The following is a 57,671-nucleotide window of genomic DNA, read 5'->3' as shown; positions in this document are numbered from 1 at the left end:
CAAGAGGATTTTGATAAACCGCACAATGCAATGATGGCATTATTCAAATCTCAAGGGATTGAATTTGACGACGTATTAATTTGCCCACACAAGCCAGAAGATAATTGCGATTGCCGTAAACCAAAAACGAAATTACTGCAGAAATATATCGATAAAAAGAAATTCGATCCACAGCATAGCTTTGTCATCGGCGATCGTGCTACCGATGTACAGCTTGCAGAAAATATGGGTATTCAAGCACTTCAATATGATCGTGAGAAATTAACTTGGGATTTGATTGCGGAAAAACTTTTACCGAAAAAACAAGATAACACTCAACGTGAACCTCGCTATGCGGAAGTGGAACGTAAGACCAAAGAAACGGATATCAAAGTACAAGTCTGGTTAGATGAAACTGGTGTGAACGAAATCAAAACTGGGGTTGGATTTTTCGATCATATGTTAGATCAAATTGCGACACACGGTGGTTTTAGAATGAATGTAAGTTGCAAAGGCGATCTTTGGATTGATGAACATCACACCGTCGAAGATACCGCTTTAGCATTGGGAACAGCCCTCAAACAAGCATTGGGTGATAAACGAGGTATTGCTCGATTTGGTTTTGTCTTACCAATGGATGAATGTAAAGCAGAATGTGCCTTAGATTTATCAGGCCGTCCTTATTTTAAATTCAAAGCAAAATTCAAACGGGATAAAGTGGGCGATTTTAGTACCGAAATGACAGAACATTTCTTTCAATCCCTCGCCTATACCTTAATGGCGACCTTGCACTTAAAAACCAAAGGCGATAACGATCACCACAAAATCGAAAGCCTATTCAAAGTATTTGGTAGAACATTACGTCAAGCAATCAAAATTGAAGGCAATGAGTTACCAAGTAGTAAGGGAATGCTTTAAAGAAATAAGGATAAAAAATGTCTCAGATTACGATTATCAATACCCGCTGTGCCAATCTTTCATCCGTAAAATTTGCGTTTGATCGATTAGGTTATAAAACCGAAATTACCGATGATATTTCACAGATTCAATCGGCGGATAAATTAATTTTACCCGGTGTTGGCACTGCAAAAGCTGCTATGCAAAACTTAACAGAGTTAGGCTTAATTGAAGTTATACCGACCTTAAAACAACCTGTTTTAGGCATTTGTTTGGGGATGCAGTTGATGACAGAATTTTCAGCCGAAGGGAATGTAAATACATTAGGAGTAATGAGTGGCACAACGGAATTAATTCCAGATACGCAACTTCCACTCCCACATATGGGCTGGAATCAAGTTCATTATCAAGCAGATCACCCTTTATTTTCAGGAATCGAACAAGATAGCCATTTCTATTTTGTGCATAGCTATGCGGTATTACCCAATAGCCATACGATAGCAACAGCAGATTATGGTGTGCTATTTTCAGCCGCTTTACAGCATAACAATTTCTATGGGGTGCAATTCCACCCTGAACGATCTGGCAAGAGTGGCTCACGCTTACTGAAAAATTTTGTCGAAAATATTTAACGACAAGCGGTTAGATTCAAACAATATTTTGCAAAATATCCGCAACCCTATTCGAAAAAACAGGAAATACAATGGAAAAATCAATCATTATCCCTGCATTAGATTTAATTGATGGTAAAGTCGTTCGACTTTACCAAGGCGATTATGCCCAAAAAACACAATATAGCGATAACCCTATCGCTCAATTTCAACATTATGTCGAACAAGGGGCTGAATCTTTGCACTTGGTCGATTTAACGGGTGCAAAAGATCCGACTAAACGCCAAACGGCATTAATCAGTGAAATTATCAAAAATGTCCCTTGCCCAATTCAAGTCGGCGGTGGAATTCGTACAAAACAAGATATCATTGATTTATTTGATATTGGTGTGAGCCGTGTTGTGATCGGCTCAACAGCGGTAAAACAACCCGAATTAGTGAAAACGTGGTTTACACGTTATGGGGCAGATAAATTTGTTTTAGCGTTGGATATTAATATCAACACTCAAGATGAAAAACATATTGCCATTAGTGGCTGGCAAGAAGATAGCCAAGTTTCCCTTGAGCAAGTCATTGAAGATTTTCAAACAGTCGGTTTAAAACACGTTTTATGCACGGATATATCTAAAGACGGTACATTGCAAGGCTCTAATGTGAAACTTTATAAAGAAATTTGCCAAGCCTTCCCTGATATTCAGTTTCAATCTTCTGGCGGAATTGGCTCCCTTGAAGATATTCAAGCTTTGAAAAATACGGGCGTTGCAGGTGTGATTGTAGGTAGAGCGTTATTAGAAGGAAAATTTAATGTGAAGGAGGCGATAGCATGTTGGCAAAACGGATAATTCCTTGCTTAGACGTTAAAGATGGTCAAGTGGTAAAGGGCGTTCAATTTCGTAATCACGAAATCATTGGGGATATTGTTCCGCTCGCTCAACGCTACGCTGAAGAAGGGGCTGATGAATTAGTCTTTTACGATATTACGGCATCAAGCGATGGACGTACCATTGATAAAAGCTGGGTGGAACGAGTCGCAAAGGTGATTGATATTCCTTTTTGCGTTGCGGGTGGCATAAAAACAGAAGCGGACGCTGAGCAAATTTTTGCTTTTGGTGCAGATAAAATTTCAATCAATTCCCCTGCTATTGCTGACCCTGACTTAATCAATCGTTTAGCCGATCGCTTTGGTGTGCAAGCTGTGGTGGTGGGGATTGATAGCTGGTTTGAAAAGGAAACTGGGAAATATTGGGTAAACCAATATACTGGCGATGAGAAAAGAACAAGACAAACACAATGGCAAACAATGGATTGGGTCAAAGAAGTACAACAACGTGGTGCAGGGGAAATCGTCTTAAATACGATGAACCAAGATGGTATGCGACAAGGCTATGATATCGAGCAACTTAAAAAAGTGCGTGAAGTGTGCAATATTCCGCTTATTGCATCAGGTGGTGCAGGTGAAATGATCCATTTCCGAGATGCTTTCATCGAAGCAAAGGTAGATGGAGCCTTAGCTGCCAGTGTTTTTCATAAACAAATTATTCAAATTGAACAGTTAAAACAATATTTGAGTAATGAAAATATTGCAATCCGTAACTAATTTAAACCGAGGGGAAAGAATATGTTAGATATAAGCAAAATAGATTGGCAAAAAGTAGATAACTTATTACCAGTTATTATTCAAAATAATGCAACCTGTGAAGTGCTGATGCTAGGTTATATGAACCAAGAAGCCTTAGAAAAAACGCTCGCAGAAAACAAAGTAACCTTCTTCTCTCGCACTAAGCAACGTCTGTGGACTAAAGGAGAAACCTCTGGACATTTCCTTAATGTAGTCGATATGAGCCTAGATTGTGATCAAGATACCCTTCTCATTTTAGTTAATCCAATAGGTGAAACTTGCCACACAGGCAAAGAAAGTTGTTTCCACCAATTTGAATTAGATAATCAACCTGATTGGGTCTTTTTCAGCAAATTAGAACGCTTGATCGGTGAACGTAAAGGAAAAGATCCTGAAACGTCTTATACCGCATCACTCTACGCAAGAGGGACAAAACGAATCGCACAAAAAGTCGGCGAAGAAGGCGTTGAAACAGCACTTGCTGCCACTATGAAAGATCGTATGGAAACGATTTCAGAAGCGGCTGATTTAGCTTATCATTTAACCGTTTTGTTGCAAGATGCTGAACTCTCTTGGTCAGATGTCATTGAAAAATTAAAAGAACGTCATCAAAAATAGCAATCGCATTAATATGCTTTTTAGTTATAAAAGCCTTGTTTTAGTTCTTTACCTGCGGTAATAAAATCGGTATCTTGTTGATGAGAGTTCAAATATCAACAGGAGAAAGTATGAAAATTAAGACGAAACTTTCATTACTTAGTGCGACATTATTATTTGCTACTGCAACTCAAGCGGCAGAATTTAATACCTTTATTAACTGCACCAGCCGTGCCCCAACAGGATTTAGCCCTGCTTTAGAGATGGATGGTATCGCTTATACTGCAAGTTCACAGCAAGTTTATAACCGTCTAATTGAATTCAAACGAGGCTCAACAGATTTAGAACCTGCATTAGCAGAAAGTTGGGATGTCAGTGATGATGGTCTCACTTATACATTCCATTTACGCAAAGGGGTAAAATTCCACTCTAATAAAGAATTTACCCCAAGCCGTAATTTTAATGCCGACGATGTTGTATTTTCATTCGAACGCCAACTTGATCCAAACCACCCTTATCACAATGTTTCAAATGCAACCTACCCGTATTTTAATGCAATGAAATTCCCCGCTTTATTAAAATCTGTAGAAAAAGTGGATGATAATACAGTAAGAATTACATTAAATAAAAAGGATGCAACTTTCCTTGCTAGCTTGGGTATGGACTTTATTTCTATTTATTCTGCTGAATATGCAGATAAGATGATGAAAGAAGGAAAACCAGAAACGATTGATAGCAATCCAATTGGTACTGGTCCATTCGTATTCTCAGGCTATCAGCTAGAACAAAAAATTCGTTTCTTAGCCAATAAAGATTATTGGAATGGTAAAGCTGATATTGATCAATTAATTTTTGATATTGTTCCTGATGCAAGTACTCGTTATGCAAAATTACAAGCTGGCACTTGTGACACGATCGACTTCCCAAATATTACCGATCTTGAGAAAATGAAAAATGATCCTAATTTAACAGTGATATCACAAGAAGGATTAAATATCGCTTATATTGCGTTCAATACGCAAAAAGCACCTTTTGATAACGTAAAAGTACGTCAGGCTCTTAACTATGCTGTCGATAAAAAAGCAATTATTGATGCCGTATATCGAGGAGCTGGTGTTGCAGCTAAAAATCCTCTTCCGCCAACCATTTGGGGATATAATGACTCAATCACTGATTATGAATATGATCCAGAAAAAGCAAGAGAATTATTGAAAGAAGCTGGATATGAAAATGGATTTGACACAGAATTTTGGGTTCAACCTGTTGTGAGAGCCTCAAATCCAAATCCACGTCGTTTAGCTGAGCTTATTCAAAGCGATTGGGCAAAAGTAGGTGTAAATGCAAAATTAGTCAGTTATGAATGGGGTGACTATCTCAAACGTACCAAAGCAGGTGAATTAACTGCAGGTATTTACGGATGGTCTGGTGATAATGGTGATCCTGATAACTTCTTGTCCCCACTATTTGCTAGCGAAAACATTGGTAACAGTAACTATGCTCGTTTTAATAGTCCTGAACTAGATGCATTACTTGAACACGCAAGAGGCTTGTCTGATAAATCAGAAAGAGCAAAACTCTATGAGCAAGCTCAAGTGTTATTAAAAGAGCAAACACCTTGGATCAACGTCGCGCATTCGCTTAACTATAAAGTGCTAAGAAAACGTGTACAAGACTATAAACAAAGCCCATTTGGTTATACTTATTTCTACGGTACTAAAATTGTAGATTAATCAAAAACCAAATATCCTATCTTAAATCTGTACTTTAATTTACGAGTAAATAGTAATTAAAGTGCAGATTTTTTTATTGTCGAATTCCCCATGTTATAGGGCGCTTACCAAGGAATATTTTTCCAATTTTTAAGAATAAAAAAACCTACTCTCATTCAGTCATTTAACTGATAAGAGTAGGTCTATTAAATCTAGATAATCTTATCTAAACTTGACTAGTGATTAGCCTTTGTAGTTATGAACTAAAGCAACTAAGTCTAATACTTTGTGTGAATAACCAGTTTCGTTATCATACCAAGAAACTAATTTCACGAAAGTATCTGTTAAAGCGATACCTGCTGCTGCATCAAATACTGATGTTAATGTGCAACCGTTGAAGTCTGTAGAAACTACAGCATCTTCAGTATAACCTAAGATACCTTTTAATTCATTTTCAGATGCACGTTTTAATTCTGCACAGATTTCTTCATATTTAGCTGGTTTTTCTAAGTTAACAGTTAAATCAACAACAGATACGTTAGTTGTTGGTACACGGAATGCCATACCTGTTAATTTACCATTTAATGCTGGTAATACTTTACCAACCGCTTTAGCTGCACCTGTTGAAGATGGGATGATGTTTTGTGAAGCACCACGACCACCTCTCCAGTCTTTCATAGAAGGACCATCAACAACTTTTTGTGTTGCAGTTGTTGCGTGAACAGTTGTCATTAAACCTTCTTTGATACCAAATTTATCGTGAACAACTTTAGCTAATGGCGCTAAACAGTTTGTTGTACAAGATGCGTTAGAAACGATGTCTTGACCTTCATATTTATCAAAGTTAACACCATTTACAAACATTGGAGTTGCATCTTTTGATGGACCAGTTAATACAACTTTTTTAGCACCTGCTGTAATATGTTTACGAGCTGTTTCATCTGTTAAGAAGATACCAGTTGCTTCAACTGCTACATCAACACCAATTTCGTTCCATTTTAAATTTGCAGGATCTTTTTCTGCAGTTACACGGATAGTTTTACCATTAACAACTAAATGACCATCTTTAACTTCTACTGTTCCGTCAAAACGACCGTGAGTTGAATCATATTTCAACATGTAAGCCATGTAATCAACATCGATTAAATCGTTAATACCTACAACTTCAATATCATCACGTAATTGTGCTGCGCGGAATACGATACGTCCGATACGACCGAAGCCGTTAATACCAATTTTAATAGCCATGGATTTTCCACCTATAATTTAAAGTTAAACAAAATTCTTTCTTCTATTCCTATAGAACAGATCCTATAGAATGAATGACATATGGATTATAACACAGTCTCATTCTTCTTTGACAACAGGAAATGGCACGACATTCAAACACATATAATTATTATATGATCTTTATCAAATTTAACAGAATAACAATACCTATTATTGTTTTTTCGCCCAATCCAAGAAACGTTTTTGAGTTTCTTTATCAGCTTGTTGGAACCAATATTGTAATTGCTGTTCTGCGATATTTTCACCCTGCACCATTACTTGTCCTTTAGTCGCTCTGCCATTTTGCATTGGCATCATGGTAGCCATTGGTGTCATCGCAAACTGTTTTAATGAAGCAACATTATTTCCCGCATTATAATTTGCTAAATTTTCTACAACATTAATATTTGGTAAGAATCCTTCTCCCTCTAAATAGTCTAATTTATGACTTACTTCTTTTCCTGATGTTGTCTTTATATCCAATGTTGGGGCTTTTTTAAATTTTTCAACCTCAAAATCAGAACGTAAGCGAGGAGTAATAATTTTTATATTTTCTTGGCTACCTGTAAACGTCACAACAATAGGTGTTGATTCAAAATAGTTGCTGTCTGAACCAGAGTCATAGATACTAGAAACTTCTACTACAACTTGGTGTTGAGCATTATCATTGACATTTAATGCTGTATCTTTTTTAACTTTTTGTCCATCAAAAGCTAAAAAATTTACATTTGAAGAACCAGTAATTGAACCAGCGAATGCTGCTGTACTTGTAATAAGCGTTGTTGCAACAAGTGCAATTTTACTTAATTTCATAAAAATAACTCCTTTGGAGAGGTTTCTGTAAAAAAATTAGGCATATCCTATTCTAAATTTCAATAAATAGAAAGCAAGTAATAGAGGTTAATGTCGATTTTTTATCTAAACTGTGGTAATTTTCGATTTTATTTATTTACGAGAATATACAATGAGCGATGACCAACAAGACGCACATTCGTCAGACAAGAAATCATTTTTTAAAGCTATTTTAGGTGGATTTTTTCAGCAAGAACCTAAAAATCGAGAAGATTTAGTAGAAGTCATTAGAGACTCCGCTGAAAATGAATTAATTGATACAGATACAAAGCAAATGATCGAAGGAGTCATGGAAATTTCAGAATTACGTGTTCGAGATATCATGATTCCACGTTCACATATTATTTTTATTGATACCGAACAGCCGTTAGACTCATGTGTTGATACCATTATTGAATCAACTCACTCAAGGTTCCCTGTGATCAAGGATGGAAAGGATAGTATCGAGGGTATTCTACATGCCAAAGAACTATTAAAATATCTTAGTTCAGATTCTGAGCCTTTTGAAATGTCGAAAATTTTACGCCCAGCGGTTATTGTACCTGAAAGTAAACGAGTTGATCGCATGCTCAAGGAATTCCGTTCAGAACGTTTTCATATGGCAATTGTGGTTGATGAATTTGGAGCAGTTTCTGGTTTAGTTACCATTGAAGATATTCTTGAACAGATTGTAGGTAATATTGAAGATGAGTTTGATGAAGAAGAAGTCGAACCAATTCGTCAGCTTTCCCAGCATAGTTACGCTGTATTAGCATTAACGGATATTGAACGTTTTAACCAACAATTTGCAACACATTTTACTGATGAAGAAGTTGATACCGTTGGGGGATTAGTAACCAAATCTTTTGGTTATCTACCAAAACGTGGGGAAGAAATTGCCTTAGAGGGAATTACATTCAAAGTCACCTCCGCGGATAGCAGAAAATTAATTCAATTCCGGGTTACTGTAACAGATGAACAGTTAGAGTTAATGGAACCGAAAGAGAAAGACCCTGAATAATGGCTATATCAAAAAATTTTTCTACAGTAACCATTTACCTTTTTGCCTTAATTTCTGGAGGAATAGGAATTCTAGCTTATTCCCCCTTTGATTATTGGCCTGTTGCTTTTATTTCAGCATTTGGCTTATTGTGGTTGATTATCACTCAATCTAAAAAAGTCGCATTAATTGGTGCATTTTTATGGGCTGTGAGCTATTTTTCCATCGGTGTAAATTGGGTAAGTGTGAGTATGACTCAATTTGGTGGAGTACCAGAAATTGTCAGCTATCTTGCCGTATTGTTACTTGCAAGCTATTTAGCTCTTTATCCATTACTCTTTACCTATTTATCACAACGATTTAATTTAAAAAATCCTTGGGTATTAGCGAGTTTATTTTCATTCACTGAATATTTACGTGAAATTGTCTTCACAGGCTTTCCATGGTTGCAATTTGGCTACACACAGATCGATTCTCCATTTTATGGGCTTGCTCCCATTACCGGCGTACAAGGACTGACTTTTTTTGTTATTTTAACAAGCGGTTACTTGGTACAAATTTTTTGCAAATGGTCTGAACATAAAATAATACCTCATCAGCCCATTTTAGTTTGTATCGGTATTTTAATTTTCACTGCATTCACACAACTATTTACTTTTGTTGAAGATGATACTGAAAAAAAATCTATCAATATCAGCCTTATTCAAGGCAATATTGAACAACAAATGAAATGGGATCCCAGTTACTTCAACGCAACGTTGGCTACCTATAATCGTTTAATTACTCCATTGCTTGGTAAGAGTGATGTCATTATTTTTCCTGAATCAGCCATTCCAGCAAAGGAGAATGATATCGTCCCTATTTTGAATCAGTTAGATTCCCTGGGAAGAGAAAATCATAGCGAAATCATACTAGGCACCCTTTATCAAGAAAATAATCAGCTGTTTAATAGTGCAGTCTTGCTTGGCGATTCTAATCAACCGTATAATATGTCCCAAGCTCAACGATACAATAAGCATCATTTGGTACCCTTTGGTGAATATGTTCCGTTCGGTAACCTACTTGATTGGATGCGAGAAGTATTTATTCTCCCAATTAATTTAGCTCGAGGAAATTTTATTCAGCCAGCACTCAACATTGCTAATAATTCATTTAATTTAGCAATTTGTTATGAAATAATCTTCGGTGATCAAGTTCAACAAAATCAAAAACAGCAACAATCTGATTATTTAGTCACGATTTCAAATGATGCTTGGTTTGGAACCAGTAGTGGTCCTTGGCAACATTTACAGATGGCGAGAATGCGCGCTTTAGAATTAGGAAAACCTTTAATTAGAGCAACCAATACTGGCATTACCGCATTTGTCGATGTCAATGGTCAGATTATTAAACAAGCTCCTCAATTTGAGGCAACAACGCTTACTCAGTCAATGCAACCAACCAAAGGAACCACACCTTTTACATTACTTGGTCATTGGTTAATTTATGGAATAAGCTTAATGATTTTAGTTTTTTCTACTTTTATGAATCGTGGTAAAAACACAAAATGACCAAATAACAAACAAATAATTTACTTGGATGAACTTTTTCCCAAATAAACATACTAACGAGGTGTGCGAAGGGGAAGATCCAGCGTAAAAGTTAGGAGAACTCAATAGATGAGCGAGCAAATTACCGATCAAGAATTGGTTGAGCGTGCACAACAAGGTGATAAAAAAGCATTTAATTTACTCGTCATACGTTATCAAAATAGAGTAGCAGGATTGCTAACACGCTACGTTGCACGCGATGACATCCCAGATCTTGTACAAGAATCTTTTATAAAAGCGTATCGTTCTTTAGAGTCATTTAGAGGAGAAAGTGCGTTCTATACTTGGCTGTATAGAATTGCCGTAAATACAGCAAAGAATCACTTAACCGCTTTAGGACGACGTCCTCCAAAAGAAGATATTCTTGCTGAAGATGCAGAAAGTTACGACAGTGGTGTCCAGTTACGTGAAGCAGACACACCAGAGAATTTAATATTATCTGAAGAGTTAAAACGAATTGTATTTGATACGATTGAAAACTTACCCGATGAATTAAAGAATGCAATAACCTTGCGTGAAATTGATGGGCTAAGTTATGAAGAGATCGCAGAAGTTATGCAATGTCCTGTTGGTACTGTAAGATCTCGTATCTTCAGAGCAAGAGAAGCGATTGACGCAAAAATTAATCCATTAATGCAAAAAAATTAAAACATAGATTAAAAATATTGGAGCTATCTATGCAACAAAGAGAAACACTTTCCGCCTATATGGATGGACATAATGTGGAGCATGCTTTTACCGATACATTATGCAAAAGTGAAGAGTTACAACAAAAATGGGCTAACTACCACGCAATCCGTAGTGTTATGCGAGGAGAAGAAATTATTCTTGGTAGCGATTTCTCTGCGAAATTAGAAGCAGCTATTGAAAAAGAAGAAATTTCGACTCAAGCAGAAAAGCCAAAAGGTTTATTGTTAAAACTTAAGGGTTGGAAAACACCGATTATGCAAATGGGAATTGCAGCTTCTGTATGTTTAGTTGCAGTATTTGGTGCAAATATCATGACTGCAGAGCAAGAAGTTGCACAAGTTGAACAACCTGTATTACAAACACTTCCGTTTAGTAATTCAGTTCAGCAAGTAAGTTACAATGCCCCATCGCAAACACAACCTACTCCTGAGCAATTAGAATACCAACAACGTCGTATTAATGCATTATTACAAAATCATGAATTACAACGTCGTACTAACGTCGGTGCTATTGTATTAAGTGCAGCTGAAAAAGCGAGAGCTCAAACTTCAGCAACGACACCAAATACAAGTGAAAATGATGAAACTGAAAGACAACAATAAAGAATAGAAGTAATAAGATAAAAGAAAACCCCGCTAAACTAAATTGCGGGGTTTTTTATGGCTAATTTATATCAACCAAGTAATTCAGCAATCAATGCTTGATGACGAATAGATTGAGCTTCTTGTTTAAGACGTTCTGCAATCAGAATACTCTTTAATTCCGTTAATGCTGTATCAAAATCATCATTAAAAATGACATAATCAAATTCATTATAGTGGCTCATTTCAGATACAGCTTTATTCATTCTGCCTTGAATTACTTCTGCCGAATCCTGCCCTCTTCCAATTAAACGATTTTCTAATTCCGCTTTAGATGGAGGAAGAATAAAGATACTCTTCACATTCGGCAGTTTTTCTCTGATCTGTCTTGCCCCCTGCCAATCAATATCTAAGAAAACGTCAATGCCTTCTTCCAGACTTCGCTCAATTAGCGGTAATGAAGTACCGTAATAATTACCAAAGACTTCTGCCCATTCTAAAAAATGACCTTGTGAAATTAAATGCTCAAAATCACCATGAGATGTGAAATAGTAGTGAACACCATGTTCTTCACCTGGGCGAGGGGAACGAGTAGTATGGGATATTGACAATTCAACGGTTGAACGAGGTAAATCAGCTAATAATGCGTTGATTAATGAAGATTTACCCGCACCACTTGGTGCTGAAATAATATAAAGATTACCTAAGCTCATAATAACCTATTCGATTTAATTACATAAAGAACACTAAAGTAAAGGACGCATTTGCGTCCTCTCACTTTTATTCGACAATCATCTTAAGTCAAACTTATTGTTTTGAAAGTGGTTTAACAAAAGTAATACCAAGATCCCAAGGTTGTTCAATCCAAGTTTCTTGAGGAATATCGATTACATAATCATCAACAAGCTCTGCACCTAAAGGTTTAGCAAATACGGTCACAAATTTTGCTTTTGGATACATTTTACGAATTTCACGCGCGGTATTACCTGTATCAACTAAATCATCAACAACAATAAAACCTTCTCCGCCATTTGCTACGTCAGCAGCATGTAAGACTTTTAATTCGCCTTGATTATCATGATCATAACTCGCAATACAAACTGTCTCTACGTGGCGAATATTTAATTCTCTTGCTAATACTGCCGCAGGAAATAACCCTCCGCGACTCACTGCAATAATACCCTTCCATTGTGATGAAGGTAAAAGACGTTCTGCTAATTTACGTGCATGCATGTGGAACATATCCCACGTTACCACGTATTTTTCGTTTGTATATTTTTCACTCATAAAATTACCCAGATAGTGATGACAAAATCATCTTAAAAAATTGTGGAGAGATAACTTGAAAATCGAATTCATGCTATCATTTCCGATATATTCTACAATAAAATCCTTTCGACGTGTGATTTTTGTAAAAATTAGTCCAAATCTCACCGCTATTGGTTAAAACAAGAGGTAATTATGTCTGAAATCCAAACACTCAATCCAACTATCTTATGGAAATGGTTCGATCAAATTTGTGCAATTCCCCATCCGTCTTATCATGAAGAAAAACTCGCTGAATTTATTGTGAATTGGGCAAAAGAAAAGGCGTTTTTTGTTGAACGTGACGAAGTCGGCAATATACTTATCCGCAAACCAGCGACCAAAGGCATGGAAGACCGCCAATCTGTTTCCCTACAAGCTCACTTAGATATGGTGCCACAAGCGAATGAAGGTTCATCACACAATTTTGAAACAGATCCGATTAAACCTTATATTGATGGCGAATGGGTAAAAGCAACAGGCACAACATTAGGGGCAGATAATGGGATTGGATTGGCATCTTGTTTGGCCGTTTTAGATTCTGATGATATAGCTCATCCTGAGCTTGAAGTGCTTCTAACAATGACCGAAGAAGCGGGCATGGAAGGAGCGATTGGTTTACGTCCTAATTGGCTAAAATCAAATATCATGATCAACACGGATACGGAAGAAAATGGCGAGATTTATATCGGTTGTGCAGGCGGAGAAGATGCGACGATTGATTTACCCGTAGAACAAACCACTCATTCATTTGATCGTGCAATCAAACTGAATATCAAAGGATTAACTGGCGGTCACTCTGGTGTCGATATCCACACGTCAAGAGTGAATGCAATCAAATTATTAGCGAGAGCCTTAACGGATCTTAAATCACAAATTACATTCCAAATTTCAGAAATTAGCGGGGGTTCTGTGCGTAATGCCATCCCTCGTGAATCCTCTGTTATTATTGCATTTAATGCAAAAGATGAAGCGAATCTTACCGCTTGTCTCAAACAAATCGAATACGATTTCAAAGTAGAACTTGCTGTGGCAGAACCAAACTTAGTTTTCATCACAGACTCTATTTCTGCTCCGCAAAAAGTTTTCACCTCAGAATCTACTCACAAGGTCATTAATTTCCTTAATGCACTACCTAATGGTGTAATCCGTAATAGTGACGTGGTAGAAAATGTAGTAGAAAGCTCACTCAGTATGGGCATTTTAACTACTGAAGAAAATACAGTGAAAGCCAATATTTTAATTCGCTCACTAATCGAAAGTGGCAAAGCCGATGTAAGAGGAAAACTCAGTGCCATCAGTGAATTATCGGGTGCAAATGCCGTATTCTCTGGTAGTTATCCGGGCTGGCAACCTGATCCACATTCACAAATCACTGCACTCACTCAAAAAATCTACGATGAAATTCTTGGCTATTCCGCCAAAATTCAAGTGATCCATGCAGGCTTAGAATGTGGCTTAATTAAGAAAACTTACCCAAATATGGATTTAGTTTCTATTGGTCCAACAATCCGCAATGCTCACTCGCCAGATGAAAAAGTGCATATTCCTGCAGTGGAGACTTATTGGAAGTTGCTGACAAGTTTGTTGAAGGGAATTCCTAGCTGATAAATAATTATTAGGTATATTTATCATGCTGATAGCCATATGTCATAGATTATTACAAGTGCAGGTTCTAATCAGATAAACAAATCCTTTGTTATCTAAAATGAAAGTATAAGAAGTTATCTGTGGTAAAATTCCCATAAGAGAGTGAATGAAAAAATTTGTTTATATCAAAATAAAGTTTTTAGGTCTGTTTTAGATAACTAGATCAGGTCTGAATTTTTTGACAATCTATTTGATGTTAGAATAAAATCGATAAAGGTTGTTTGTACACTAAAAACACAAATAGTTAACAGAAAATATTGATAAGATGATAATACAATTCAGAAAGATATTTACAAATTAAGCTTAATATTCATTGAAATATACTACTCTTAATTACTGAATTATTACAAATCAACCTTAAAAAACCAATGGCTCTAACATAGAAAGACTAGATGAATGAAATTAGAACTTAAAATAGAAAACAAAAAAATATTTTCACCTCTTAAAGATAAATGGCTTGTTTTGACGCCAGAGGAAAAAGTAAGACAAGAGTATATCTGTAGACTTGTAAATCATTATGGGTACTCTCTTGACCAAATGCAACAAGAAGTGACTGTTGCCGAAGGCAATAAAAGAGGTACTGGTAGAGCTAGTGCCGATATTGTCATTTGGAAAAATAAAGATGAAGTTGAGAAAAAGGCTCCTTCAATCGTTGTAGAATGTAAAGCGGACAACATTGATATTGTTGAGGGAGATTATTTTCAAGGGTCGCATTATGCTCGCTATGTAAAAGCACCTTTTTTTGTCACTACTAATCTAAAGCATACAAAAGTTTTCAAAGTAAATCTTGAAGGTTATCCAAAAGATTTAGAAGATGAAATTTTAGACATTCCAACTTCAGAGGATTTACAAAGCGACAAAAAAGTAAAAAACTTATTGACTCAAACAAAAGCTTTTACAAGAGATGAATTTAGTAACCTACTTTTGAGATGCCATAATATTATCAGAAATAATGATAAACTTTCACCAGAAGCTGCTTTTGATGAAACAAGTAAGATTTTATTTATGAAAATTCGTTATGAACGAAATCCTGACGAAGATAATATTTTCTCTTTAAAACAATTCAAGAAACAAGAAGCTCATTACGAAAAAAATATAAGACCAATCAACGTAAAAAGAAATGGTCCAAAAGATGACATTCCTTATATGGATTATTGGTTTGAGCTAACAAAAGATGAGTTTAAAGATGATGACCTTTTTGACCCAAATGAAAAGATTAGAATCAAGCAGGCTAGTTTTGAGGCAATTGTAAAAGCTTTAGAAATTTACAATCTTTCAACAACATCTGATGATGTTAAAGGAATTGCCTTTGAGAAGTTCCTTGGTAAAACATTTAGAGGTGAGTTAGGTCAATTCTTTACACCAAGAACAGTTGTTGATTATATGGTTGAAGTTCTTGATCCACAAGAAGGGGAAACCATTTGCGATCCTTGTTGTGGAAGTGGTGGTTTTTTAATTAAAGCTTTTGAATATGTAAGAAGTAAAATCGAAAATGAAATAAAAAAAGCCAAAGAGGAAATTAAATTAAAACATTACACTGACGACTATTATAAAGCTTCTAAAAAAGAGCAAGAAAAAATAGACCAAAAAGTTAATGACCTATTTTCTTTACTCAACACTGAATTAGATATTCGAAATCCTGAAAGTAGATTAAGACAACTTTCCTACGATTGCATTTTTGGAACAGATGCAAACCCAAGAATGGCTCGCACTGCAAAAATGAATATGATAATGCACGGAGATGGGCACGGAGGAGTTCATCATCACGATGGATTATTAAATGTTAATGGGATTTTTGAAGAGCGTTTTGACCTTATACTTACAAACCCGCCATTTGGAGCAAGAGTTGAAAAATCTCTAAAAGTAACTGAACAAGATAAATATACCGATAAAATAAGAATTGAAAAGTACAAAAAACGCTATGGGGATAGATATACTAGAGCACTAAAACAAATCAATGATAATATTGGAAAGTCTGTTTTAAGCTTGTTTGATACCGGTAAAATGAGCAGTCTTACAGAGGTTCTCTTCATTGAACGCTGCCTTGATTTATTGAAACCTGGTGGAAGAATGGGAATAGTTTTACCCGAAGGTGTTTTAAATAATACTAAACTTCAAAAAGTTCGTGATTATGTAGAAGGAAATGCCAAAATTGTAAATATTACATCAATTCCACAAGATGTATTTATTGCTTCTGGAGCTACAGTAAAACCAAGTTTACTGTTTTTCAAAAAATTTACTAAAGAAGAAGCAAACGAATATACTACAATTTTAAAAACAGCAAAGAAAAATGCTGAAAATAAACGTGAAAAAGAAATTACTGTACTTCAAGACAAAATAAAAACTCGCGGAATTGACAAAGAAGAGAAAAAGGAACTGAAAGAAAAACTAAAGCAAGTTCAACAACAAATGGAAGATGAAATAAAAATGGAAGTAAAAACCAAATTTGATTATGAAATTCCAATTGTAGAAGTAGAAAAAGCAGGAATCAGTACAACAGGCACAAAAATTGAAAATGAATTAGAACCAATTGCCAAAGAGTTTACTAAATACAGAATTGAAAAACGACTTTGGAATGATCACTATACAACTGTACAATATGATGAATATGATGGTAAGTTTCAGCGTATTGTTGCATTTGGAGAACCAGAAATATTTTATACAATATATGAAAACATTGAAGAATAATACAAATAAATACTTTAAAACGGTCTCATTTAGTAATTTAATACTATGGGATGTCAAGCGCTATTCTTTTAACACAATAAAATCACAATATCCAATTGTAAAATTAGGATTACATATTCAGGAAGAAAGTCATAAGATAAAATTATTTGATTTTCCTGATGACGAATTTGGGATTTTAGGTGTAAATAACAAAACGGGAATTTTTGATGCTTATAAGGAGAAGGGTTCAAATATCAATCAAGCATATAAGAAGATGGAAAAAGGATGGTTAGCTTACAATCCATATCGAGTAAATGTAGGTAGCATTGGTTTAAGAACTGAAGAACATGAAAACGAATTCATTAGTCCTGCTTATGTAGTTTTTAGCTGTAGAGAAACACTACTGCCTGATTTTCTTTTTAAACTTTTTAAAATGGAAATATTTAATAGAATCATTAATGCGAGTACAACAGGTTCTGTAAGACAAAATTTGACTATTGATATTTTAAAATCTTTAGATATCCCATTGCCTCCAATAGAGATTCAAAAGAATTTATTAGAAATCTATTACCAAAAACAAAAGGAAATAGCTTATTTCAATAGTAAAATCAAAGAAAATCAACTAAAAATTGAGCAGATAATAGAAAATGAGTTATGCTTAAAGTTTCCTGAAATAAAAGCTAAAAAACTTGGAATGTATTTTAGTCATTTTTCTGAGGTTAGTAGATGGGATGTATGGATAAATGGAAAAAATGGTAGAAGTGAAAAATATAAAAATGGAACCCTCCAGGAAGTAGTAATTGGTAATCCCATGTACGGAGCTAACGTTAAATCTCAAGATAAAAAAACAGGAATAAGATATATTAGAATTACTGATATAAATGAAGATGGTACTTTAAATGATAATATAGTGTCTGCTGAGAAAGTAGAAAGAAAATACCTTTTAAAAGAAAATGATTTTTTAATTGCTCGCTCAGGTAATACTGTCGGAAAAACATTTCTCTATAAGAATAAAATTGGTAAAGCAATTTTTGCAGGCTATTTAGTAAAGTATATTTTGAATACTAAAAAAATAATACCAGAATATCTGTTATACTTTACTAAAAGTAGACTTTACAAAAACTGGATTACCTCCAATCAAAGAATATCTGGACAACCAAATATTAATGGTCAAGAATATTTATCCTCACCTATTGTTATTCCTCCAATCGAAATTCAATCGACTATTGTGGACCGCATATTAAAAATAAACAATGAAATAGTTAGATTAAAATCAAATATAGAAAAAAATATTAATACTAGTATCAATGAAATTGAAAATAGATTATTTAAATCATGAAATTGAATAAACTAAAAATAAAAACGCATTTTAAAAATTTAAAAGATTTTGAAATAGACTTTTCTGATAAAGAAGGAATTACAGTTTTAATTGGTAACAACGGAAGTGGAAAAAGTAATATTTTAGAAGCAATAAGTAGTGTTTTTGCAGGTTTATATAATAAAATTTATAATCCAAGTTTTGAATACGAACTTTCATATATAAAAGACTCCTACAATGTTGAAGTGAAATATGAATCGGGTGTTTATGAAATTAAAGTTAATGGACATTTTACATCGTTACGCCCCGAATATTTACCCAATAAAATAATTGCTTCTTATAGTGGTGAAGAAAGCAGATTATGGGATAAATACTACCTCCCCTTTTATCAAGATTATATTAAAGCTATTAAAGGAAAAACAGTTCCTGATTCTAAATTAATATTTATTAATAAATATTATTGGAATATAGCTCTTTTAGTGTTGCATTTTTATGATTTTGATGAGTTTAAAGATATTAGAGATTTTTGTAAGAAAACTTTAGGAGTTGATAAGGTAAATAATATAACTTTTAATTTTGATATTCCTACGCTAAATACTTGGTCAAGAAACCCAGTTAAAAACATGGTTGATAATTTAAATCCAAAAAATGAAACCTCAATAACTATAACATTAGAAGAGTTTAAAAATAGATTGGGTTTTATTAATGAAATAGATCTATTTAAGTATCTCACTGCTGCTTTTATGCCAAAAGATTATAAGGTTATAACCAAAATTGATATTGATTATAATACGGGTTTGAAAGCAGAAAGTTTAAGTGAAGGAGAAAAAAAACTTTTACTCATAATGCTTATCTTAGAAGTGATTGGAGATGAAAATTCCTTGATACTTCTGGATGAGCCTGACAGTCATATTCATCCTTCAAATAAAGAGAAAATTAAGGAACTATTAGAAAAATATTCTAATCGTGAAAATATATTAACAACTCACTCTCCTACTCTGACACATCATTTTGACTTAAAACACGTCACAATGCTTTCAAAAAAAGAGAATAATAGTGTTCAAATTGAAGACATGGAAAAGCAAAGAATTGTTTACGAATTAACAAAAGGAATTTGGAGCTATCAAGAACAGAACATATTTCTAAATTCTAAAAAGGATATTTTATTAGTAGAAGGAAAGACTGACGAAGTGTTTTTAAAAAAAGCCTTAAAAGTATTAAAAGACCCAAACGACCCAAATAATCGTTATAATAATCTTGAATTTGAATACTTACCCTGTGGGGGAGCAGAAGGTGTAAAATTACTAACACAAAAGTTTAAGCCAAAAGTTGGGCAACATATAATTGCATTCTTTGATAGTGATCAGTCTGGATGGGGGGCGATAAATAAGATTTTTGAGGATGAAAAGAAGAAGTATAATGCAGAAAATTACGGTAGCCATAGAAAACACGGAGAAATATGGATAGCTGTTTATCCAATTCGACCAAGGTATCAAGGTGGAAAAATTTTTAATATTGAGGATTATTTTAGTAAAAAACGCCTAACGAAATATGTTTTGCAGTTCAAAGGATTAGATTCAATTGTTACAAAAAGTCAAGTAAAAAGCCAGTTGGCAGAAAACTGTGAAGGCTTTCCAGATTCTGAGTTTCAACCCTTTAAAGAAGTATTTGAACTGATATTAAAAATTAAAGAAGAATAATGCTAGTACATAAAACCATTTTTAACTAGCAAAAGCATGGCATAGAAAACGAAAAATTTCCCACACTTTTGTCTACTATGCCTTTATTTTTATACTATTTAGTTATATAGAACTAAAACGGTATATCATCATCAAAATTATCCATTGGTGGTTCTGCTTGTGGAGCTGGTTTAGCTTGTTGTGCAGGGGCTTTTGAACCGCCACCGAAGTTATTTGATTGTGAATAATTGTCGTTATAACCACCTTGATTATAATTGTTATTATTTGCTCTTGGTGCTGGGGCTGAATTATTCCATCCGCCTTGGTTTTGACCATCATTGTATCCGCCTGCTTGTGCATTTCTGCCACCAAGCATTTGTAATACGTCGCCTTGGATTTCTGTTGTGTAACGATCTTGACCATTTTGATCTTGCCATTTACGTGTTCTTAAACGACCTTCAACATAAACTTGTGAACCTTTACGTAAATATTGTCCCACCACTTCTGCTTGACGACGGAAGAATACGATACGGTGCCATTCTGTGTTTTCACGGCGTTCGCCTGTATTTTTATCAGTCCAACTTTCTGTTGTTGCAACGCTGATATTTGCAACGGCATCTCCATTTGGCATGGTACGCATATCAGGATCATTTCCTAAATTTCCCACAATAATCACTTTATTTACACTTGCCATAACTTTCCTCATATTCAAAAATTAATCATGTTCTAAACTTAGAACTTTGCTCTATTTTGCCTGAAATTCTGAAAAAGATCATCTAATAAAACTGATATTTTGTACAGTTATCTAAATTATGCGATAATGCTCGAAAATCAGAAATATTTCTCTTTATATTTCCTAGCCTAGAAGGGATTTATGCAGTATATCGACATTCGTGGTGCAAGAACGCACAATCTTAAAAATATCAATTTAACCTTACCAAGAGATAAATTTATCGTGATTACAGGACTTTCTGGATCGGGTAAATCGTCCTTGGCATTTGATACCCTTTATGCAGAAGGGCAACGTCGCTATGTTGAATCTCTTTCTGCTTATGCTCGTCAATTTTTATCCTTAATGGAAAAGCCTGATGTGGATCATATCGAGGGGCTATCTCCAGCAATTTCTATTGAGCAAAAATCGACCTCTCATAATCCTCGTTCAACAGTGGGTACAGTGACAGAAATTCACGATTATTTGCGATTGTTGTTTGCTCGTGTAGGTCAGCCTCGTTGCCCTGATCACGATGTCCCCTTGGAAGCTCAAACCATTTCACAAATGGTGGATCGTGTATTGGAAGAACCTGAGGGTAAGCGATTAATGTTACTCGCACCAATAGTGAAAGATCGTAAAGGGGAACACGTAAAACTTTTGGAGAATCTGACCGCTAATGGCTATATTCGCGCAAGAATTGATGGGGAAATATGTGATTTATCCGATCCGCCAAAATTAGAACTACAAAAAAAGCATACGATTGAGGTCGTGGTCGATCGTTTTAAAGTCCGTCCTGATGTTGGAACACGTTTGGCTGAATCCTTTGAAACGGCATTAGATCTTTCTGGATCAACAGCAGTTATTGCCGATATGGATGATCCAACAGCAGAAGAATTAACCTTTTCATCTAGCTTTGCTTGCCCTCATTGTGGTTATTCCATTACTGAATTAGAACCTCGTTTATTCTCATTTAATAATCCAGCTGGGGCTTGTCCTACTTGTGATGGTTTGGGTGTTCAGCAATATTTTGATGAACGTAAAGTCATCCAAAATGCAGAAATCTCCCTTGCCAATGGGGCAATTAAAGGCTGGGATAAACGCAGTTTTTACTATTTTGGTTTATTAAAATCTGTCGCTAAACATTATAAATTTGATATTGAAACGCCTTTCTGTGAACTGCCGAAAAAGATTCAGCACATTATTTTAAATGGCTCAGATGAAGATATTGAGTTTTTATATACGAACGATAGGGGCGATACGGTTAAGAGAGTGCATCCTTTCGAAGGTATTTTAAATAATATGGCTCGCCGTTATAAAGAAACGGAATCGAATGCGGTAAGGGATGAATTAGCCAAATATATTAATAACCGCCCTTGTACTGATTGCCAAGGCTCTCGCTTACGTCGTGAGGCACGTTACGTCTTTATTGATAATACTAATTTACCGATTATTGCGGAGAAGAGTATTGGCGAAGCACTTACATTCTTCGAGGAATTAAATTTAACAGGACAACGAGCAAAAATTGCGGAAAAAATCCTCAAAGAAATTAAAGAACGTCTGCAATTCTTAGTGAATGTAGGGCTAAATTATCTCTCGCTTTCTCGTTCAGCGGAAACCTTATCAGGCGGAGAAGCACAACGTATTCGCCTAGCAAGCCAAATTGGTGCAGGATTAGTAGGTGTGATGTATGTGTTGGATGAGCCATCAATTGGACTTCACCAACGTGATAATGAGCGACTGCTCAATACATTGTTACACCTCAGAAATTTAGGTAATACCGTAATTGTGGTTGAACACGATGAAGATGCGATTCGAGCCGCAGATCATATTGTCGATATTGGACCGGGTGCAGGTGTTCATGGTGGACAAGTGATTGCACAGGGTACGGCAGAAGAAATTATGCAATGTGAGGAATCACTTACAGGGAAATTCCTTTCTCAACAAGAAAGAATTGAGATTCCAAAACAACGTGTTCCTTACGATGCAACGAAATTACTTACCCTAACAGGTGCAAGTGGTAACAATTTAAAAAATGTGAATTTAGAAATTCCAGTTGGATTATTTACGTGTATCACAGGGGTATCAGGTTCAGGTAAATCTACCCTTATCAATGACACGTTATTCCCGCTTGCACAAAATGCATTAAACCGTGCAGAAAATAGTGATGTCGCACCTTATAAGAGCATTGATGGATTAGCGCATTTTGATAAGGTTATTGATATAAACCAAAGCCCGATTGGTCGCACACCGCGTTCAAATCCTGCAACTTATACGGGCTTATTTACTCCGATTCGTGAGTTATTTGCGGGAACACAAGAAGCAAGAGCAAGGGGCTATAATGTGGGACGATTCAGCTTTAATGTGAAAGGTGGACGCTGTGAAGCGTGTCAAGGCGATGGAGTAATTAAGGTTGAAATGCACTTTTTGCCAGATGTTTACGTCCCTTGTGATCACTGTAAAGGCAAACGCTATAATCGTGAAACCTTAGAAATTCGCTATAAAGGCAAAACGATTCATCAAGTGTTGGAAATGACCGTAGAAGAAGCTCGAGAATTTTTTGACGCGATTCCTGCTCTAGCGAGAAAATTGCAAACATTGATTGACGTTGGATTGTCTTATATTCGACTTGGACAATCATCTACAACCCTTTCGGGCGGTGAAGCGCAACGTGTTAAACTGGCTACGGAGTTGTCTAAACGAGATACAGGAAAAACCTTGTATATTTTAGATGAACCTACAACAGGGCTACATTTTGCGGACATTAAACAATTACTCAAAGTTTTGCATCGTTTACGTGATCAAGGTAATACGATCGTTGTGATTGAGCATAATTTAGATGTGATTAAAACTGCCGACTGGATTGTCGATTTAGGACCTGAAGGCGGTTCTGGTGGTGGGCAAATAATTGCAACAGGTACACCAGAACAAATTGCTCAAGACAAAAAATCACATACAGCAAGATTTTTAAAACAAATATTAGCAAAAGGCTAACAATGTAAGCGGTCAATTACTTACTATTTTTTGCAAAAAATGAGAGCAATCTGACCTCTTATTGAATTTCTTACGAAAAAGGAATATAACGATGGAATATCAATTTACACACAGCATGCACGGTGTTGTTGCAAAATGCTCAATGGATCATGAGGCCTTTTCTCGTTGGTTAAATATTGAGGTTGTTGATGACCCAAATTTACTTGAAGCTGTTTTTGAAGAAATTAAGCTCTGCAAAGCCTCTTCTCTACATGAAGCAATTTTTGAAGGTTCGGAATATTCGTTATACATGACATCAGAAGAAGTCGTTGCAAAAGCGAATAATCTTGAAATCACCTCTGACGAATTAGATAAAATCGAGGATGGGTTTAATTTTTACAATGAAGAAAGCATTGCATTTTGTGGTTTAGAAGACTTCGAACAGTTTTTACTTGCCTATAAAAAGTTTATTCAAACTTACCATTAATCAAATTTGTATAAAAATTACACCATACAACCATTTGAATTTATTCATTTATTGAGTTAGATCGCATTTTTATAAGAATAAATTTGATAGAATCACTCCAATTCATTTTTAACTTTAAAATTTAAACTTTAGTGAGGTTGTATGAGTGATATTGCTCTGACGGTTAGCCTACTATCCTTAGTTGCTGTTCTAGGACTGTGGATCGGGCAAATAAAAGTAAGGGGTGTGAGTTTAGGTATTGGAGGCGTGTTATTTGGGGGGATTATTATTGCCCACTTTATGACACAGTACGGTATCGAGCTTGATCCCCACACATTACACTTTATCCAAGAATTTGGATTAATCTTGTTCGTTTACACTATTGGTATTCAAGTTGGACCAGGGTTCTTCTCTTCCCTCAAACAATCTGGTCTAAAATTGAATGCCTTTGCTCTACTCACGGTTGCCATTAGTGGTGTTCTTGTGATTTTATTACACAAGCTCTTTGATGTTCCCCTCCCTGTCATTCTTGGGATTTTCTCTGGTGCGGTGACAAATACTCCATCTTTGGGGGCGGGACAACAAATTCTTGAAGAACTTGGTAGTCCCACAACTGTAATGGGGATGGGATATGCAATTGCTTATCCATTCGGGATCATTGGTATTTTACTTTCCATGTGGCTCATTCGTGTGATCTTCAAAATCAATGTTGATAAAGAATCAGAAGATTTTGATAACAACAGCACTCATAAAAAAGAAGGGCTTACCACATTAAGTGTACGAGTAAGTAATCCTAATTTAAATGGGTTATTACTCAGTGAATTACCTGATTTTGATCGACATGATGTGGTGTATTCTCGCTTAAAGAGAGGCGAAGATCTGTTTGTTCCAAAAGTTGATACGCAGATTCAATTAGGAGATATTCTCCATCTTGTAGGAGAAAGACCAGCCCTAAGAAAAATGCTGTTAATTATTGGGGAAGAAACAAACATTTCACTTTCAACTAAAGGCACTTTATATAGAACAGAACGTGCCGTAGTCACGAATGAAAATGTCTTCGGTAAAAAAATTCGCCAGCTAATGTTAAAGGGTAAATATGATGTTGTAATTACCCGCTTAAATCGTGCTGGGATTGATTTAATTCCTACTGGCGAAATGGCATTACAGTTTGGGGATGTGTTGCATCTTGTGGGTCACCAAGAAGATATTGATACAGTAATGTCAATTATCGGTAACGCTCAACATAAATTACAACAAGTTCAAATGTTGCCTATTTTTATCGGTATTGGATTAGGGGTATTACTAGGTTCTATTCCAATCTTTGTACCGGGTTTCCCTGTGGCATTAAAACTCGGTTTAGCAGGTGGACCACTTGTTGTTGCCTTAATTCTTGCTCGTATCGGTAGCTTAGGTAAACTTTATTGGTTTATGCCACCAAGTGCAAACTTGGCATTACGAGAAATTGGTATCGTGTTATTCCTTGCGGTTGTGGGTTGGAAAGCAGGCGGTAATTTCTTTGATACTTTACTCAGTAATGATGGTTTATCATGGATTGGCTATGGTGCATTAATTACCTTCATTCCACTCATGATCACAGGAGTCATTGCTCGTATCTACGGTAAATTAAACTACTTAACCATTTGTGGATTATTAGCAGGTTCGATGACTGATCCTCCAGCTTTAGCATTTGCTAATGCAATTAAAGAAGGAAGTGGTGCATCTTCTTTATCTTATGCAACCGTTTATCCTTTGGTGATGTTCTGTCGTATTATCTTGCCACAATTACTGGCTATTCTACTATGGACGGTCGGTTCATAAATTGGACTGTGCTTAGAGAGAAAAAGGCTTATCCAATTATAGATAAGCCTTTTTTATTCTATGATTTTAAGTCATTCGCTTGCTGTAACAGATTACGACTTTCTTTAAGAAACTGTTCAGAATACTTTCCAAACCATTGATGTACTTGCTCAAAGGCATCGATAAATCCTTGTTTATCATTGTGTTTAAAGAAAGCTAAACACTGATCAAAACTTTCTCGTAACGATTCTGCCACCACTAAATTTTCTGGTTTGTCGGCAATAATATCGGCATATAAAGTCGCATCTTGTGCAAATAATCGTCCAATCATAGCCAATTCTAGGCGATAAATAGGCGAAGATAATGCGAGTAATTGTTCAAGTTTTACTGGCTGTTGAGATAAATGCACACCTGATACAAAAGTGGAAAAATGGCGTAACGCTTGAATATAGGTCATTGCGTTATCATGCTCTTTAGCATCAATTACTTCTATTCTCGCCCCCCAAATTTGAATCTGCTCTAGCAACCATTGATAACGCTCAGCAAATCTTCCATGACAACAAGCGGTCACTTGCTTCGCAAAACTTGCAATATCCGGTCCAAACATTGGATGTAAACCTACCACTGCCCCACTATGAACTTCTAACATTTTAGCTAAAGGTTCGGCTTTAACCGAAGTAAGATCAGCTAAGATCATATCCTCTGTTAAATAAGGCTGAAGTGATTCAATCACGGCGATTGTTTTTGCGATCGGTACAGAAATTACTACTAAATCTGCATTTTTAAGAATACAATCTGCCTGTTGCCAATCCTCTTGATCAAGTGACTCAACCTTGTAACCAGAACGTGTAAAATAACCTGCAAAAAGTTGTCCTAATTTTCCTTTTCCGCCAACAATAACAATTTTTTTAATCGCTGGATTGATCGTTTTGAACCCGTGTTTATTTTCGCTGATATAGGATTCTCGCATAATGCGACGTAAAATATCTTCAACCAAATCTGCTGGTATGCCCTGTTTTTCAGCTTCTGCTCGACGAGCCTTAATCATTGTAGCTTCACGATCAGGTGCATAGATAGGCAACCCGTATTGTTGCTTTATCTGCCCAACTTCTGCAACAAGGGATAGACGTTTTTCAAGTAAATCTATCAGCTGTTGATCAACTAGATCGATTTGTTCTCTAATTTGCTCTAGTGGATTCGTCATTTTATTCCTTTATTCATTTGCTAGATTCAACATTTCACTCATTTTTTGCTGAACTTGTTCAACCGTAATTTTATCCATTAAATTAGCTGTCTTCGCTTTGGTTGCCCAAGGTAACGCTTGCCACGGTTTTCCATATTCTTGCAATATTGCCTCTTCATACACGGAAATCACATCATTGATATGATGATAAGGCCCTGTGCGTTTTGGATTTTGAACAGCATATAGTCCCAAAACCTTAGCACCTTGTGTGGTGGCAATGTGAGCTGGACCAGAGTCAGAAGAAATGACTAAATCAGCATGAGACATCAATACCGCCAATTGCTTTAACGTCGTTTTACCCGCTAAATTAAGAGTACTTGGCACAGCTTGGTGGATCGTATCTGCAACTTGCATTTCATATTTTGAAGGTGAACCACACAGAATTACCTGTAAATTATGTTGTTCAGCAAATTGTGCGATCTTAATATAATTTTGTGGCGACCAATCTCGTTTTACACTACTTGAACAAGCGGCAATAACTAATTGTTTTTTATCTTTTTCAATAAACTGATCGATATATTGTTTATCCTCTTCGGATAAAGCTAATTGCCATTGAGGGTTTAAATCCGTTACACCAATCGCTTTAGCAAACAACATTAATCCATCTAATACATGGTACGTTGCTGTCTTTTCAACCTGTGCATTGGTAAATAACCATTGACCCTCTTTAGCTCTTTCTCGATTAAACCCAATTTTTTGCTTTGCTTTAATACCGAGCGACAGTAGAGAGGCACGAATAGCCAATTGCATATTTAATAAGACATCGAACCGCTTGTGACTGAGCTGTTTCCATAATGCCAAAATACCTTTAAAACCTGATTTTTTATCGTAGGGAATTAAAGTCACATTTGGAATCCCTTCAACCAACATTGCCTCTACTTTACCAATAATCCAAGTGATTTCTGCATTAGGATATTGTTTTTGAATTGCCTGTACCACCGCTAAGGTATGACAAACATCACCAATAGCAGATAAACGTAAAATGCAAATAGAATGTGGCTGATTTTTCATTATGAAACCCTATGAGATGGTTATAAACACTTAGCAGGTTTTGGAAGTCCTGCAATTTTTGTAGCTTGTTTTGCTGGTCCTTCTGGGAATAAACGCTGTAAATAACGGCTGTTACCTTTTTCTGCCCCAAATTTTTGTGCCAATGCTTTTACTAACATTCTGATTGCGGGCGAGGTTTTATATTCCTGATAAAAATCCCGCACAAAATAGACAATTTCCCATTGAGCTTCCGTTAATTCAAGCCCATCTTTTTGAGCAATAGCAACCGCTACCTCTTCCGACCAATCATCAAGATTCTTTAAATATCCAAATTCATCTGTGGGAATTTGTTGATTATTTACTTCGATAAAATTATTCATAATACAAACAAAAATGCCACATTAACTGTGGCATTTTTAGACTCCTAAACAAAATTAATCATCGTTACCTAATACACCAAAGATTTGTAAGAAGCTGAGGAATAAATTATAAAGCGATACATATAAATCAACTGTTGCACGAATGTAATTTGTTTCACCACCATGAATAATATTACTTGTTGCAAGTAAAATTGCGCCAGTAGAGAAAATAATAAATAATGCGCTAATTGCTAGGCTTAATGCTGGAATCGTTAAGAAAATATTTGCAATTACACCAACAAGTAATACAACAAATAGTGCGATCATCATTCCTGATAAGAAAGACATATCTTTCTTCGTTGTTAGTACGTAAGCGGAGCAAGCAAAAAATACTGCTGCCGTTGCTCCCAATGCAAGACCAACAACATCACCCAATCCATAGCTAATATAAGCATTTAAAATAGGACCCAATGTGTAACCTAAAAAGCCAGTCAGTGCAAATACACTCACTAAACCCATACCACTATTTGCAGTTGCGTTAGTTAAAAAAAGTAAACCATAAAAGCCTACCAACAAGCCCCACCAAGGTAAAGGTGGTAAGTTTAATGACATTGATACCATCGCCACAACAGCAGAGAATGTCAACGTCAATGCTAATAAAAAGTAAGTATTACGTAATACTTTGTGGGTACTCAGTAGCGACTCACTACGTGCACTCGTTACTAAACGATCTTGCATAAAAACTCCTTTTAAAGTTTATGTTTTTAGTAAAAAAATTTTTCATAAGTTAGCTATAAAATGAAATAAAGTCAATGAGATAGTATATAAGTCAAATAACAAAATTTATGATCATCTATACATTAGTTTATTATTTTGTGACAGAGTTCACAAAACAAACAATTTATACATGACAAATTTTCATAATCCGTTTATTTTCTGAGCTACTTAGCCGATCGGTTATTCTTATTTTCATCAACTAATAAGGACTATTTTATGAGGCATACGTTATCATTTAGTCAAATTTGGTTCACCATCGACCCTAAACTTTCATTTTTCTTTCCCATAAAAATCTAACTCATCCTTAGGCAATCTTTGCCCTCTCAAATAAAACATACTACCTAAATAGTATAGTATTTCATCGACAATTTAATTAAAGGATTTTTCTATGGAAAATTTTAAACATTTACCAGAGCCGTTTCGTATTCGTGTTATTGAACCCGTAAAAAGAACGACTAGAGAATATAGAGAAGAAGCTATTTTAAAAGCAGGAATGAACCCATTCTTACTTGATAGTGAAGATATCTTTATTGATTTATTAACCGATAGTGGAACAGGTGCAATCACACAAGATATGCAAGCAGCGATGTTTAGAGGGGATGAATCATATAGTGGAAGTCGTAGTTATTACGCACTGGCTAATGCTGTCAAAGAAATTTTTGGCTATGAATACACTATTCCAACCCACCAAGGAAGAGGGGCTGAACAAATTTATATCCCAGTTCTTATTAAAAAAAGAGAACAAGAAAAAGGGCTAGATAGAAATAAAATGGTTGTATTCTCAAATTATTTCTTTGATACCACACAAGGACACAGCCAACTTAATGGGGCAACGGTTCGTAATGTCTATACCAAAGAAGCATTTGATACTGGCATCAATGCCGATTTCAAAGGAAACTTTGATCTAGAAAAACTAGAACAAGGTATCAAAGAAGTTGGCGCAAATAATGTGCCTTATATTGTTTGTACCATTACCTGTAATTCATCTGGTGGACAACCTGTTTCATTGGCAAATATGAAAGGCATGTACGAAATAGCACAAAAATACGATATTCCAGTCGTTATGGATTCCGCTCGTTTCGCTGAAAATGCTTATTTTATTCAACAAAGAGAAGACGCTTATAAAGATTGGACTATCGAGCAAATTACTTATGAAAGCTACAAATATGCTGATGCGTTAGCAATGTCAGCTAAAAAAGATGCCATGGTTCCAATGGGTGGTTTACTCTGTTTTAAAAATCAATCCATGGAAGACGTATATAATGAATGTCGTACACTCTGTGTAGTTCAAGAAGGTTTCCCAACATATGGCGGTCTTGAAGGCGGCGCAATGGAAAGATTAGCCGTGGGTTTAAAAGATGGTATGCGTCAGGATTGGTTAGCTTATAGAATTAATCAAATCGAATACCTAGTTAATGGTTTAGAGGCAGAAGGTATCGTTTGCCAACAACCTGGTGGACACGCTGCTTTCGTCGATGCTGGAAAATTACTTCCGCATATTCCTGCTGATCAGTTCCCTGCTCAAGCATTAGCTTGTGAACTCTACAAAGTGGCTGGTGTTCGTGCAGTAGAAATTGGTTCTTTCTTACTTGGACGCGATCCTAAAACAGGTAAACAATTACCTTGCCCTGCGGAATTGTTACGTTTAACTATTCCACGAGCAACTTATACTCAAACTCATATGGATTTCATTATCGAAGCCTTTAAGAAAGTGAAAGAAAATGCACCGAATATTAAAGGATTAACATTTACTTATGAACCAAAAGTATTACGTCACTTTACTGCACGTTTAAAAGAAGTTTAATAACAATAAATCCATAAAACAGAATGCACCTTAAGAGTTAGAATAAAAATTAACTAATTAAGGTGCATATTTTTATTAAAATTTAGCAAAACTCTTAATGATCGGTTAAAAGGCATACCATAAGCTCTATTATTTTAAATTTAAACTGGTACAATAGTACAAAAGCACAAATTAACCTTTCAAGGAGATTATATGAGTAAACAACCATCTATTTTTGGTGGAGCGGCTATCATTGCCAGTGTATGTATTGGTGCAGGGATGTTAGGACTACCAACTTCAGGAGCTGGGGCTTGGACTGTCTGGTCTACCATTGCTATAACTTTAACGATGGTTGTAATGACTCTATCTGGTTGGTTGTTATTAGAGGCTTATAAACATTACGACACTCGAGCTTCATTTAATACAGCAACTAAAAATCTGCTAGGCAGTGGTGCGAACATCATTAATAATATTTCTGTTTACTTTGTAGGCGGAATCTTACTTTACGCCTACACCACCGCATCTGGTAATATTTTATCAGGTTTAACAGAATCATTTTTTACTTTAGATTCTCGTTATTGGTCTATTTTATTTGTGCTAGTTTTTTCTTTCCTTGTATGGCATTCAACAAGGGTGGTCGATAGAATTTCTGTATTACTTGTTATTTTTATGGCACTCACCTTTATTTTTAGTACTTTTGGACTGACTGCCAATATAGATATCAATACCTTATTAGATAAAACTAACCTTGGTAGCAATGATACAAACTATGGTATTTATGCAATGGGATTACTCCCTGTCGCACTGACTTCTTTTGGCTATCATCACTCAGTTGCAACAATGAGGGCCTACTATGGCGAAGAGCGTAAAGCAAAACTCGCTATTCTAGTAGGAACAGGGATCGCTTTAGCAATCTATTTATTATGGGTACTATCTATTTTTGGTAACTTACCTCGCGATCAATTTGCGCCAATTATTGCTGAAGATGGAAATCTTGATGTCCTATTGGCTGCATTAAATAGCGTGATTGAATCTGAATCAGTAAAACACACTTTAAATGCATTTTCTATTGCCGCGATTTTATCTTCATTTATCGGTGTAGGATTAGGAGTATTCGATTTCTTAGCTGATTTCTTCAAATTCGATAATACAAAATCAGGGAGAGCAAAATCATGGGCAGTAACCTTTTTACCGCCATTAGTACTTTCAGTGCTATTTCCGTTAGGCTTTTTAAAAGCGATCGGTTATGCAGGTGCTGCAGCAACAATTTGGACTTGTATTATCCCTGGTTTATTAGCTTATAAATCACGCAAATTACCAGATGGAGAGAAAGGATTTAAAGTAGCTGGAGGAATGTTCACTATCGTATTAGTGATTGTATTTGGTATCGTCACTGCACTATTCCACTTCCTTTCAATGTTTAACGTGCTTCCCGTTTTCAAAGGGTAAAACACGAATCTATTAGATAGAAAAATAAAAAAACAAAGGCATAGTAAAATATTAACTATGCCTTTTATTTTTGCAAAATAATGTCAAAAAGTGACCGCTTGCAACTCTTCCCTTATTTAGAAAAAGTTGCCCATACTGGCGCGTGATCTGATGGTTTTTCCATTGCTCGAATTTCTAAATCAATCCCTGTTTCTACGCAATATTGTGCCAATGGATTTGAGGCTAGCACTAAGTCAATACGTAATCCTCGATTATCATTAAAGCCTTTTGAGCGGTAATCAAACCACGAGAATTTATCACTTGCTTCTGGATTCATTGCTCGGAATGTATCAACTAAGCCATAGCCGTGTAAACGCCCTAACCATTCACGTTCTTCGGGTAGGAATGAACATTTTCCTTCTCTTAACCAACGTTTGCGATTAGGTTCGCCAATCCCGATATCTAAATCAGTCGGACTGATATTCATATCGCCCATAATGACAATTGGATTTTCAGGTTGTAATTCAGTTTCTAGATAGTGTTGTAGATCGGCATAAAATTTTTCTTTAGCAGGGAATTTTGTTTCGTGACTACGATTTTCACCTTGTGGAAAATAGCCATTTAATACAGTCAATACACCAAAAGGTGTTTCAATATCTGCCATAATCATACGTTTTTGGGCATCAGCGTCATCGGTAGGAAAACCTTTACGCACAGCAAGAGGTTTTTCTTTTGTGAGTAAAGCCACACCATAGTGTCCTTTTTGTCCGTGATGAAAAACGTGGTAGCCCAAATGTTCAACGAGGTTGTAGGGAAAATCTTCATCAGACACTTTAATTTCTTGTAAGCCAATGACATCGGGTTGATGCTTTTCAATAATTGCCTCAAGTTGATGAGGTCTTGCTCTCAGTCCATTGATATTAAAAGAAATAAATTTCATAGTTTGTCCTTTATAAATAACAAACCGCCCAATACAAGCGGTCTGATTAGTGAAATAATTTACTCAATTGCTTTAAATGCGATCACGCCATTTTCAAAGTATTCTTGCTGATCTTCGTCTTGAACAACGGGTGTTGTCGGAATTTCTTCTTTATCGAAAGCGATATCGCCCTCAATACCCTCAATCACTGCACCATGTTTTATGCCTTTAAAATCAAAAAGTTTTGGATCACACAAGTGCGAAGGCGTGACATTTTGTAATGCACTAAACATGGTTTCGATTCTACCCGGATATTGTCTATCCCAAACCTGTAGCATCTCTTTCACCACTTGGCGTTGTAGATTTGGTTGTGATCCACAAAGGTTACAAGGAATAATTGGGAATCGCTTAGCCACCGCATATTTTTCAATATCTTTTTCTTTGCAATAAGCAAGCGGTCGGATCACGATTTGTTTTCCATCATCACTCATTAGTTTCGGTGGCATACTTTTTAATTTTCCACCATAGAACATATTTAAAAAGAGTGTTTCGAGCATATCATCTCGGTGATGCCCTAAAGCAATTTTAGTTGCGCCCAACTCTGTAGCTGTACGATATAAAATACCACGACGTAAACGAGAACAAAGTGAGCAAGTTGTTTTCCCTTCTGGGATCTTCTCTTTCACAATACCATAGGTATTTTCTTCAACGATTTTATATTCTACGCCAATGCTGTCTAAATATTCGGGCAAAATATGCTCTGGAAAACCCGGTTGTTTTTGGTCAAGATTGACGGCAACAATATCAAAATGAATAGGTGCATTGATTCTTAAATTTAATAAAATATCGAGTAAAGTATAGCTATCTTTTCCACCAGAAAGGCAAACCATAACTTTATCGCCTTCTTCAATCATATTAAAATCAGCAATTGCATTACCGACATTGCGACGTAATCTTTTTTGTAATTTATTAAAATTATAAGTCTGTTTTTTGTCTTTTTGCGTGTGTTGTGACGAGTCTTGATTCATAATGTAAAATCAGTAATGTATAAAATATCGGAAAGTTCGACATAGTAAACTTTTCCCTGTTTTTTTCAAGTTTAAAAGAAGATTAGGATGGAATAATGGAAAAACAACGAATTATCGTTGGAATCAGTGGAGCAAGTGGATTTCAATATGGTTTTAAGGCTCTTCAGCTATTAAAAGATATTCCTCATATTGAAACCCATCTTGTTATGTCTAAAGGTGCGGAACTTACTCGTGAATATGAAACGGATATTCAAGCAGAGCAATTAACTGCATTAGCCGATGTTATTCATCCTATTCAAAACCTTGGTGCAAGCATTGCCAGTGGCTCATTTAAAACCCTTGGTATGATCGTTGCTCCTTGTTCAATGCGAACATTAGCCTCTATTGCTCACGGAATGAGTGATAATTTATTGACGAGAGCCGCTGATGTTGTATTGAAAGAAAGACGTAAACTGTTATTGATGGTGCGTGAAACACCATTACACCTTGTCCATTTAGAAAATATGCAGAAGGTCACACAAATGGGCGGAATTATCTTTCCGCCAGTCCCAGCGCTTTATCATCAACCTAAAACTGTAGATGAAATTGTCACTCATAGCGTGAGTAGAGCTTTAGATATGTTTGTTGGTATTGAGATTGAAATTTTACGTTGGAATGGGCAAAAAGAAGGGAAATAATGCAACCTATACCTGAAGTTATTCGAGAATTTATTCATTCACAACACGTTGTAAGTCTAGCGTGCCATTATGAAGAATCTATTTGGTGTGCGAATTGTTTTTATGCCTTTGATGAGAACAAAAACCGATTAATTATCCTCACGAAAGAAAGTACCCAACACGGACAGTTGATGACATTAAATCCACATATTGCAGGAGCGATTGCCAAGCAAACAGAGAAAATTACTGAAATTGAAGGAATTCAATTTCTAGCTGAGACATATTGCTTAACGGATCCCACAGAAAAAGAAAATGCCCTTGAAATTTATCTTCAAAGGCATCCGATTGCTAAACTTATTCCAAGTAATGTGTGGGAAATTCAATTTACCCAAATTAAGCACACCAGTAATAAGCTCGCTTTTGCAAAGAAAACGTTATGGCACCGATAATGTTCCCTTATTCATATTATAAATATGATCAAACTTTTCTAATCCACTTAATCTATGCGTAATAACAACTAATGTTTTATTCTGACAATGTTCAAAAATTACTTTTAAGATCTGTTGTTCGGTATCACGATCTAACCCTTCTGTAGGTTCATCTAATAAGACTATTTCCGCAGAATTCAGGAGTATTCGAGCTACGCCTAGCCTACGTTGTTCTCCACCAGAAAGAGGACGTCCACCATCACCAAGCCAAAGATCCAATCCTTCTTTTTCATTTAATAAATAGCCAAGCCCCACTTTATTAAGAGATGATCGCAATTCATCTTCTGTCGCCTCAGCATTGCCTATCAATAAATTTTCTTTTAAGGTATTGCTAAAAATATGCACACGTTGCGTTAAAGTAACAATGTGCTGACGAAGAACTTCTTCTGGATAGTCTTGAATATTGCAAGAATTTAATCGGATCTGACCGCTTGTAGGATCATAATTACGCACGAGTAACTGAAAAATGGTCGATTTACCACTGCCCGTTTTACCCAAAATCGCAATTTTTTGCCCAGCTAAGATTTCAAAAGTAATATCATTCAACACGACTTCGTCCCGATTAGGATAAGAAAATTGCACATTATTAAATGACACAAGCGGTTGGTTATTGACAATATTTTGCCATTGTTGCTTGCCCTCAAATTTAACAAGAGGGGCTTGTTCTGTAATTTCGGTTAAACGTTCTGCGGCTGCAATAACTTGCCCTAAATGTAAGAATGCTGCACCAATCGGCATTAGAACCTCTAAAGAGGCTAATACGCAAAAGATGACTAAAGCAATTAATGCGCCTTGATGCTCAACATTAGGTAAAGAAACAGCTGTTGCTAAAAGATAAAGAACAATAATGATAAGAAAGCCATTAGCAGCGATCAAAATGGCATTAGATAGCCCAGCTAACTGACGCTCTTGTCGTTGGGTTGCTATCCATTCCCGTTCTGTTTCTTGTAATTTGTTGCTGGCCTTATCTAATACGCCAAACAATAAAAACTCGGCATTAAGCTCAATCCATTCAATAAATTGACTCCGATAATTCGCTCTATATTGGATCACTTTTTTACCCAATTTACGACCTAAATGATAAAAAATAGTCGGTAACAACAAGAGCAATACAACTAATATGCTACAAATAGTCCACGCTAATAAAGGCGAAATAAACGACAATCCAATTCCCATAAAGGCAATGACCATGATTGCACTCACGAAAGGTGAAATTAAGTTTAGATAAAGTGTATCTAATGTATCAACATCTGCCACAAGGCGATTTAACAACTCACTATGGCGGTATTGAGCTAATTTTGAAGGGGTTAATGGGACTAATTTTTGAAAAACCGCAACACGAAGGCTAGCAAGTACACGAAAGGTGGCATCATGAGTCACTAAGCGTTCAATATAGCGAGAAACAGTACGCCCGATGGCAAGTCCTCTCACACCAGCTGAAGGGTAAAAGAAATTAAAGAGAATACTTGAACCTGCTAAAAAAGCCGCAGATAAAAACCATCCCGATAAACTTAATAAACCAATACTTGCCGTTAAGCTTGTGATTGCAAGTACAATACCTAAAACTAATTGCCCGAGATGATGGCGATATAACGAAAGAAAAGGAAAAAGAGAACGCATTTTAATTACCTAATAATTCTGCAAAAAAACCTTGAGATTCAAGATCACTAAACTTACCTTGTTGAACAATCTGTCCGTGTTTCATCACCCAGATTTCATCACTCTGTCTTAAATCTTCAATACGATGGGTAATCATTAATGTGGCTCTTTCTTCACTTAATTTTTGAAGGGCTTGGATCACTTGTTGCTCAGATTCACCATCTAAACTTGCTGTTGGTTCATCAAGTAATAATAATTCGTAAGGTCTTAATAATGCACGAGCAATGGCAATACGCTGTGCTTGTCCGCCAGAAATGCCCACGTTGGCATCTTGTATTTCCGTATCTAACCCTAATCGATACACAAATTCGTCTGCTTTCGATTGGTGTAATGCCTCAATAATTTCCGATTCTGAAATATCATCAGTACCTAATAAAATATTTTCACGTAAAGATCCCTTAATTAGCTGTGGATTTTGCCCAACCCATGCTAATTTTTCTCGCCATTGTGCAATATTTAAATCACGTAACTCAATATCATTCATTTTGATACTGCCTTGGTAATCAAGGAATCCTAATAGCATATTCATTAATGAGGTTTTACCAGCACCGCTTTGTCCAACAAGTGCAATATGTTGATTTGGTTGAATTTGAAATGTTAACGGTTGAGTTAATGGTTTACCTTCTGGCGAGAGGATAGTGCAATTCTCAGCGACTATGTGTATAGGACCATTAGACATATTGATTTTCCCTGAACATTGTAAAGCCGTTTCTTTACTTAAAAACTGTTCTACACTATCTGCAGCACCGATAGCTGCGGCTTTATCGTGATAATACACGCCTAACTCTCGTAGTGGTTGATAGAACTCTGGCGCTAGCATTAAACAGAAAAAGCCAATGAATAACGTCACACTTGTACCATAATCTCCAAAATCCAACTGCCCGAGATAAGTAAAGCCGAAATATACAGCGGTAACGGCAATAGAGATCGCAGCAAAAAACTCCAACACAGCGGAAGATAAGAATGCCATTTTGAGTACTTCCATCGTACTCAAACGAAACTCTTCTGTACGTTGGTAAATATGATCCGTTTGTCTTTTGGCTTGTCCGAATAAACGGATTGTTTCTAAACCTTTTAAATGATCAAGAAACTGCCCACTTAAACGAGAAAGTACGCCTATGTTTTTTTGATTTGCTTCAGCGGCTTTAAAACCGACTAAAGCCATAAAAATAGGTAGCATAGGAAGTGTTAAAAAGAGAATAAGCCCCGCAGCCCAGTTCAATGGAAAGACAAAACAGAGAATAATAAGCGGTATGATTAACGATAAAAATTGCTGAGGTAAGTAACGAGCATAAAAATTATGTAAATTCTCCACTTGCTCTAACATCAATGCAGACCAACTTCCTGCGGGTTTATTTTGGATAACCATAGGACCGACAAGCGATAATTTAGTAATGATCTGCTCACGTAAATGTATACGTAATTGTTGCCCTGCTTTAAATCCTATTCGCTCTCTAAGCCAAAATAAGACGGCACGCCCTAAAAAACAAACCAACAATAAAGACAACAATCCCCAGAATGATTGAGGACTGTCGTGCTGAACAATCATTTTTTCTAAAATAACCGCCAACACGCCCATTTGAGCAATTAACAATAAAGCACTCAAGGCACCAAGCATTACATTCAAATAAAGCAATTTCTTAATAATTTTTTGCTGTTGTCGCAACCATTTTTGTAAATACTTTTGCCTGTCTTTATCCATAATTTTCTCTCTAGTTAGTCTAATTTGATTAGCTTTCATTAATCAAATTCAAATTGATACAATAGATCAACAGCTTGATTAATACTGGAAATAAACTGGAGATATAAACTTGGAGCTAAACGATAACGTAATGTTAATTCTGTCAGCGGTGCAAATATTCCTACACCGTATTTCACCTTAAATTTAGGGGTTAAACTGCCACTCACCACAACTTTGGTATTATCGCCAATTCCTGCAGTGCTAACACTTAAATCACTGATACCAAATGCACTACCTACATCTCCAACAGTCTGACTACCTTGTGATAATCCCACTCCAATTAAAGCTCCTGCTATTGAATTGCCCGAACCAGATTCATCACTATCTAATCCTCTTCCAGTTAACAGATAAGATAATGCTTGATCTTGCCCCATTGATGGATTAGAAAAGACTTTTACTTCAGGCAAGTCTGCAATACCTGTTACTTTCACACCTGCTGTCACATTCGGATCTTCCATTGCCTCTGGATTACGAATAGCCTCAATATCCAAAGTCGGTTGAGATGGTAAACCAGTGAAAGAAATTAAACCTTTTCGAATAAGTAGATCTTGCCCAAATGAAGAAAATTGACCATCTTTTAAATTAACTTGCCCATATAATCCTAAACCTCGATTTCCTTGCTGTACTTTTAATACACCATATAAATCGGTTTGTAATCCATAAGCATCCAATTTCACATCATTTCCAATATTAATAGAAATATTAGCATTTATACTCATGCCACCTGCATTACTCGGTAATTGTTTAGATAAAATGGCATTTCTATCTTTGTCTATAGATCGTCCTTCCATAATTACTTCATCATCACTGACACTTACCGCACTTTCAGGTAATTCTTTAATGGCAATTCTTGCCCAAGGGATGTCAATATTTCCTGTTAATAAAAGCTCTTGAGGTGTTACTTTTACTTCAATGTCAGGACTCACTTGAACCTTAGCAATATTTGGAATATCTAATTTAAAACGCTCTGCATTAGCGTGAATACGGGTATACCATGCATCAAGTTGTTGCCAATTAGCATCGCCATCCAAAGTAAGTTTGCTATCTGGGGTTTGTAAATTCCCCGTTAAGCTTGATTGGCTACCATCAAAACGTAAGGCCAAATTCCCACCAACAACATCAAAAGGCATAATTTCTGCTCTTGCTTTTAACTCCGTTAAATCAAGAGTTCCATATAAAAGCGGTGATAATGCATTTCCACCCAAAGTAAGACGAGCATTGATATCTCCCTGAATAACTTCACCATTACTCAAAAATGGTTTAATTAGATCTAATGTCAACCCATCTATATTTATGTTACCAGATAAAGTTCGGGTATTAACGATATCATCCATTATGACATCACTCACTAATCGTCCACCTTTTTCTAAACTAATATCTGTTGATAATTGCAAATTATTATTCGCTAAATTTGCCACAACTTTTACAGGTTTCAAGTTAATTGGGAAATTCTTACCATCTAAATTTTGAGAAAAATTAATCGCATCAGAAAGCAATTCAACATTAACTGCTACAGGTTGTTCTTCAGACCATGCGGCATCACCTTTTGCACTAACAATACCTGAAATCTTGCTATTTTTATCTAAATATTGCTGAGCAAGAGCTAGATTCAACTGTTTAATTTCAAAAGGCACTTTTCCACTCTTTCCAACTTTAAAGGATTCAGGGAAACATAAATTCAGTTCGGTACTTTGCCAACAATGAGCAGAAATATTCGCATCAATTTGATTGTTATCATAAGTAATTTGTACTGACTGATCATTTCTTAATTCGCCAATAGGCGTATTTAATTGAACATTACTAAGCTGACCATCCCAGACTTGACTTGAACGCTCAAAATTGCCCGATAACTGTAAATTCCCACCCACAGGATTACCTTTAGAAGTCAAAGAAAGAGTATGTGCTTTCTCGGTACCTGATACTTTTAAATGCGCATCACTGAACTTGATCTCACCTTGCTCAAATTGACCAAGAGTAATATCAATATCTCCTCGAATCATTTCGTCCGTTGAAACTTGACCTTTAGCCACTAAATTATTCAGATTAATTTGATTATAATTTAAATTTTTCGCATTCAAATCTATATCAAGAGTAGGAGCAGATATCTTACCTTTTAATATAACATTACCATCAATATTTGCTCCTAGATTAGGAATAAGGCCTTGTAAATTAGGCGCATGAATTTCTGCCGAAAAATCCGACTCTTCGCCTAAAATCCCTTGCATTGCAATATTATTATCGCCATAGATAAGTTGAGCTTGGGACACATCTAATAATGTGCTATCACTTGCAGTAATATCTCCTGTGAGACGTAAATTCTTTTGGAATAAATTACCATGCAAATCAATATCTGATACAGAGACATTCCATTGTTCTCCATATTGGCCTCTTGATGAATAGCCTGAAGAGGTTAGCGCACCCGATAATATTGCGGCCCACTCTGGCAAAATTGACTTGGTATTGACTTTATCTAAATTCACTTGTGACTGCCATTCAATCCCGTTAGACCAATCCAATCTACCTGATAAATTAGCTTGACCTTCTAATGCATTCAAACTTAATTGATTAAGTTCAAATTTGGTTAACTCACCCTTACCGTTAACATTTATCTGACCTGTTGGAATATTCATTCCTTCTAGCCCGACACTAGTCTCTAATTGATAATTCAATAAATCTCCAGATAATAAAAGATCAAGATCCTTGATTAACAGAGGCTTATCCTCTTTTTTAGCAATAAAAGGATATTGAATTTGTGAACTTACTATATGCAAATCTAAAGGTGTTTTTGGTTCAGCAAGTTTAACTGAACCTTGTACATTGACATCAACAGCACCAGACGTATCAATATCAAGAACGGTTTCGCCAAATAACTCACCATTTAATTTAGCACTAACTTTACTTGCTGGAATTATCGTTGTACCAAACTCTAACTGTGGAGAAATTCCTTGAAGGTTCCAATCAAGAGGATAATTATCTTGTAAGGTTAATTTACCTTCGCCAATGACATCGCCCTTATCTGTTTTAATCTCTAATTGCTTTAACTCCACAGACTGAGTATCTGATTTAGCAACTAAATCCGCTGAATGAATATTGATAAGTGAAAGAGGTTCAATAAAATCACCCTTATCATTTTTCACTTTTCTACTTAAAGAGACATCGGTAATCTTGAAGGAGGGAATATCAAAATTAAGAGGAAGCTTAATCGGATCGAGTTTGGTTAATAAAGGTTGTGAAAGGGTTTTCTCTAATTCAGCCCAATCAATATTTTCTCGTTCAACTTTTACATTTTCTTCTTCAGAACTCACCGCTTGTGGTGGTAATGAAAGGGACAATCCGCTCAATTCAGTAGGTAAAATTGAAAGATCTTTACCTTGTCCTTCCATCCCTGATTCAAAATGAGACAACCTCATATCCATCTCATCAACTTTAAGTGAGATATTATCTAATGCGACTCTTTTTAAAGCGATCGCTGGGAGTTCTAAATTGCCATTATTTTCTTCTTTTGGCTGCTCAGACTTCGGCAGTTTACTTGTATCAATAACGATATTCGCATCAGCAAGTGAAATATTCTCAATGCAAGCTTTACCTTCAAGTAAACACGAAAATCCAATATGGGCTTGTGCTTCACCGATATTAACCTGAACGCCATCAGTAATAAATTTTGTATCTGTTAGGATTAATCCATCTTGTAAGCTACCGCTTACCTCACCAATTTCTAATTGATCGAGTGATTTTGAAACTAATTCCAAAGCAAAGCGTTGCCCAGCCCCAGTTGACAAAACAACAATAGGAACAAGCACAATGATGAAAAGGAAAAACATTATCCAACGGCAACAACGCCATTTATTTTTTTTCTTTGATTTTATTTTTTTATCAATTTTCTCAGAAGAAACGTTTTTTGACGAAACATCTTCTCTTTCTTGTGGAATTGTGTCTTCTTTCATCTAATCAATGCCCAACGAAATTATTATAGTTCGGAACCAATGCCAATATAAAACTGAACACCTTTTTTATCACTACTAGGGTTTTTTACTGGCGTTGCGATATCAAATTTAATAGCACCGATCGGAGATGCCCATCTTACACCGACACCCACACCAGAATGTAATTCACTCATAGAATAACTTTTGGCAGCCAAACCCGTATCATAAAATGTCGCGGCCCACCAACTCGGATAAACTTGATATTGGTATTCAGCTGTTGCTGTTGCTAAATGCGATCCCCCAATCAATTTGCCTGATGAATTACGTGGGGAAATATCCTTATAGCCAAAACCTCTTACACTACGATCTCCACCAGCAAAATAACGCAGTATAGGTGGAATACGATCAAATTCACCTGCTTTTAGGTATCCAATCTCACCACGAAGATAAACACGATGATGATCTTTAAACGTTCTAACCCAAGCAGTTGATGCCTTTGCACTATAAAAATTAACGTCAGATCCCCAAATTTTATTGCCCCAGTTTACTGTTAAATGCTGAGCATCTCCCCACAGAGGAAATCGACTACCATCAGTTCTTATACGATTAGCTGATGCAGTAGAATAAAGTAAAAATGTTTTAACCCTTTCATCATCACCTTGTTTAAATGAATCATAACGAGCTTTAATTCCTAAAGAAAATGCCCACCCAGTTTCATGGTTCCAAAAACGTTGTATCCCAATATGAGCACCAGTCAATTGAGTATCATTAATATCTTCTCGCTCTGCTCCTGCTGAAATCTCATAAAAGTAATCAATCGGCTGTTCTTTTACTGGAATCTTATACCCAAATTCAATTTGCTGTTCGGGCTTAGAAATATGCATAGAGGTTTCAATACTATGTCCTCTATTATTTATCCATGGCTTTTGCCATCGCATTTGGAATCTAGGTCCAACATCACTTTCATACCCAATTCCTACTTCAATGTTATTTTTTTTGCGAGGTTGGAGCAATATATTAAGTGCAACATTTTTTTGCTCACTATCTATCTCTGGTTCCACGAGTACTGAATTAAACCAATTGCTTGATGAGAAATCACTAGAGAGTTTCGAAAGATCATTAATATAATAATAATCACCAGGTTTAATGCGTAGTATATTTCTCAGATAATCCTCTCTAATCTGAGAGTTTTTAAATGAAATTTCTCCGTAACGATAACGTTCACCACTCTGATAAGCTAAGCGCCAATCAGCAATATGCTCCGAAGGATAAACTTCTAATCGATGAACACTCCATTCGGCATCAAAATATCCTTTTGAAGAAGCTAATTTTTCTATACTACTTTTAAAATTATCATAAGTCTGATGATTTAATATTTCACCCTTTGATGGTTTTCCACTAGTAATTAATTGAGTAAATTCTTCATCGTCCTTTGCCATCCCTGATAATTGAACATCTCGTTGATCTAATCTTACTGGTTGATCGAGGGTCACATTCAATATGAGCAGATCTTTCTGAGGTCTAGGACGAGGAGTAATTGTAAAATGATATTTCGTATTGTAATAACCTTTCGCTCTGAGTGCTTTATCAACTTTCTCCTGCACAAGATATTGATAACGTTCGGAACCATCTGCTTCATCATTACTTAGCTGCGATAAGTAAATTCGAATATTAGTCGATAAATCTTTGTCATTAACCCCTTCAATTTTCAATAATACAGTCTGCTCAGCATATACGATTTGATAAAATGAAACCGCAATACACAAACTGATTACTGAAAATCTTTTTATTTGGCTAACAATAGTATGTTGTACTTTCATAAACTTTTACTCTTTAGGTAATCCTCTTAGCATCGGAACCGATTTAAAGGGAGGAACAGATGTCAATGCAGGTTCTACATCAAATAAAGTGATAAAAGGTTTCTTAGGCTCTACTTTTTCATTTCTCCACAAGGTACCTATTTTCACTAATTCAATATCACTTGGTAAATTAGCTAGCCCTTTTTGCAATACGCTAATACTATTCTTTCTTGGGTGCCCTATCATGATAGCAACGCCATTTTTTCTTGCATAATTGATAGCAAGATGAAATTGGTGCTGAACATCAGTAAGTTTGTCACTATTATCTAAAAAAATATGTCTCTCTAGTGCATTTATCCCAAATTTATTTGCAATTTCATAAGCTACACTATCTCCCGATGTTTTGCTATCTAAAAAAAATAGTTGCTGAGAAGAAAGTGTATTCATTAAATATTCCATGGTTTGCCGATCAGATGTCGCCTTACTTCCCATATGATTATTCAATCCAATAGCATACGGAACCTGAATTCTGGAGAACTCAACTAAACGATTCACCTTCTCTTGATCCATACCTACCATTAATGCTCCAGCTTCTACAAGCGTAGAACTATTCTTGGGTTGCATAGGTAAATGAATTAAAATATCACGATCCTGTTCAAAAGCTTCCCTCGCTCTTATCGTAGCTTGAGGCGCTGATGGAATAATTGCAACATTAACTTCTTTTGGTAATTGATAAATTGCAGAATCTTCTTTAGCCCGATAACCAATATCATCAATAACAATGGCTAATTGTCCAGCATGAGTAGAAGAACAACACACAATTATTTGTAAAAAAACAACATAAACTAAGCGCTTATAATTTCTTTTAGTCATTTATTTAATCCAATTTAAAGGATTTACTGCAACTCCCTTTCGACGAATAGCAAAATAAAGAGCGGATCGTTCTTGTCCACCTGAATTCCCAACATAAGCTATAGTTTGTCCTGCCTTTACACGGCTATCTTTTTGAACAGCAATTGATTGATTATACCCATAGAAAGACATATCCCCTTTACCATGATCAATAGCAACTAATTGTCCGTAACCTTGTAACCAACTTGCTAAAACTACTCGCCCATCAGTAATAGCTTTAACTGGTGTACCAGCATTTGCTTCAATAACAACAGCATCCCACTTTAATTCTCCAATCTGAGGTGAACCAAAACGATTTACGATCTTGCCATTGATTGGCATATTATATTTTCCTGATAAACCTGAACCTGCTCTAACTTGCTGTTTTTCTTGCTCGGTTGCTTTAGGCTTACCTTCACTTTTCTTTTGTTTATCTAATTGGGCGATTTCTTGCTGCTCTTTCTTCTCAGCTTCTTTCATTGCTTGATCAACTTGGCGACGTAATGCTGCTTCGTTATTTTTTAAAGCTTGCAAGCGACTTTTATCAGCCGCTAATGTTTTATCAATTGAACGAATCGTATTTTCGCGTTCTTTTTTTGCCTTTTTTAAGTCACTTTCTTGTTTCTTTTGCTCAGTTAATTGGGCTTGTTGAGCGACTTGTTGAGCATTAAGTTCATCTCTACGAGCAGTTAATTCTGATTGAATACGATGTAACTCATTAATTGCATCAATTCTAACTTTATTAATATGTTCATAATAAGCTCCGATTCTATCTGCACTTTTAGCTTGTTCAGAAAATAGTCGTTCTAAAGTAGAAGGATGAATTCCTGAACGATAAGCAGAATCTAGCTGTTCCTGTAATTTTTCTTTTTGCTCTATTTCCTGCTTTTCTAACTTTTCAATTTCTTGCTCCGTAGCTTTAATTGTCTTACGAATTTCGCTAATATTACCCTCTATTTCTTTTAAATTACTACCAATTTGACCAATCTGAATTTCTTGCTTTTTTAAAGTCGATTGCAAGGAATCTCGCTCTTTTTGTTGCTGATTAATTTTCTGTTGTTGCTGGTTAATTTGTTTCTGTAATTGTGATAGATCGGCGCCATAAGCAACGTCAAAACAACAAGCAACACCAAATAAACATAAAAAAGAATAAATGTATTTCATCACATTCACAAAAAATCCTTTAATAAAATAAAACTAAGCAATACCAATAATAATTCTTATGTCTACAAAAAACGTTAAGAAACATTAAACATTCGTAAAATAATTTGTAGGTAAAGCACACAACCACATCATAATTGCGTACTCTAATCACTTAACTAATTGATATTAAATGCTTCTTGATAAGGAATAATACCTTTACTTAATAGTTTGTCTAAACCACTACTATAATTATTACCTAAACGTAATTCAAAATTCACACCAAATCGATTGTCGTAATAAACGTCATTAATTGAATCAGGCTTACCTTGTGGAGTTGCAATTAAATGACGTGCAGTGTAGAGAGACACATTCCAACAACAAGTGCTGTAAGTAACACCAAATTGACTCTGTACAGGTTTCTTCAATGCTAAATCATGGTAGTGGGAAATCATGAAACTCACATTGTCATTCACAGCCCATCCCACAACAGCACCTACTTGTTTAATATCTTGATTGTATGGGTTTTCACCTAAATTTTGGTCAATATAATTTTGACTTGCATAACGATAATTTAACTGTACCAAATTATCTGCTGATGGTTTATATTGTAATGACATATTCGCTAAAGCTGTTTCATTCAATATTGTGTCGTACTGATAACTACCTCGCCAATTCCAATCTTTATGAAACTTCCAATTGGACTCTAATGACCAAGATGATGAACTATGGAATGTTCTATTTCTACTAGAATCATCTACTCTAGAAGAACTCAAATAATAAATTTGTCCTGCACTAAAATTGAATACTTCAGAACCCGTTTCATCATCAAAGAAACGTGTTGTTCCACCTACGGTAATTTGGTTTGCAGAAGCAATTCTATCTAGACCACTGTAACGACGATCATTAAATAAAGCAAAATAGTCTTGTTGCAATAATGCGGAATCATAGCCTAAACCAACCGTATCTCTATCTTGTGAACCAATATCTTGTTGATTTTTATATGGACGATATAAATATTGTACCCTAGGCTCTAATACTTGAGTAAATCCTGTAACCAGTTGATTTTCTGATTCCAATGTTGTCTTTAAATCTAACTTAAATTGAGGTAACACACGAGTAACATGTTTTTTAATATCATTTGCATCCTCAGCTTTCCCTCTTTTTTGCAAATAATGTGTCGCATACAATTTAGTCTCTAGATTTACACTACCTAAATTATTTACAAAAGGAAAATTGATAGTAGGTTCAACATGAAAACGCCATGCTGTCGGCATACTATGACTATCGTTATCAAATCGGCTAACTTGTCCAAAGAAAGAAAAATCACCATGCTTGAGCAGATTATTCTTGTAATAGTGAAAATCAATCTGTGGTAAAACACGATAAGGTTTGATGCCAGAACTATCAAATGTTTGAAAACGCTTAGCCGCAATGGAAAAATCATAATTAGATTGATAATAACCTAGTCTGAAATTTTGTGTGGCATATCCATCAGTTCGATTACCGTACAACGAATCAAAATCCGCAAAATAACGATTATCGCTCACTTTAGTATAGTCGGCAAAAAAACGCCAATGTGTTAAGAAATTTGCTTGATGTTGCCAGAAAAGTAAATGGCGAGATTTATTTGATTCAATCCAATCAGAAAGTCTATCCTTTTTCATGTATTCGGCAGCGACTTTCCCTTCACCAAATCTCGTTAAGTATCGTAATTCAGGACTCAACTGCCATCCTCTACGACTATAGTAAGTTGGGGTTAATGTTGCATCGACATTCGGCGCAATATTCCAATAAATTGGCTGAGAATAAAAATACCCTTCTCGACTAGAATGTCCCGCACTCGGAATTAATAAACCTGAACGACGCCGGTCACCAATTGGGAACTGAAGATATGGTGAGTAAAATATTGGAACACCTGCAACTTTAAAACGCGCATGCCATAATTCAGTATATTCCTCTGATACATGCTGAATCATTTCATTTGCTTCTATTGACCAAGATTCATCATTAGGCAAACAAGAGGTAAAAGTCGCATTTTTCATGACTCGAATATCATCGCTCACAGCCACATCTTCGGCCGTTCCTCTCCCTTGACGACCGACTAATTGGTAATCTGCACCATTAAAATTAGCATCTCTATTAAGTAAATTAAGTGTCGCATTATTACCTTTTGCACTAATTAAATTATCTTGATAATTAAAATTACCATTCAAATAAGCAATTCTAGACTGATTACCTTGTTGCTCAATTTTAACCTCATCCACCAATACAGATCTCATCCCCTGTTTAATACTTACATCGCCAGTATAAGTTGCATCTGTAGGCTGATTAATTAAAGCACTATCTGCTTCAATATAGATAGGTAAGCGAGTTTGATCGCCGGCTTGTACTATTTCTCCTCTGAATTGAGGCACACCAACTAAACATTGAGCCATAAGATCAGCCATAGCATCATTGCTATAGAAAGCTCCCATAATTGACATGGCGAGAAGGCTATAATGGTGTTGTTTCATAACGTTGTCCTATAATTAATAACGTATAAAGTATTGAAATCCGTTTATCTAACCGCTTGTATAAAGCGATTTACATTAAATAATTCTTGAAAACTGTTGTCGTTTAGCTTGCTGTCTTGAATAAATATCAAAACACATACAAATATTACGAATAAGCAAACGTCCCCTAGGAGTAACAGAAATAGATTTTGAATCGATCTCTAATAATCCATCCCTTGCTAAAGGCGCTAATAACGATAAATCTTCTGCAAAATATTTTTCAAACTCAATTTGATAATTCTCTTCAACTTTTGCGTACTCTAGCTGAAAATTACAAATTAGGGCTTTAATGACATCTCTTCGTAAGCAATCATCTTTGGTCATTACTAGCCCTTTATGTAGAGCGATACCTCTATTCTCCACTTCAGCATAATATTGTTTTAATTCTTTATGATTTTGAGCATAACTATCACCAAGTAAACTAATAGCAGAAACGCCCATTCCTAATAAATCAGCATCTTCTTGTGTGGTGTACCCTTGAAAGTTACGATGTAAAACTCCCTTCTTTTGAGCAATAGCTAACTCATCAGTCGGTTTTGCAAAATGATCCATACCAATGAATTGATAACCTGAATTACTTAAAGTTTCGATTGTCTTCTGTAAAATTTCTAGTTTTGTTTCAGGTTTAGGTAACATTTCATCTTTGATTTTGACTTGAGCAGCAAAACGGCTTGGTAAATGCGCATAGTTAAAAATACTCATTCTATCTGGATTCAGCTCAACAACCTTTTCTAAGGTAAACATAAAGCTGTCCACCGTTTGATTAGGTAACCCATAGATTAAATCAATATTGGTCGAGACAAATTTTAACTCTTGAGCGCGTTTCATTAATGCAAAAATGAAGTCTTCATCTTGCTCACGATTCACTAATTTTTGCACTTCTTTATTGAAATCTTGGATCCCCATACTAATACGGTTAAACCCAATCTCTCGCAAATGATCTAACATACTCAATTCAATTTCACGGGGATCCATCTCAATGCTGATTTCAGCCTTTTCACTGACATTAAAATGCTTTCTAAGCATCGCCATGAGACGTAAAGATTGATCTTCATCCAAATACGTTGGCGTACCTCCCCCCCAATGAATTTGAGTTACCGTTCTATTCTCAAACAATGGAGCTCGATAGCGAATTTCCCTCTCGAGATAATCCAAATACGTATCTACTTTATGCTTATGTCGAGTAATAATCTTATTACATGCACAAAAATAGCAAAGCTTATGGCAAAATGGAATATGAACATACAGAGATAAAGGTTTATCTGGATATCTTGCTGCTGCAATCTTAAAATCATCATCATTATAAGATTCGTTAAACTCTAATGCTGTTGGATAAGACGTATAACGAGGTCCTGATTGATTATATTTTTGAATAAGATTGAGATCCCAAATAATTTCTGGCATACAGGTAACCTATTTTAATTGTTGTTTAAATTGCTCAATTTCAGTTGAAAGTTGCTGCAATTCGGTTTTGATTTTTTCTTCTAACTCTGCTTCTTTAGATTCTCTCTCTAAATCGAGCTTCATTCTCTCGTTACGTTTTAATTGTTTTCGAGCATCTAAAATAGGCATATCTTCAACGACTTGATATAACTCCCACATTGCTGGAAAATTTTTTAATGTTTTTCCTAATACATCAAGCAAAGGTTTTAAACGTAATACGCCTTCAGAAAGATCGCATCGACCATCAAGCATTGCTTTAATAATGATATCAATACTTTCAACAACCCTGTGGTAACGCTCATGTTGAGCTTGTTTTAGTTTATTCTTATTTTGATTTAATTTTATAAACAGACTCACTGCATAGCCTGCCATTGAAATAACAATTAAAACCGCCAATACGATTAAAAAAAATCTAAGCATAATTATTCACGAAATTTATTAATATCTAACGTTTCAAATTGACGTAGCAAATCTTCGTCACTTTCCTCTTCATCTTGAATACCCAGTTCTTCCATCAATTCATGAACACGATCTAAGCATTCATCCACAAATTTTTGATCGTCAGCAGATAATTTTTTGCCTGCTTCTAAGTCATCAAGAAGCTGATTTAGACATTCATTATTTTCTAATTGCTCTAATTCTACTTCTGGTAAAAGTGGTGCTTTTTCTGGAACGATTTCTACCTTCGGAATTGTCTTACCTTTTTCAGGCTTATTCACAAATTCAACCATAAGAGGCACTTTTTTACGACTGCCTACACGTGGATCTTTGATCTCTTTTTCTGTTCCTTTTTTCTGTTCAGCACCATCATTCAAACGTGATCCCGAAGGTAATCCTTTGTGTCTTTTTTTCTTCTTCTCTTCTCTAGATTGTAGATCCAATTCATAGCGAGTAGGTTTACGTCTTTTTGTTGTCCCATAAGGAATCTCTACCGATTTATCTGCCTTTCTAATCGGCATAATATCTGTGACACGACGTGTTTTTTTTGTACGACTCATAGTCTCTTTATAATAGTAATGAAAATAGTGATCGATTGTATCATTAACTGAAGGGAATGAGAAACGAGGAATAATGAATACTGTAAGCGGTAAGATCTTTCAATTTATTTACTATTTGCAAGATTACCGCTTACTAAAATCTAGAATTGGCTAGTTAGTTCGCCAAATAAGTGTCGCCATTCTGCCTGTTCTACCATCTCGACGATAGGAAAAGAAAGATTGAGGTTCACTATAAGTACAGTGTTCGCCACCTGTAATATCTGTAATGCCTAATCTATTCAGGCGTTGCTGAGCTAATTGGTAAATATTACACAGGAACTTACCGCTTGTGGTTTCATCTGCAATAAACGCTGAACTCGCATTTGGATCGACAGCACAAAATTGATCCCTAACCTCATGCCCCACTTGAAAAACAGTGGGTCCAATCGCTGGTCCAAACCATGCTGAAATATCAGAAGTCGAAGAGGCAAACTTCGCTACCGTTTCTTCTAATATCCCGTCGCATAATCCTCGCCACCCCGCATGAGCAGCGGCTATTTCTTTTCCATCTTTACTGCAAAATAGCACAGGTAAACAATCAGCGGTCATGATTAAACAGACTTGATTTGGCTGATTGGTATAAACCGCATCAGCCTCTAAATTATCACTGCTATATGGTAAACTCAGTACTTTAGTGCTATGAGTTTGAGTTAAAAAAGTAGGAAAGTGAGGTAACTGCACCTGCTCTACCAATTGTTTTCTATTTGCTAAAACAGACTCTGGTATATCTCCAACATGATCACCCAAATTAAAGCTATCAAAAGGTGGTTCACTCACCCCCCCCTCTCTTAATGTTGTTAATGCTTGAATATTCGTTGGTACAGACCAAGTTGGAATAATATACTTCATGTTTTCTCCTATTTTCTTAAGGCGATAGCTTCTATTTCAATTCCCACATCTTTTGGTAAACGTGCCACTTCCACACAAGAGCGTGCTGGAAATGTTTCATGTTTATTTTCAATAAAGAAGGCTTCATATTCTGCATTCACTTTATTGAAGTCATTCAGATCTTTTAAAAAGATCGTCATTTTCACAATATCACCCACTGTTAAGCCTGCTTGAGTAATGATTGCCTTAATATTCTCTAATGATTGACGAGTTTGTTTTTCAATTTCTGCCGCCACTTCACCTGTTTTAGGATCAACAGGAATTTGACCCGAAGTAAAAACTAAATTACCTAAATCAACGGCTTGAACATAAGGACCAATCGCCTTAGGGGCATTTTCAGTATGAATCACTTTTGACATATAACTCTCCTTAATTCCAATACTAAATTTCAACATAGTCATGTAATAAAGACAAAAGCTAGTTTGAAAGGTTTTACCTCATTTGTAAATAGCCTATAATCATCAAAAATTTTACAAAAAAACCTGCGGTTCTTACCGCTTGCAAGGAATATTATGAGCATTACGGTTACAGAAATTGTATTACATCAACTTCATCAAACTAATGATGAACCACCCCAATTAACCACAGTTTTGCGAGATAACTTACTCTCGATTACACCTGAAGTAGAACAAATGATGCTACAACTTCATCAAGCCTATCAAGGTAAAACGAAGGCGTATGGTGTATTCAAATCAGAATCTGTTTTTGCTCAACAACTTAATCGCTTGCTTGAGCAAGAAACTGATTTTTTACCCTTTAGCCACAGCAGTGCCAAAATGTTGGCTTCTGAATTAGGTAAATATACATTTGCTACTGGTGGGACTTTTATCCTGTGTCGTTATACCTTTTTGGCGACGGATTATTTATTTATCGCCTTGATCGATAGCCGTAGTTCAATGCTTGTCGATGATAAATTAGAAATTAAACGCACTGAATATTTAGAAATTAGTCAATATGATATTGCTTGTCGGATTAATCTGACTGAATTGCAAATGAATGCAAATTCCAATCGTTATTTAACCTTTATTAAAGGACGAGTAGGCAGAAAAGTAGCTGACTTTTTTATGGATTTTCTCTCCGCAGAAGAAGGGTTGAACCCACAAGTTCAAAACCAAACTTTATTACAGGCAGTGAGTGATTATTGCGAACAAGGCGACCTCGATAAATCGCAAACTCAAGCTGTAAAAAAACAAGTATTTGATTATTGTAAAGGGCAAATTAATACAGGCGAAGAAATTGCCTTACAGGAACTTTCCGCCACGATTCCGACCTTAAATGACAAGGACTTTGCGACTTTTACCTCGACCCAAGAATATGGCTTAGAAGAAACGATTCCACCCGTGCGTAACGCCTTAAAAACCCTCACTAAATATTCAGGATCGGGCAAAGGTGTAACCTTAACTTTTGATGCAGATTTATTGAATCAACGTATCATTTGGGATGAACTAAACGACACATTAACTATCAAAGGACTACCGGCAAATTTACGTGATCAGTTAATGCGTAATAAATAATGGTATTTTTCAAACTCTTTCGGTATGATCGAGTCAATTATTTGAAACTAAAGGTTATATGACTATGAAAATGAAATCTCTTGTAGCTGTACTTCTTCTTTCTTTAGGTATCAGTGCTTGTTCTACTTTAGAAAAAGTCGTTTATCGCATTGATGTACCACAAGGTAATTATCTAGAACAAGATAAAATTGATTTACTGCAAGTAGGGATGAACAAAGAACAAGTAAATTATGTTCTAGGCACACCATTACTTAATGATATGTTTGAAAAAGACCGTTGGGACTACGTATTTATCAAACGAGAAGGACACAATGATCCTATTCAGCATCTTCTACAAATTTACTTTGACTCCAAAGGCTTAGTCAGCGAGATTAAATTAGATAACCCAATTGTGGCTGAACAAAAGCAAGAAAAAACTGATAAAAAATGGTATATGCTATAAATACGTAAGATAATAAAATTCCCTAATATACACCACCATATTAGGGAATTTTAATTAGTAATCTAAATCATCTTTATAGAGTAAATAATCTACCTTCAGCGCCTCAATCAATTCCATAAAATCTTCTGGAAGTGGTGCGTGCCATTCCATTAATTCACCTGTAATAGGATGCTCTAAACGAAGCATTGCTGCATGAAGTGCTTGTCGTTTGAAATTTCGTAATACCGTGAGAAACTCCTCACTTGCACCTTTAGGTGGTCTAGGTCGCCCACCATAAAGTTGATCGCCTAATAGAGGATGAGCAATATGTGCCATATGTACACGAATTTGGTGTGTTCGCCCTGTCTCTAATCTCAAACGTAAGCGAGTATAGTTACGAAAACGCTCCATAATTCGATAATGCGTTACCGCAGGTTTACCCATTGGATGCACCGACATTGCTGTACGTTTCGTTGGATGCCTTGCCATAGGTTCATCAACTTTCCCACCTTGAGTCATTACGCCGCTTGCTACAGCTTCATATTCACGAGTTATTCTACGTTTTTGTAGTGCTGTCACTAAATGTGTTTGAGCAGGAACCGTCTTGGCAACTACCATAAGTCCTGTTGTATCTTTATCTAGACGATGCACAATACCAGCCCGAGGCACTTCCGCGATTTGAGGGTAATAATGCAATAAGGCATTAAGAATAGTGCCATTCGGATTTCCAGCCCCAGGGTGTACAACAAGCTCTTTGGGTTTATTAATCACTAAAATATCGTCATCTTCATACACAATATTCAAAGGAATATCTTCTGGCTCAAAACGAATTTCATCCTCAAGCTCTGCTTGTACTTCTATCAGCTCTCCGCCAAAAACCTTTTCTCTTGGTTTATTAATGATTTTGCCGTTAACAGTGACTTGATCATTCTCAATCCAAACTTTTAAACGAGAACGTGAATAATCGGGAAATAATTGTGCTATCGCTTGATCTAGTCTTACACCCAATAGATCATTAGTAACTTCTGCTTGTAGAGTAATTTTTTGAGTCATTCTATATAAAATTCCAAATATGATTTTGTGATTAAGTAATATCTAATAAGGTGAATAGTACCATTTTTTATCTCAACTTTGTGAACAATAGTCAGTGTCAATTTGCTATATGCTAACTTTTATCCACAAATAGTTTTTACGACCTGTCTATAAATACCTTATGAGAGGCTAAATTGCCGATTTATAAAATCGTATTTTTGAATCATTCCATATAAAATGCCAAATTATGTTTTCTTATTCAACGATGTCCGATAGAATAGGAGTACTTTTTATATGAACTTTGCGAACGATAGTAAGTCGAACTTGGTTACATATTACTTTTACCCGCAAACACTTTTATAGGTACATTATTATGCGCAAATTAACCCCTCTTCTTTCACTTGTTCTTGCAAGCTTAGTTATCGCTGGATGCTCAAGTTCTGAAAAAAATGAATTTGAGGGCATAGCTACCCAAGAACTTTATAATAAAGGACAAGCCTATTTACAAGATGGCGATTATACTAATGCCATCCGCTATTTGGATGCGGTTGATGTACGTGGCCAACAAGGTGCCTATGGAGAACAGATACAACTTAGCATTGTATATTCTCAATATAAATTAGGTGAATATTATAAAGCATTAGATGCTGCGGAACGATTTGCTCGCTCTTATCCAAGTAGTCCATCTATGGATTATGTATTTTATCTTGCTGGATTGAGTAATGCTCGTTTAAGTGATAACTGGGTTCAAGACTTTTTCAAAGTCAATGATTCAAAACGTGCTGTAGATAATGTTCGAAATGCTTATGGTAACTTCCAAAGTATCGTTCAATATTATCCTCAAAGCCAATATGCACAAGATGCACAAAATTGGATGGTTTATCTAAAAAATCGCTTAGCTCAACATGAACTTGAAATTGTCAAATTCTACATGGAACGTGACGCTTATGTCGCTGTAGCTAATCGTGTCGAGAATTTAATCAATCTTTATCCAGATAGTAAAGCAACACATGATGCTCTACCCGCTTTACAAAAAGCTTTCGAGGAAATGGGCATTACTGATTCAGCACAAAAAGTTGCACAAATGATCGAAGCAGATAAAGATCAAGCCTTCCCTGAAATTGTAAAACCTAGTTATGGTGCGCAATTCTAATAATCTACAAATTATTAAATCTTTATTATATTTTATGGGGGCGAATACGCCCCTATACCTTTTTATGAACGAGTAAATAAAATGAGAATTTTAGGTATTGAAACCTCATGTGATGAAACTGGGGTTGCTATTTTTGATGAAAATAATGGGCTCATTGCCAATCAGTTATATAGTCAAATTGAGATGCATGCAGATTATGGTGGTGTTGTACCAGAGCTTGCATCGCGCGATCATATCCGCAAAACTTTACCGCTCATTCAAGCTGCATTAAAAGAAGCGAATCTGACCGCTTCTGATATTGATGGTATTGCTTATACTTCAGGCCCAGGTCTAATTGGGGCATTACTGGTAGGTTCAACCATTGCTCGTTCTCTTGCTTATGCATGGAATGTCCCCGCGCTCGGTGTGAATCATATGGAAGGGCATTTGCTCGCGCCAATGTTAGAAGAATCTCCCCCTGAGTTCCCATTTATTGCCTTGTTAGTTTCAGGCGGACATACTCAACTCGTCAAAGTGGATAATATTGGCGAATATGAGTTATTAGGTGAATCTATCGATGATGCGGCAGGAGAAGCCTTTGATAAAACAGCAAAATTATTAGGATTAGATTATCCAGGTGGCGCAGCCCTTGCGAAATTAGCCGAAAAAGGAATGCCAGATAGATTTATATTCCCTAGACCAATGACTGATAGACCAGGACTTGATTTCAGTTTCTCTGGACTAAAAACGTTTGCCGCTAATACAATTAATGTCAATTTGGATAGTGCAGGTCACCTAGATGAGCAAACTCGTTGTGATATTGCCTACGCATTCCAAGATGCAGTGATCGATACCTTACTCATAAAATCTCGTCGAGCATTACAACAAAC

50 protein-coding genes (2 of these 50 running past the window's edge) are annotated in these 57,671 nt (G+C 35.8%); 26 read left to right on the top strand and 24 right to left on the bottom strand.

Features of this window, described 5'->3' with window-relative positions:
• The 6 genes from hisB to A6A10_RS02160 form a co-directional block, all read left to right on the top strand.
• Positions 1-897, top strand: partial view of a bifunctional histidinol-phosphatase/imidazoleglycerol-phosphate dehydratase HisB gene (gene hisB, locus A6A10_RS02185; protein ID WP_121123390.1) — the 3' portion only. It extends 189 nt beyond the left edge of the window; 897 of the gene's 1,086 nt are visible here — the last part of the coding sequence; its start codon lies beyond the left edge, outside the window; it ends in the stop codon at positions 895-897.
• A 17-nt stretch (positions 898-914) separates the two neighbouring features.
• Positions 915-1,508, top strand: a complete 594-nt coding sequence (gene hisH, locus A6A10_RS02180; protein WP_121123388.1) for an imidazole glycerol phosphate synthase subunit HisH — start codon at positions 915-917, stop codon at positions 1,506-1,508.
• Between the two features lie 71 nt (positions 1,509-1,579).
• Positions 1,580-2,329, top strand: coding sequence for a 1-(5-phosphoribosyl)-5-[(5-phosphoribosylamino)methylideneamino]imidazole-4-carboxamide isomerase (gene hisA / locus A6A10_RS02175; RefSeq protein ID WP_121123386.1), 750 nt, complete (start codon positions 1,580-1,582; stop codon positions 2,327-2,329).
• Entirely contained in the window at positions 2,311-3,084 is a 774-nt protein-coding gene (hisF, locus tag A6A10_RS02170) for an imidazole glycerol phosphate synthase subunit HisF (RefSeq protein ID WP_121123383.1), read from the top strand. Before hisA ends, hisF begins: the two co-directional genes overlap by 19 nt.
• Before the next feature lie 21 nt (positions 3,085-3,105).
• On the top strand, positions 3,106-3,723 hold the full coding sequence (gene hisIE, locus A6A10_RS02165; protein ID WP_121123381.1) for a bifunctional phosphoribosyl-AMP cyclohydrolase/phosphoribosyl-ATP diphosphatase HisIE: 618 nt from the start codon (positions 3,106-3,108) through the stop codon (positions 3,721-3,723).
• 110 nt (positions 3,724-3,833) lie between these two features.
• Positions 3,834-5,432, top strand: a complete 1,599-nt coding sequence (locus A6A10_RS02160) for an ABC transporter substrate-binding protein (protein WP_121123379.1) — start codon at positions 3,834-3,836, stop codon at positions 5,430-5,432.
• A gap of 222 nt (positions 5,433-5,654) precedes the next feature.
• Here the strand turns inward: A6A10_RS02160 and gap are convergent, their stop codons facing one another.
• Positions 5,655-6,659 (bottom strand): type I glyceraldehyde-3-phosphate dehydrogenase, encoded by a 1,005-nt coding sequence (gap, locus tag A6A10_RS02155; protein ID WP_121123377.1) that lies wholly within the window; start codon positions 6,657-6,659, stop codon positions 5,655-5,657.
• A gap of 192 nt (positions 6,660-6,851) precedes the next feature.
• Entirely contained in the window at positions 6,852-7,493 is a 642-nt protein-coding gene (locus A6A10_RS02150) for a curli polymerization inhibitor CsgI-related protein (RefSeq protein WP_121123375.1), read from the bottom strand.
• 151 nt (positions 7,494-7,644) lie between these two features.
• On the opposite strand from A6A10_RS02150, the gene corC reads away from it, so the two are divergent.
• From corC to A6A10_RS02130, 4 genes are all read left to right on the top strand, one after another.
• A complete protein-coding gene (corC, locus tag A6A10_RS02145; protein ID WP_121123373.1) occupies positions 7,645-8,532 on the top strand; it encodes a CNNM family magnesium/cobalt transport protein CorC in 888 nt (295 codons plus the stop codon).
• Complete coding sequence (gene lnt / locus A6A10_RS02140; RefSeq protein ID WP_121123371.1) at positions 8,532-10,061, top strand: apolipoprotein N-acyltransferase; 1,530 nt, start codon at positions 8,532-8,534, stop codon at positions 10,059-10,061. The genes corC and lnt overlap by 1 nt, the downstream gene beginning before the upstream one ends.
• Positions 10,062-10,169: 108 nt before the next feature.
• Positions 10,170-10,748 carry an RNA polymerase sigma factor RpoE gene (gene rpoE, locus A6A10_RS02135; RefSeq protein ID WP_121123369.1) on the top strand — a complete coding sequence of 193 codons (579 nt, stop codon included), beginning with the start codon at positions 10,170-10,172 and terminating at the stop codon, positions 10,746-10,748.
• Between the two features lie 29 nt (positions 10,749-10,777).
• Positions 10,778-11,392: a sigma-E factor negative regulatory protein gene (locus tag A6A10_RS02130; RefSeq protein WP_121123367.1), complete on the top strand. Its 615-nt coding sequence runs from the start codon at positions 10,778-10,780 to the stop codon at positions 11,390-11,392.
• A gap of 71 nt (positions 11,393-11,463) precedes the next feature.
• Here the strand turns inward: A6A10_RS02130 and gmk are convergent, their stop codons facing one another.
• Entirely contained in the window at positions 11,464-12,084 is a 621-nt protein-coding gene (gene gmk, locus A6A10_RS02125) for a guanylate kinase (protein WP_121123365.1), read from the bottom strand.
• A 94-nt stretch (positions 12,085-12,178) separates the two neighbouring features.
• Positions 12,179-12,658: a xanthine phosphoribosyltransferase gene (gpt, locus tag A6A10_RS02120; protein ID WP_121123363.1), complete on the bottom strand. Its 480-nt coding sequence runs from the start codon at positions 12,656-12,658 to the stop codon at positions 12,179-12,181.
• Positions 12,659-12,832: 174 nt separating this feature from the next.
• On the opposite strand from gpt, the gene A6A10_RS02115 reads away from it, so the two are divergent.
• The 4 genes from A6A10_RS02115 (at position 12,833) to A6A10_RS02100 (ending at position 20,011) form a co-directional block, all read left to right on the top strand.
• Positions 12,833-14,284 (top strand): aminoacyl-histidine dipeptidase, encoded by a 1,452-nt coding sequence (locus A6A10_RS02115; RefSeq protein ID WP_121123361.1) that lies wholly within the window; start codon positions 12,833-12,835, stop codon positions 14,282-14,284.
• A gap of 438 nt (positions 14,285-14,722) precedes the next feature.
• Complete coding sequence (locus A6A10_RS02110; protein WP_121123359.1) at positions 14,723-17,014, top strand: N-6 DNA methylase; 2,292 nt, start codon at positions 14,723-14,725, stop codon at positions 17,012-17,014.
• A complete protein-coding gene (locus A6A10_RS02105) occupies positions 16,995-18,332 on the top strand; it encodes a restriction endonuclease subunit S (protein ID WP_170143764.1) in 1,338 nt (445 codons plus the stop codon). The genes A6A10_RS02110 and A6A10_RS02105 overlap by 20 nt, the downstream gene beginning before the upstream one ends.
• On the top strand, positions 18,329-20,011 hold the full coding sequence (locus A6A10_RS02100; RefSeq protein ID WP_121123355.1) for an ATP-dependent nuclease: 1,683 nt from the start codon (positions 18,329-18,331) through the stop codon (positions 20,009-20,011). The genes A6A10_RS02105 and A6A10_RS02100 overlap by 4 nt, the downstream gene beginning before the upstream one ends.
• A gap of 112 nt (positions 20,012-20,123) precedes the next feature.
• Here the strand turns inward: A6A10_RS02100 and A6A10_RS02095 are convergent, their stop codons facing one another.
• A complete protein-coding gene (locus A6A10_RS02095; protein ID WP_121123354.1) occupies positions 20,124-20,684 on the bottom strand; it encodes a single-stranded DNA-binding protein in 561 nt (186 codons plus the stop codon).
• Positions 20,685-20,864: 180 nt separating this feature from the next.
• Here A6A10_RS02095 and uvrA point away from each other — a divergent pair, with 180 nt between their 5' ends.
• The 3 genes from uvrA to A6A10_RS02080 all read left to right on the top strand — a co-directional run bounded on the left by uvrA (position 20,865) and on the right by A6A10_RS02080 (position 25,956).
• Entirely contained in the window at positions 20,865-23,693 is a 2,829-nt protein-coding gene (gene uvrA / locus A6A10_RS02090) for an excinuclease ABC subunit UvrA (RefSeq protein WP_121123352.1), read from the top strand.
• A gap of 91 nt (positions 23,694-23,784) precedes the next feature.
• Positions 23,785-24,159, top strand: a complete 375-nt coding sequence (locus tag A6A10_RS02085; RefSeq protein WP_121123350.1) for a YacL family protein — start codon at positions 23,785-23,787, stop codon at positions 24,157-24,159.
• 141 nt (positions 24,160-24,300) lie between these two features.
• Complete coding sequence (locus A6A10_RS02080) at positions 24,301-25,956, top strand: putative transporter (RefSeq protein ID WP_121123348.1); 1,656 nt, start codon at positions 24,301-24,303, stop codon at positions 25,954-25,956.
• A 58-nt stretch (positions 25,957-26,014) separates the two neighbouring features.
• Here the strand turns inward: A6A10_RS02080 and tyrA are convergent, their stop codons facing one another.
• From tyrA to A6A10_RS02060, 4 genes are read right to left on the bottom strand one after another with little or no spacing between them, the layout of a single operon-like run.
• Positions 26,015-27,139 carry a bifunctional chorismate mutase/prephenate dehydrogenase gene (gene tyrA / locus A6A10_RS02075; protein ID WP_121123346.1) on the bottom strand — a complete coding sequence of 375 codons (1,125 nt, stop codon included), beginning with the start codon at positions 27,137-27,139 and terminating at the stop codon, positions 26,015-26,017.
• A 9-nt stretch (positions 27,140-27,148) separates the two neighbouring features.
• A complete protein-coding gene (locus A6A10_RS02070) occupies positions 27,149-28,189 on the bottom strand; it encodes a glycosyltransferase family 9 protein (protein ID WP_121123344.1) in 1,041 nt (346 codons plus the stop codon).
• Between the two features lie 20 nt (positions 28,190-28,209).
• Entirely contained in the window at positions 28,210-28,548 is a 339-nt protein-coding gene (locus A6A10_RS02065) for a TusE/DsrC/DsvC family sulfur relay protein (protein WP_121123342.1), read from the bottom strand.
• A 54-nt stretch (positions 28,549-28,602) separates the two neighbouring features.
• Positions 28,603-29,265 carry a Bax inhibitor-1 family protein gene (locus A6A10_RS02060; RefSeq protein ID WP_121123340.1) on the bottom strand — a complete coding sequence of 221 codons (663 nt, stop codon included), beginning with the start codon at positions 29,263-29,265 and terminating at the stop codon, positions 28,603-28,605.
• A 255-nt stretch (positions 29,266-29,520) separates the two neighbouring features.
• Between A6A10_RS02060 and tnaC the strand changes: the two genes are divergently transcribed.
• The 3 genes from tnaC to A6A10_RS02045 all read left to right on the top strand — a co-directional run bounded on the left by tnaC (position 29,521) and on the right by A6A10_RS02045 (position 32,536).
• Complete coding sequence (gene tnaC, locus A6A10_RS09690; RefSeq protein ID WP_121123339.1) at positions 29,521-29,601, top strand: tryptophanase leader peptide; 81 nt, start codon at positions 29,521-29,523, stop codon at positions 29,599-29,601.
• Between the two features lie 91 nt (positions 29,602-29,692).
• Positions 29,693-31,108 (top strand): tryptophanase, encoded by a 1,416-nt coding sequence (gene tnaA, locus A6A10_RS02050; protein WP_121123337.1) that lies wholly within the window; start codon positions 29,693-29,695, stop codon positions 31,106-31,108.
• A 192-nt stretch (positions 31,109-31,300) separates the two neighbouring features.
• Positions 31,301-32,536 (top strand): aromatic amino acid transporter, encoded by a 1,236-nt coding sequence (locus A6A10_RS02045; RefSeq protein ID WP_121123335.1) that lies wholly within the window; start codon positions 31,301-31,303, stop codon positions 32,534-32,536.
• A 112-nt stretch (positions 32,537-32,648) separates the two neighbouring features.
• Here the strand turns inward: A6A10_RS02045 and xthA are convergent, their stop codons facing one another.
• Both xthA and ttcA read right to left on the bottom strand, forming a co-directional pair.
• Positions 32,649-33,455 (bottom strand): exodeoxyribonuclease III, encoded by an 807-nt coding sequence (gene xthA / locus A6A10_RS02040; protein WP_121123333.1) that lies wholly within the window; start codon positions 33,453-33,455, stop codon positions 32,649-32,651.
• Positions 33,456-33,514: 59 nt separating this feature from the next.
• Positions 33,515-34,462, bottom strand: a complete 948-nt coding sequence (gene ttcA / locus A6A10_RS02035; RefSeq protein WP_121123331.1) for a tRNA 2-thiocytidine(32) synthetase TtcA — start codon at positions 34,460-34,462, stop codon at positions 33,515-33,517.
• 95 nt (positions 34,463-34,557) lie between these two features.
• Between ttcA and A6A10_RS02030 the strand changes: the two genes are divergently transcribed.
• A complete protein-coding gene (locus A6A10_RS02030) occupies positions 34,558-35,139 on the top strand; it encodes a UbiX family flavin prenyltransferase (protein ID WP_121123329.1) in 582 nt (193 codons plus the stop codon).
• Positions 35,136-35,567: a PNPOx family protein gene (locus tag A6A10_RS02025; RefSeq protein ID WP_121123575.1), complete on the top strand. Its 432-nt coding sequence runs from the start codon at positions 35,136-35,138 to the stop codon at positions 35,565-35,567. Before A6A10_RS02030 ends, A6A10_RS02025 begins: the two co-directional genes overlap by 4 nt.
• On the opposite strand, the gene cydC is transcribed toward A6A10_RS02025, so the two are convergent.
• From cydC to A6A10_RS01965, 12 genes are all read right to left on the bottom strand, one after another.
• Complete coding sequence (gene cydC / locus A6A10_RS02020) at positions 35,553-37,226, bottom strand: heme ABC transporter ATP-binding protein/permease CydC (protein ID WP_121123327.1); 1,674 nt, start codon at positions 37,224-37,226, stop codon at positions 35,553-35,555. The two genes, A6A10_RS02025 and cydC, sit on opposite strands and share 15 nt — an antisense overlap.
• 1 nt (position 37,227) lies before the next feature.
• Positions 37,228-38,967 (bottom strand): heme ABC transporter permease/ATP-binding protein CydD, encoded by a 1,740-nt coding sequence (gene cydD, locus A6A10_RS02015; RefSeq protein WP_121123573.1) that lies wholly within the window; start codon positions 38,965-38,967, stop codon positions 37,228-37,230.
• Positions 38,968-39,005: 38 nt separating this feature from the next.
• Positions 39,006-42,950: an autotransporter assembly complex protein TamB gene (gene tamB, locus A6A10_RS02010; RefSeq protein WP_121123325.1), complete on the bottom strand. Its 3,945-nt coding sequence runs from the start codon at positions 42,948-42,950 to the stop codon at positions 39,006-39,008.
• 23 nt (positions 42,951-42,973) lie between these two features.
• Positions 42,974-44,749 carry an autotransporter assembly complex protein TamA gene (gene tamA / locus A6A10_RS02005; RefSeq protein ID WP_121123323.1) on the bottom strand — a complete coding sequence of 592 codons (1,776 nt, stop codon included), beginning with the start codon at positions 44,747-44,749 and terminating at the stop codon, positions 42,974-42,976.
• A 6-nt stretch (positions 44,750-44,755) separates the two neighbouring features.
• Entirely contained in the window at positions 44,756-45,601 is an 846-nt protein-coding gene (locus tag A6A10_RS02000; RefSeq protein WP_121123321.1) for a divergent polysaccharide deacetylase family protein, read from the bottom strand.
• Entirely contained in the window at positions 45,602-46,783 is a 1,182-nt protein-coding gene (gene envC, locus A6A10_RS01995; RefSeq protein ID WP_121123571.1) for a murein hydrolase activator EnvC, read from the bottom strand. It abuts the gene before it with no gap.
• A 155-nt stretch (positions 46,784-46,938) separates the two neighbouring features.
• Complete coding sequence (gene lptD / locus A6A10_RS01990; protein WP_121123319.1) at positions 46,939-49,275, bottom strand: LPS assembly protein LptD; 2,337 nt, start codon at positions 49,273-49,275, stop codon at positions 46,939-46,941.
• 75 nt (positions 49,276-49,350) lie between these two features.
• Positions 49,351-50,718 carry an oxygen-independent coproporphyrinogen III oxidase gene (gene hemN, locus A6A10_RS01985; protein ID WP_121123317.1) on the bottom strand — a complete coding sequence of 456 codons (1,368 nt, stop codon included), beginning with the start codon at positions 50,716-50,718 and terminating at the stop codon, positions 49,351-49,353.
• A 9-nt stretch (positions 50,719-50,727) separates the two neighbouring features.
• Positions 50,728-51,177, bottom strand: coding sequence for a DUF2489 domain-containing protein (locus tag A6A10_RS01980; RefSeq protein WP_121123315.1), 450 nt, complete (start codon positions 51,175-51,177; stop codon positions 50,728-50,730).
• A 2-nt stretch (positions 51,178-51,179) separates the two neighbouring features.
• Entirely contained in the window at positions 51,180-51,755 is a 576-nt protein-coding gene (yihI, locus tag A6A10_RS01975; RefSeq protein WP_121123313.1) for a Der GTPase-activating protein YihI, read from the bottom strand.
• A 150-nt stretch (positions 51,756-51,905) separates the two neighbouring features.
• Entirely contained in the window at positions 51,906-52,643 is a 738-nt protein-coding gene (gene pgeF, locus A6A10_RS01970; RefSeq protein WP_121123311.1) for a peptidoglycan editing factor PgeF, read from the bottom strand.
• A gap of 8 nt (positions 52,644-52,651) precedes the next feature.
• Positions 52,652-53,041 carry a RidA family protein gene (locus A6A10_RS01965; RefSeq protein ID WP_121123309.1) on the bottom strand — a complete coding sequence of 130 codons (390 nt, stop codon included), beginning with the start codon at positions 53,039-53,041 and terminating at the stop codon, positions 52,652-52,654.
• A 153-nt stretch (positions 53,042-53,194) separates the two neighbouring features.
• Between A6A10_RS01965 and yejK the strand changes: the two genes are divergently transcribed.
• Positions 53,195-54,196: a nucleoid-associated protein YejK gene (yejK, locus tag A6A10_RS01960; RefSeq protein WP_121123307.1), complete on the top strand. Its 1,002-nt coding sequence runs from the start codon at positions 53,195-53,197 to the stop codon at positions 54,194-54,196.
• 64 nt (positions 54,197-54,260) lie between these two features.
• The gene (gene bamE / locus A6A10_RS01955; RefSeq protein WP_121123305.1) at positions 54,261-54,638 is read left to right on the top strand and encodes an outer membrane protein assembly factor BamE; all 378 of its coding nucleotides are present in this window, start codon (positions 54,261-54,263) and stop codon (positions 54,636-54,638) included.
• 54 nt (positions 54,639-54,692) lie between these two features.
• Here the strand turns inward: bamE and rluD are convergent, their stop codons facing one another.
• Entirely contained in the window at positions 54,693-55,670 is a 978-nt protein-coding gene (gene rluD / locus A6A10_RS01950; RefSeq protein WP_121123303.1) for a 23S rRNA pseudouridine(1911/1915/1917) synthase RluD, read from the bottom strand.
• 352 nt (positions 55,671-56,022) lie between these two features.
• Between rluD and A6A10_RS01945 the strand changes: the two genes are divergently transcribed.
• Together A6A10_RS01945 and tsaD are read left to right on the top strand one after the other, a co-directional pair.
• Positions 56,023-56,802, top strand: a complete 780-nt coding sequence (locus tag A6A10_RS01945) for an outer membrane protein assembly factor BamD (protein WP_121123301.1) — start codon at positions 56,023-56,025, stop codon at positions 56,800-56,802.
• A gap of 81 nt (positions 56,803-56,883) precedes the next feature.
• On the top strand, positions 56,884-57,671 hold the 5' portion of the coding sequence (gene tsaD / locus A6A10_RS01940; protein WP_121123299.1) for a tRNA (adenosine(37)-N6)-threonylcarbamoyltransferase complex transferase subunit TsaD. It continues 250 nt past the right edge of the window; 788 of the gene's 1,038 nt are visible here — the first part of the coding sequence; it begins with the start codon at positions 56,884-56,886; the stop codon falls past the right edge of the window.

The organism is Otariodibacter oris, from assembly GCF_009684715.1.
GTDB lineage: Bacteria > Pseudomonadota > Gammaproteobacteria > Enterobacterales > Pasteurellaceae > Otariodibacter > Otariodibacter oris.
Note: the sequence above shows the minus strand (reverse complement) of the source record. Positions and strands in the feature narration are given on the sequence as shown.

Coding starts and splice junctions, on each gene's coding strand:
- A6A10_RS02000 (WP_121123321.1), bottom strand. CDS start 45,601: ATGACTAAAAGAAATTATAAGCGCTTAGTTTATGTTGTTTTTTTACAA.
- A6A10_RS02105 (WP_170143764.1), top strand. CDS start 16,995: ATGAAAACATTGAAGAATAATACAAATAAATACTTTAAAACGGTCTCA.
- uvrA (WP_121123352.1), top strand. CDS start 20,865: ATGCAGTATATCGACATTCGTGGTGCAAGAACGCACAATCTTAAAAAT.
- gpt (WP_121123363.1), bottom strand. CDS start 12,658: ATGAGTGAAAAATATACAAACGAAAAATACGTGGTAACGTGGGATATG.
- A6A10_RS02045 (WP_121123335.1), top strand. CDS start 31,301: ATGAGTAAACAACCATCTATTTTTGGTGGAGCGGCTATCATTGCCAGT.
- A6A10_RS02060 (WP_121123340.1), bottom strand. CDS start 29,265: ATGCAAGATCGTTTAGTAACGAGTGCACGTAGTGAGTCGCTACTGAGT.
- tamB (WP_121123325.1), bottom strand. CDS start 42,950: ATGAAAGAAGACACAATTCCACAAGAAAGAGAAGATGTTTCGTCAAAA.
- hisF (WP_121123383.1), top strand. CDS start 2,311: ATGTTGGCAAAACGGATAATTCCTTGCTTAGACGTTAAAGATGGTCAA.
- A6A10_RS02150 (WP_121123375.1), bottom strand. CDS start 7,493: ATGAAATTAAGTAAAATTGCACTTGTTGCAACAACGCTTATTACAAGT.
- yejK (WP_121123307.1), top strand. CDS start 53,195: ATGAGCATTACGGTTACAGAAATTGTATTACATCAACTTCATCAAACT.
- A6A10_RS02070 (WP_121123344.1), bottom strand. CDS start 28,189: ATGAAAAATCAGCCACATTCTATTTGCATTTTACGTTTATCTGCTATT.
- A6A10_RS02085 (WP_121123350.1), top strand. CDS start 23,785: ATGGAATATCAATTTACACACAGCATGCACGGTGTTGTTGCAAAATGC.
- rluD (WP_121123303.1), bottom strand. CDS start 55,670: ATGACTCAAAAAATTACTCTACAAGCAGAAGTTACTAATGATCTATTG.
- cydD (WP_121123573.1), bottom strand. CDS start 38,967: ATGGATAAAGACAGGCAAAAGTATTTACAAAAATGGTTGCGACAACAG.
- A6A10_RS02115 (WP_121123361.1), top strand. CDS start 12,833: ATGTCTGAAATCCAAACACTCAATCCAACTATCTTATGGAAATGGTTC.
- A6A10_RS02095 (WP_121123354.1), bottom strand. CDS start 20,684: ATGGCAAGTGTAAATAAAGTGATTATTGTGGGAAATTTAGGAAATGAT.
- hisH (WP_121123388.1), top strand. CDS start 915: ATGTCTCAGATTACGATTATCAATACCCGCTGTGCCAATCTTTCATCC.
- A6A10_RS01945 (WP_121123301.1), top strand. CDS start 56,023: ATGCGCAAATTAACCCCTCTTCTTTCACTTGTTCTTGCAAGCTTAGTT.
- lptD (WP_121123319.1), bottom strand. CDS start 49,275: ATGAAACAACACCATTATAGCCTTCTCGCCATGTCAATTATGGGAGCT.
- A6A10_RS02110 (WP_121123359.1), top strand. CDS start 14,723: ATGAAATTAGAACTTAAAATAGAAAACAAAAAAATATTTTCACCTCTT.
- rpoE (WP_121123369.1), top strand. CDS start 10,170: ATGAGCGAGCAAATTACCGATCAAGAATTGGTTGAGCGTGCACAACAA.
- corC (WP_121123373.1), top strand. CDS start 7,645: ATGAGCGATGACCAACAAGACGCACATTCGTCAGACAAGAAATCATTT.
- envC (WP_121123571.1), bottom strand. CDS start 46,783: ATGAAATACATTTATTCTTTTTTATGTTTATTTGGTGTTGCTTGTTGT.
- A6A10_RS02065 (WP_121123342.1), bottom strand. CDS start 28,548: ATGAATAATTTTATCGAAGTAAATAATCAACAAATTCCCACAGATGAA.
- A6A10_RS02100 (WP_121123355.1), top strand. CDS start 18,329: ATGAAATTGAATAAACTAAAAATAAAAACGCATTTTAAAAATTTAAAA.
- hemN (WP_121123317.1), bottom strand. CDS start 50,718: ATGCCAGAAATTATTTGGGATCTCAATCTTATTCAAAAATATAATCAA.
- A6A10_RS02130 (WP_121123367.1), top strand. CDS start 10,778: ATGCAACAAAGAGAAACACTTTCCGCCTATATGGATGGACATAATGTG.
- ttcA (WP_121123331.1), bottom strand. CDS start 34,462: ATGAATCAAGACTCGTCACAACACACGCAAAAAGACAAAAAACAGACT.
- xthA (WP_121123333.1), bottom strand. CDS start 33,455: ATGAAATTTATTTCTTTTAATATCAATGGACTGAGAGCAAGACCTCAT.
- A6A10_RS01980 (WP_121123315.1), bottom strand. CDS start 51,177: ATGCTTAGATTTTTTTTAATCGTATTGGCGGTTTTAATTGTTATTTCA.
- A6A10_RS02030 (WP_121123329.1), top strand. CDS start 34,558: ATGGAAAAACAACGAATTATCGTTGGAATCAGTGGAGCAAGTGGATTT.
- A6A10_RS02160 (WP_121123379.1), top strand. CDS start 3,834: ATGAAAATTAAGACGAAACTTTCATTACTTAGTGCGACATTATTATTT.
- cydC (WP_121123327.1), bottom strand. CDS start 37,226: ATGCGTTCTCTTTTTCCTTTTCTTTCGTTATATCGCCATCATCTCGGG.
- tnaC (WP_121123339.1), top strand. CDS start 29,521: ATGAGGCATACGTTATCATTTAGTCAAATTTGGTTCACCATCGACCCT.
- bamE (WP_121123305.1), top strand. CDS start 54,261: ATGAAAATGAAATCTCTTGTAGCTGTACTTCTTCTTTCTTTAGGTATC.
- A6A10_RS01965 (WP_121123309.1), bottom strand. CDS start 53,041: ATGTCAAAAGTGATTCATACTGAAAATGCCCCTAAGGCGATTGGTCCT.
- A6A10_RS02080 (WP_121123348.1), top strand. CDS start 24,301: ATGAGTGATATTGCTCTGACGGTTAGCCTACTATCCTTAGTTGCTGTT.
- yihI (WP_121123313.1), bottom strand. CDS start 51,755: ATGAGTCGTACAAAAAAAACACGTCGTGTCACAGATATTATGCCGATT.
- gmk (WP_121123365.1), bottom strand. CDS start 12,084: ATGAGCTTAGGTAATCTTTATATTATTTCAGCACCAAGTGGTGCGGGT.
- pgeF (WP_121123311.1), bottom strand. CDS start 52,643: ATGAAGTATATTATTCCAACTTGGTCTGTACCAACGAATATTCAAGCA.
- tyrA (WP_121123346.1), bottom strand. CDS start 27,139: ATGACGAATCCACTAGAGCAAATTAGAGAACAAATCGATCTAGTTGAT.
- hisIE (WP_121123381.1), top strand. CDS start 3,106: ATGTTAGATATAAGCAAAATAGATTGGCAAAAAGTAGATAACTTATTA.
- tamA (WP_121123323.1), bottom strand. CDS start 44,749: ATGAAAGTACAACATACTATTGTTAGCCAAATAAAAAGATTTTCAGTA.
- tnaA (WP_121123337.1), top strand. CDS start 29,693: ATGGAAAATTTTAAACATTTACCAGAGCCGTTTCGTATTCGTGTTATT.
- hisA (WP_121123386.1), top strand. CDS start 1,580: ATGGAAAAATCAATCATTATCCCTGCATTAGATTTAATTGATGGTAAA.
- gap (WP_121123377.1), bottom strand. CDS start 6,659: ATGGCTATTAAAATTGGTATTAACGGCTTCGGTCGTATCGGACGTATC.
- lnt (WP_121123371.1), top strand. CDS start 8,532: ATGGCTATATCAAAAAATTTTTCTACAGTAACCATTTACCTTTTTGCC.